The sequence below is a fragment of the Erwinia psychrophila genome (genome assembly GCF_039023475.1).
GTDB lineage: Bacteria > Pseudomonadota > Gammaproteobacteria > Enterobacterales > Enterobacteriaceae > Erwinia.
Map to the genome: position 1 here is coordinate 52,638 of NZ_JBCHVB010000004.1, position 57,150 is coordinate 109,787.

A 57,150-nucleotide genomic window follows, 5' to 3' on the forward strand; every position below is an offset into this window, starting at 1 on the left:
AGCTTGCCACCCCTTGCCCCTCCAGCACGTAGAAAAACTCATGCGCATGCGCATGTTCGTTTGGCGGCGTGGCTCCCCCGACGGTGAAAATCTCCACCACAAAAACGTTTTCGATGCCGTCCTGCTGCCGATCGAACAGCACGGCAAAGTAGTTGGTATCTTCAGGACTGATGCGGAAGACCTGAGCCTCCGCTGGATTGGTCAGACGGAAATTTTTCATCCATTACTCCTTGCGATAAGGCTGGGTTAACGCCGCAGGCTGTACTGTGCGCCCCACAACGCCCGACATGGCGAGGATGGTGAGCAGATAAGGCAGCGCCAGCAGGACCTGCGGGGGAAGGCTGCTTTCAAACAGCTGAAGCGAAAGCTGCAGGGCATCGGCAGCGCCAAAGATAAAAGCGGCAATCAGGGCTTTCACCGGACTCCAGCGACCAAAAATAACGATAGCGAGCGCGATAAATCCCTGACCGCTGACAATATTGTCGCGAAACAGGCCAATCTGAGCCGTCACCAGATAGCTGCCTGCCAGCCCGCCGCCCAGGCAGGAGAGCAGCACAGCCCAGGTACGGATGCGCAATACGTTAAGGCCGGCAGCATGGGCCGCCCTGGGATTCTCACCCACCGCTCGCAGCGAGAGGCCGAAGCGGGTGTGAAACAGGCCGTAGTGAGCGATCCCCACCAGCAGCAGGGTGAGATAGAGCGGCAACGGCTGGCTGAACAGAACTGGCCCGATGCCGGGTAGTGATGAGAGGCCGGGCAGATGAATGGGATCGAGCATTTTGATCACCGGTGAAGAGGTGTTCCCCATCACCAGGGAGTAGATCCAGGTCGCCACGCCTCCGGCGAGAATATTAAAAACAATGCCGATAACTATCTGACTGGCATGCGCACGCAGATAGAGTGCCGCCAGCAACAGGCCAACCATCACCCCGGCAAAGCCTCCGGCGATGAAGCCCAGCGCGGTGGATCCGCTGTAAACAGCGGTCATATAGCTGGCCAGCGCGCCCATCAGAATAGTACCTTCAAGCCCGATGTTCAGCACGCCAGCCCGCTCGGCATAGATCTCTCCCAGCGCCGCCAGGAGTACCGGGCCGGCCAGCCGCACAGCCGCCGCCAGCCAGGTCACAATAAAGGCGGTATCAATCGTCATTACCGTACTCATAATTTCTCCTCCGATAATGAAGAGTGAACGGCTCTGGCAGGCCAGCGCAGACGGTAATAACGTAAAATGTCGCCTGCCAGAATCAGGATCACCACCAGGCTTTGCAGGATCAGCACCACGGAGGTAGGTAAGCCCGTCTGGCGCTGCATGGCGCTTCCACCCACTTCAAGACCGCCATAAAGTATGGCTGTGGGGATCACCAGCAAAGGATTGAGCCTTGCCAGCAGCGCAACGACCACCCCAATAAATCCCACGCCGCCAGAGAGCCCCTCCATCAGACGGTGTTGCACCCCTAATACCGCACAAAGCCCCGCCAGCGCCGCCAGGCCACCGCCTAACAGCACCGCGCTCATTTGCCGCCTGCCAACATCGATCCCGCTGTAGCGGGCCGCTTTTGGGTTCAGCCCGCTCACGATAATTTCGAAACCGGCTGGGGTTGAGCGGATCAGCCACCAGACGTAGAGCGTGGCCACCAGCGCAATGCCCAGCCCCCAGTGCGCCCGCATGCCGTCCATGATAAAAGGCAGCCAACTCTCTTTAGGTAAACGTGGCGTCTGCGGCAGATCGCCCACCGCCCGCATCGGGCCGGAAACCAGATACTGAATTAAAAAGAGGGCGACATAATTTGCCATCAGCGAGATAAGAACGTCATTACCGCCAAACCTTACCCGCAAATAGCCTACCCAGCCTGCCCAGAGCGAACCGGCTGCGAAAGCGGCCAGGATAACCGCGGGCCAGTAGCCCCAAACGGGCAACGCCCACGGCATACCCTGTGGCGTGCCAGACAGCGCCACCCAGCTTGCCGCCGCAGCCCCCACTAAAAAACAGCCTTCAAATCCGATATAGCCCAGCCCTGCCCGCCAGATCACAATCGTGCCGAGCGCGATCAGGATCAGCGGCGTGGCCTGTACCAACGTCAATCCTGCCCCGCGGAGCGACCCGAAAGCTTCGCGAAACAGAAAGCCATAGGCGCTGAGGGGATCGCCGCCAAAGGGAATAAACAGCAGGCCGGCAAGCACGAAAGCCACCAGCATCGCGCCCAGAGTAGTAGCGGCAATGGCCGTGGAGGAGTCCGCTGGAGCCAGCCTTTTTTCAAGCAGCCTGATCATTGTCTGCCCCTGAGGAAAGTTTGCCGCCAGCCATCAGCTCGCCCAGCTTTTCTGGCGTCGCTTCTGAAGCATCAAGAATGCCGGCGATTTGTCCGCTGTACATCACGGCTATGCGGTCAGAAAGATTGAGGATCTCTTCCAGTTCAGCGGAGATCATCACAATGGCGCACCCGCTCTCGCGGGCGGCCAGCAGAGCCTGCCATACGGCCTCTACTGCGCCCACATCCAGGCCTCGCGTAGGCTGCTCAACTATCAGCAGCCGCGGTTTGCGTGCCACTTCCCGGCCCAGAATTAATTTTTGCAAATTGCCGCCGGAGAGTTTTCCCGCTTCGAAGTCGATGTCGGGCGTGCGAACCCGGAAGTGATTAATTATCGCTCTGGCATGAAGAGCGATTTTCTTGCGATCCAGCAGCCAGCCGCGGGCATGCGTAAAAGTTTGCTGCGCGCCCAGCATGGCGTTATCAGCTATAGAGAGGGAAGTAACTGACCCCACGCCACGGCGATCGGCGGGTATAAACCCCACGCCTTTAGCGCGCCGTCCCGCTGTTGAAAGTTCAGTAATATCCTCGGCTCCCAGCCAGATGCGGCCAGCTTCTACTTCACGCAGATTCAGTAAGGCATCCGCCAGTTCCGACTGCCCGTTCCCGTCTACGCCCGCAATGCCCAGGATTTCTCCGGCGGCCACTTTCAGCGAGGCGCGCCAGATCTTTTGCTGTCCCGCTTCATCCCGCACGGCAATATTGTCCACATGCAGCACCTCCTGCCCGGGTTGGCAGGGGGATTTTTCCACCCGCAGCACCACGTCACGCCCGACCATGCGTCGTGCCAGATCGGTTTCTGAGGTTTCAGCCACCGCCACGGTATCGATCATCCTGCCGCCACGCATTACGGAAACGCGGTCAGCTACTGCCATGATTTCATAGAGTTTATGCGTCACAATAATGATCGAGCGACCTTCCGCACGCAGGGATTTCAGCGTGGCGAAAAGCCCGGATTTCTCCTGCGGCGTGAGCACGGCGGTTGGCTCATCCAGGATCAGGACGCTGGCATCACGATAGAGCAGCTTGAGGATCTCCACCCGCTGCTGCACGCCAATCGGTAAATGCTGCACCTGCGCCCAGGGATCGATCGCTAACCCATGTCGATCGGACAGATGTTGCAGGCGGGCAGCGGCCGTCCGTAAATTCAGGTGGCCGCTATGACTCTCTTTCAGTCCGAGGATCACGTTCTCCACCACGGTCATGGGCTGTACCAGCATAAATTCCTGATGCACCATGCCGATGCCGCAGGCGATGGCATCGCCGGGATCGCGTAGCGTAACGGGCTTTCCGGCTATGACGATCTCCCCCTCATCGGGTTGATAAAGCCCATAGAGGATCTGCATCAGGGTACTTTTCCCCGCGCCGTTTTCACCGAGCAGAGCATGAATTTCGCCTGATGCAACCTGCATCGACACACGGTCATTGGCCGTGACGCGCGCAAAACGTTTGGTAATGTTATTGAGCGCAACGCGGACTGGAGGAGCTGGTGTCATGACAGAGGATCCTTTGCTTACACTGCAGGAACGATGCTGCCGTTATCCAGCTGCTGCCAGATAGCCGTGAATTTCTGCCAGGCTTCGGGGCTGACCAGCTTGCTGTTGAACTGCTCGCTGCCATGCACCACAGACCAGGCCTTCGCCACCGTGGGCGACCACTCTTTGCCACCCATAAAGGTTTTTGCCCCGACCGAGTGACCGACCTCCTGCACCATCCAGTCAAGATTCTGTTTCAGACTGCAGGCGATATAATCAGGCGAGACATCTTTTTGATCGGCATAGCAGCCTATGGCTTTGACTTTAGCCGCCGCCGCACCCTGCAGAGCGCCTAATCCGGTGACATCCGCGGCGTGCCAGATAACATCTGCGCCGTTGCCAATCATCGTTGTGGCAGCCTCTCGCCCTTTCGCCGCGTTATCATAGTCGCCGGTGACCACACCCAAACCTTTCACGCCCGGACGCGTTTTTTCCGCGCCAGCAATAAAGGCGCGCATCATCGCCTGCTGCGTGGGGTTGTCACCGCCGCCCACAAAGCCTACGGCTCTGCCCTTATCAGAGATCAGCGCAGCCAGAGCGCCAGCCGCATAGGCAGCCTGCAGGTAAGCCAGGTTGACATACTCCACGTTGTCCACCACCTTCTCGTCAGGTTTAAAGGTGGAGGCGAAGAAGTCAGTATCAGGGTAATCAGGCGCGATTTCCGCAAAGGCGGAGCCATACTCAAAACTGTGGCCAATGATCAGGGTGAAACCGTCATCTGCATAGCCTCTGATCACCTGCTCCATTTGAGCCTGCGGCACGCTTTCGCTCCAGGCGACCGTAAACCCCTCTTTCTTCAGAGCCTGTAACCCCTGGTAAGCCAGCATGCTCCAGCCACCATCGGCAACGGAGCCGGGCAACAACAGCGCTATTTTGATAGTTTTATCGGCGGCCAGCGCGTTGCCGGACAGTAACGGTGCCAGCGTGGGCAGCAACACCGCGCCCGCCAGCATTTTTGCAAATCCCCTGCGACTTACACCTGCCATTTTTTATGCCCCCTCAGCTCAAGATGATTCAGTTATGCCGCGATTTTCGTTACCTTAAAAGCACGTATTTTCGTACTCATTGATGCCTTAAAGGCAACGCACGGAGATTTTCATGCTGCAACATCGGCTCTGGACCTATCTGGATGAGGTCGCTCGCAGTGGGTCAATTCGTAAAGCCGCTGGCCGGCTGCATATCTCTGCTTCCGCCATTAATCGCCAGATCCTGGCGCTGGAGGAGGAGTTGGGGACACCCTTATTCCAACGTCTGCCGCGTAAAATGGTGTTAACAGCCGCGGGGGAAGTGCTGATTCATCACGTGCGGCAAACGTTTAAAGAGCTGGAATGGGCACAAATCAAGATTGAGGAGCTAAAGGGGCTGAGACGGGGCGAGGTCACGGTAGCGATGATGAGCGGGCTGGCAGCCAATCTTATTCCACGTATGGCAGCAGAGTTTCGCAGGGCGAATCCACGCGTAAAACTGATCCTCAGGCAAATGACCACGGGGGAAGATATTACCAGCGCAGTCGCTTCAGGAGAGGCGGATTTAGGGCTGGGGTTCGACTTTGATCTGCCGCCTTCTCTGCGCAAACTGGGCAGTGCGGTGGGCAGACTGGGCGCAGTAGTTGCGCCGGGCCATCCCCTGGCGGATAAAACCAGCCTCCGCCTGAGCGACTGTGTTCCTCATTCTCTGGTTATCGCTGATAAATCGATGGTTATCCGTCCCTATCTGAACGAGCTGTTTTCCAGGGCGATGGTAACTGTGCATCCTGTTATCGAAACAAATTCGATTGAGGTGATGCGCCAGGCCGCGATGGTTGATCAGGCCTTAACTTTTTTAACGCCGTTTGATATCGAATTCGATTTGCGTAGCGGGCGTTTAATCTATATCCCGGTGAGAGAGCTCTCACAGCAGGCGCAGACCTTAATGCTGATAGGGCACGATCGCGGAACCAGCGCCATCGGCAGCGTACTGGCGGAGACGATAAAAACCATGATGAACCAGATGGCGTAATCACCTGAGGAAGCTGCCCTGTTCAGCCATCCGGCAAAACCGGGGCAGCAGTAAGGCGCTCTCAGCGCTGGAAAGAGGGGGTAAAGGCCTGCACTTCCTGAATCAGTTTGATTAAGGCTTCCGCCGCGCGGTCGGTCTCAATCTTTCCGCGCTCCGCGTCAGCCGCCGCCGCGTTTCCGGTGGTCCCGGAGGGGTGAAGGTCTTCAGCCATCCAGCCAAATCCCACGCCGCCTTCAGGCGTCAGAATACCGCCCTTTTCAGCCAGCGCTACGGAGGCGGACACGAAATTTTCGGCATGCGCCATTTGCACCAGCTCGGGATGTAAATGGAGCATCACGCTGGTTTCCGATTCGCCACCGTGGATGCCATGCTGCAACTCTTCAGCGCAAAACAGATCGGCAGAATCGATCGTGCGGAACCAGCTCGCCCCCACGGCAAACATCTTCAGCTCAATCCGCAACTGACGGCAGACAATTTCCATCAGCTGGGGCTGGCCGCCGTGTGAGTTCCAGAAAATAAGCTTGCGGATCCCTGCCCGCCAGGCGCTTTTAGCCACTTCAAACCAGACGTTACCCAGCAGATCATAAGGAAGTGTTAAGGTGCCCGGGAAGTTAAGGTGCTCGTCTGACTTACCGATGGGCAGAGCCGGAAGGATCAGGACCGGCAGATTTTCAGGCATCATCTCCACCGCACGGGCGATGATGCCAGCATTGATCGCCGCATCCACCCTGACAGGCAGATGAGGGCCATGCTGCTCTACGGCCCCAATCGGCAATATGGCGATAACCTTGTCCATTTCCAGCTCGCTGAACTCACGGGTAGAGAGATCCCACCACCAGCGAGAAGAAGGCATATTCATAAAGCGTACTCTCCTGCACAGTTTTTTTCAGTCTGCGCGTTTTTACGTCCTGATTGAAGCAGCAAAATTGCGGCGGAGCGTTGCTTTTTAAGCATCAGAAGGCGGCAGAGATGACATCCACGCCTGAAACATGGTAACAATGCGAAGCGACTTTTCTCAGGGAGTTATCTGCCATGTCAGCTAAACATCCGGTGATTGCCGTTACCGGTTCAAGCGGTGCGGGGACCACAACAACCAGTACCGCTTTCAGAAAAATATTTCAGCAGCTTGGACTGCACGCAGCCGAACTGGAAGGGGACAGTTTTCACCGATTTACGCGCCCCGAGATGGATATGGCGATCCGTAAAGCGCGCGATATGGGTCGCCATATCAGCTATTTCGGCCCCGATGCAAATGACTTCGCGCTGCTGGAAAACACCTTTGTGGAATATGGCCTTAACGGCAGCGGCCAGTCACGAAAATATCTGCACACCTATGATGAAGCCGTGCCATGGAATCAGGTGCCGGGAACCTTTACGCCCTGGCAGCCGCTGCCGGAGCCGACGGACGTGCTCTTCTATGAGGGTCTGCATGGTGGCGTGGTTACGCCGCATAACAACGTCTCGCAGCATGTGGATTTGCTGGTGGGCGTGGTCCCCATCGTTAACCTGGAGTGGATCCAGAAGCTGGTCCGGGATACCAGCGAACGGGGGCACTCGCGGGAAGCCGTTATGGACTCGGTTGTGCGATCGATGGAGGACTACATTAACTTCATTACGCCGCAGTTCTCACGTACCCATATTAATTTCCAGCGCGTCCCTACTGTTGATACCTCGAATCCCTTTGCGGCCCGGGCTATCCCTTCGCTGGATGAAAGCTTTGTGGTGATCCATTTCCAGGCGCTGGAAGATATCGACTTCCCCTACCTGCTGTCGATGCTACAGGGCTCGTTTATCTCCCATATCAATACGCTGGTGGTGCCCGGCGGGAAAATGGGCTTAGCGATGGAGCTGATTATGGGACCGCTGGTCAAACGGCTGATAGAAGGGAAAAAGATTGAGTAAGCCCCGCGCACGGGGCCGGGGGCTGACTATACTGCGATAACTTCATAGCTGTGGGTAATCTCCACGCCTTTGCCCAGCATCAGCGCTACAGAGCAGTACTTCTCGGCAGAGAGATCCACCGCGCGGGAGACTGCTTTGTCGCCCAGCGCCTTACCGGTTACGATAAAATGCAGATTGATATGGGTAAAGAGACGCGGGGCCTCTTCGCGGCGTTCAGAGGTGAGCTTAACCTCACAGTCCGTGACCTCATGGCGCCCTTTTTGCAGAATAGAGACCACGTCAATGGCGCTACAGCTACCGGCCGCCATCAGCACCATTTCCATCGGGCTGGGGGCTTTATCGCCCGCATTGCCATCCATCAGCACCTGATGGCCCGATGAGGATTCTCCCAAAAAGGTCAGCCCCTCTACCCATTTAACACGAGCTTCCATAACAAACTCCTCTAATTCATTCAGTTAACGTCAGATTACGCTTTAGCGACAAAAACGGCAACGCCGCAGATTTCCCGCTATGCTGAAGCGAGACAACAGAAGACACTCATTCAAAGCTGTGTTACAAACAAAGCTGTAATATCTTCGCCAGTACTCTACATACGTGGCGAAACGGAACACCATAACGAGCCAGGCCCTGAACCGGGGTCAGGATAAATTCCCTGAAAGGGAACGCTTGACTTTTTCAACGCCTGACAGGGAACTCTGCCCCCTGTGTTTAGGCACGATGACAACAGAGGATAACAGCGAATGGTTCTCGGCAAACCGCAAACAGACCCGACACTTGAATGGTTCCTGTCACATTGCCATATTCATAAGTATCCATCCAAAAGCACGCTGATTCACCAGGGTGAAAAAGCGGAAACCCTCTACTATATCGTCAAGGGCGCGGTAGCGGTGCTGATTAAGGATGAAGAAGGCAAAGAGATGATCCTCTCTTACCTCAACCAGGGTGATTTTATTGGTGAGCTTGGCCTGTTTGAAGAAGGTCAGGAGCGCAGCGCGTGGGTACGCGCTAAATCCGCCTGCGAAGTGGCTGAAATTTCTTATAAAAAGTTTCGTCAGCTGATTCAGGTTAACCCTGACATCCTGATGCGTCTCTCTTCACAGATGGCACGTCGCCTCCAGGTCACCTCCGAGAAAGTGGGCAATTTAGCTTTCCTCGATGTGACAGGTCGCATCGCGCAAACCCTTCTGAATCTGGCCAAGCAGCCGGATGCGATGACCCACCCAGACGGAATGCAAATCAAAATCACCCGTCAGGAGATTGGTCAGATTGTTGGCTGCTCACGCGAAACGGTTGGCCGGATCCTGAAAATGCTGGAAGATCAGAACCTGATCTCCGCACACGGCAAGACCATCGTCGTCTACGGTACCCGTTAACCAGCCCCAATCCATGGCGCAACTTCGCCGTTGCGCCTTTCTCACTGGTACGGAAGGATGTGGCGCCGACTGATCTATCACCCCGAAGTTAACTATGCACTGCGTCAAACGCTGGTGCTTTGTCTCCCGGTCGCTATCGGATGGCTATTGGGTGATTTGCAAAAAGGACTGCTCTTTTCGTTAGTGCCTGCCTGTTGCAATATCGCCGGTCTCGATACGCCCCATAAACGTTTTTTCAAACGCCTGATCGTTGGCGGCACCCTGTTTGCCTTCAGCAGCTTCCTTATCCAGTATCTTGGCAATCACCAGGTTCCCTTACCGGCCACGCTTTTTGTGATGGCCCTGCTGCTAGGGGTTACCGGAGAGATCAGCCCGCTGCACGGCAGGCTGCTGCCGGCGTCACTGATCGCCGCCATTTTTACGCTCAGCCTGGCCGGGCGGATGGCGATCTGGGTGCCACCGATGCTCTATATTCTGGGCACCATCTGGTACGGCGTATTTAACTGGTTCTGGCTCTGGCTGTGGAAAGAGCAGCCAATGCGTGAGACGCTCAGCCTGCTTTATCGCGAACTCGCTGACTACTGCGAAGCAAAATACAGCATGCTGACGCAGCTGACCGATCCTGAAAAAGCGCTCCCGCCCCTGCTGGCACGCCAGCAAAAAGCGGTCGATCTGATCACCACCTGCTACCAGCAGATGCATATGCTGGCCGCCGGCCGGGATAATCATCATCAGCGCCTGACCCGCGCATTTCAGGTCGCTCTCGATTTACAGGAGCACATTGCGGTCAGCCTGCACCAGCCTGAAGAAGTGCAGAAGCTGGTTGAACAGAGCCACGCTGAGGCGGTGATCCGCTGGAACGCCCGGACGATTGCGGCCCGGCTACGCGAACTTGCCGATGACATCCTCTATCATAAGCTGCCCGGGCGCTTTTCAATGGACAAGCAGCTGCACGCGCTGGAAAAGATCGCCAGACAGCATCCTGATAATCCCGTTGGCCATTTCTGCTCCTATCATTTCAGCCGGATAAGCCGCCTGCTGCGCCACCAGCGCCCCCTTTATAAACGGGACCTGATGGCCGACCGCCAGCGCCGCCTGCCGCTGCTGCCCGCCATTAAAAGCTACCTCTCGCTGCGCTCGGCGGCGCTTCGTACCGCCGGGCGTTTTGCCGTCATGCTCACGTTCGCCAGCTCGCTGGCCCTCTTTTTTCATCTGCCAAAACCTTACTGGATACTGATGACGATCATGTTTGTCAGTCAGAACGGTTACAGCGCGACACGCGTCCGCATCCAGCACCGTGCGCTGGGCACGCTTGCGGGACTGATCGTCGCCGCACTGACGCTACGTCTTCAGGTGCCGGAGCCGATAGTGCTGCTGGTGATGCTGATTATTACCCTGGTGAGCTACCTGTTTATCCGTAAGTACTATGGTCTGGCGACGATCGGTTTTACGGTTACGGCCGTTTACTCGCTCCAGCTGCTTTCGCTTAACGGCGCAGACTTCCTGCTGCCGCGCCTGCTGGATACGCTGATGGGCTGCCTGATCGCCTTCGCCGGGATGATCTGGCTCTGGCCGCAGTGGCAGAGCGGTCTGCTGCGGCAAAATGCGCATGACGCGCTGGAAGTCTGGCAGGAAGCGTTGCAGCTGCTGCTGGGCAGCAAGCAGAACCCCGAAAAGCTGGCTTACCAGCGGATGCGGGCCAACCAGGCGCATAACGCGCTGTTTAACTCGCTGAACCAGGCGATGCAGGAGCCAGGTTTCGATCCCAGCTATCTTGCCGATATGAAGCTGTGGGTAACGCACGGTCAGTTTATTGTTGAACACATCAACGCAATGACGATCCTGGCCCGCGAGCATACGATGCTGACGCCGTCGCTGGCGGAGCGCTATCTTCAGTCGTGTGAAATTGCCTTACAGCGCTGCCAGCAGCGGCTGGAATATGACGGCCCGGGCTCGGAAAGTAACGTGCTGGAATCGCAGGGGGAGTTCAGTCAGGGCCCCGTAACGATCATGGAGCGGCATATCAAGCGGATACTGGATCACCTCAGCGCGATGCACACCATCTCTTCCCTGGCATGGATCACCCGGCCACACCATGGGAACTGGCTGTCGAGAAAGTTAAGAAAAGCATCCGGAGCGTGATGGCAAAGAGGAGATGCGAATTTTCTGGAGCAGAACGGGGGAAGGAAATATCCCTCCCCCTCTGGTTCAGGCGAAAATTTTACCGACAGCCGCCGCGAAACGGGCCATGCCCTCTTCAATATCTGTCGGTTCAATCACCAGCGAAGGCGCAAAGCGGATAACGTCGGTGCCGGCAGTGAGGATCATTACCCCTTCGTCCGCAGCCGCATTCAGTATGTCCCGGGCTTTTCCGGCGTGTTGCGGTTTGAGCGCAGCACCAATCAGTAAGCCCTTGCCCCGGATTTCGCTGAACAGATCCCACTTCGCATCTATCGCCTTCAGCGCCGAGACAAACTGTTCACGCCGGGTTTCCACGCCGCTGAGGACCTCATCGGTATTGATAATATCCAGCGCCGCCTCGGCCACGGCACAGGCCAGCGGGTTGCCGCCGTAGGTGGTGCCGTGGACGCCTGGCGCCATAGCGGAGGCGATCTCATGGGTGGTCAGCATGGCGCTTACCGGGAAGCCGCCGCCCATCGCCTTCGCCGTGGTCAGGATATCGGGCGTCACGCCGTAGTGCTCACAGGCAAACAGCTTGCCGCTGCGGCCCATGCCGCTCTGGACTTCATCCAGGACCAGCAGCGCCTGATGTTCGTCGCACAGCTGACGCAGCCCCTGCATAAACGCCTGCGTGGCAGGCATCACGCCGCCTTCACCCTGAATAGGTTCAACCACAATCGCGCAGGTGTGATCGTCAATAACCGCTTTAACTGCCGCCAGATCGTTAAAAGGCACGTGGACGATATCGGCAGGTTTCGGCCCGAAGCCATCGGAATATTTCGGCTGACCGCCTACGGATACGGTAAACAACGTGCGTCCATGAAAAGCGTTATGGAAGGCGATAATCTTGCTTTTATAGGGGGAGTGACGCTGCGAGGCGTAATAACGCGCCAGCTTGAAGGCGGCTTCGTTCGCTTCCGCGCCGGAGTTGGCAAAAAAGACGCGATCGGCGAAGGTGGCGGCGGTCAGCTTACTGGCAAGGCGCAGCGCCGGCTCGTTAGTGAAAACGTTACTGGTGTGCCACAACGTCTCGCCCTGCGTTTTCAGCGCTTCTACCAGCGCCGGATGGCAATGTCCCAGCGCAGTCACCGCGATGCCGCCGGAGAAATCGATATATTCTTTACCCTGCTGGTCCCATACGCGGCTGCCTTTCCCTTTCACCGGTACAAAGCTCGCGGGAGCAAAAACAGGCAAAATCACCTCATCAAATGTCGCCCGCGTCACCGCTAATTTTTCCGCTGCCATTCTCCACCCCATCCTGTTTTATGTCACGTAATGTGAAATTATAATCATAAAATATGCATAAAAAATCACTCAAAGGCAAACGAATTACCGCGCGAGGAAGTTTTTCAGCAGCTGGTGTCCCTGTTCACTGAGGATACTTTCGGGATGAAACTGTACGCCTTCAAGCGGCAGATGGCGGTGGCGAAGGCCCATGATCTCATCAGGCTGACCGTCACGCAGCGTCCAGGCGGTGACGTCAAAACCGGCGGGCAGCGAGCCGGATTCTACGATCAGAGAATGATAGCGGGTGACGGTCAGCGGATGACTGAGCCCGGCGAAAACGCCGCCATCATTGTGCTCAATGGCGGAAGTTTTGCCGTGCATCACTTCCCGGGCGCGTATGATTTTCCCGCCAAACGCCTGGGCAATCGCCTGATGCCCCAGGCAGACGCCCAGAACCGGCAGCTTGCCCGCAAAATGACGTATGGCAGCCAGTGAAATCCCCGCGTCGTCTGGCGTACAGGGGCCGGGGGAGATGACCAGCTGGTCTGGCTGAAGGGCGGCTATCCGATCGAGGGTAATCTCATCGTTACGCTGCACGCAAACCTCGGCACCCAGTTCGCAAAAGTACTGATAGAGGTTCCAGGTAAAAGAGTCGTAATTATCAATAAGCAGCAGCATCGGCGTTCCGGGAAGAGTGTAAACGCCGCTATTCTACGCATTTTCACTGCGTTCGCTTATCACTTTGCTGAACTCAGCGGTCAGGAGCGCAAGATCGCCCTCCCAGCTCGCCTGATTCGCGGTCTGCCAGCTTTCACTGTCGGTACGCCGCCACTGGATATCGTAGCCCGCATGCAGGACCAGCTGCTCAAAGAAGAGCCGCAGCGTACGCCCGTTGCCCCGGAGAAAAGGATGAAGCACGGTCAGTTCGCAGTAATACCAGGCGAGTCGGGCAGCAAGTTTGTCGGCAGGCAGATCGGCCAGGCCGTTCTCCTCCTCCAGCGAGCGCATCAGCGCATTGCCCTCTTTTTCGATATATTCGAAATGACAGCAGGGAGTTTCATTAAGCAAAACATCGACCTGACGCAGTTCACCTGCGTCCTCAAGCAGCCCATGGAAAAGTTCGCGATGAAGATGTTTGAGCCAGGGAAAACCCGGCTGGGCCGCGCCCAGTTCAAGCTGGATGCCGCTCAGTTCAAAACTGGCGAGAAAGTTGGCCTCGCGGCGCTGCTGCCAGAGCGTGGTTTTCTGCTTTTCGGTGGGCTTTTTAGCCATGCGGCCTCCGTTAACGGGTGATTGCTGCCCTAATTATAAGCAGCAATCACCCGCAGGGAGGTTATGGCAGCACTTTTGCGGATAGGATCACAACAGGCTTTACGGGAACGTTCTGATATGGCCCCACATTGTGGGACTGAGCCTGAGAAATTTTATCAACCACGTCCTGGCCTTTAACCACTTTGCCAAAGACGGCATAGCCGAAATCACGCTGGCCGTGATCGAGAAAAGCGTTATCGGCAACGTTAATGAAAAACTGGCTGGTTGCGCTGTCTTTATTCGCCGTGCGGGCCATTGAAATCGTACCGCGCTTATTCAGCAGACCGTTGTCCGCTTCGTTTTTGATCGGTGCGTTGGTCGGCTTCTGCTGCATATCCTGCGTAAACCCACCGCCCTGCACCATAAAGCCGGGAATGACGCGGTGGAACGTGGTGTTGTTATAGAAGCCGCTGTTCACGTAGTCGATAAAGTTTTTCGTCGAAACCGGCGCTTTTTCATTATTCAGTTCAAGTTCGACAGTCCCGGCTGAGGTGGTCAACTGGACGTGGGGATCGCCTTTTGCAGCAAAAGTGGTCATGGAAACCGAAGAGAGCGCCAATACGGTGGCGACGGCGGCCAGAGTGCGTTTTAACATGTCTGTTCCTTTCTAAGTTCTGGGCCAAAAAACAACGTTGATTGTAAAGAGGCCCCTATATATGCGCCAGCCTTTTACTTTTATTTACGTGCGCATTTTGCACACGCAAACGCTTACGTACCCCAGAAAACGGTGATACGCATCACGATTTGAATGCATACACTATTTTTTATTTCATTATTCGTTTAAGCCGATCACGAATATCGCTACACTCCTCCCGCTTACCGTGGGCGTCCTGCTTCACGTTCCCTTTGACTCACAGGTTTTTCATTATGACGAATCGCGATCGAATCGGTCTTACCTGGCTCAGTTTCTTTTCCTATGCGCTTACCGGCGCGGTAGTGATTGTGACCGGTATGGTGCTGGAAAATATTGCTGAGTATTTTCAGCTGCCCGTCGCGCAGATGAGCAATACTTTTACCTTTCTGAATGCCGGAATTCTGGTAGCTGTTTTCCTTAATGCCTGGCTGATGGAAATCATCCCGCTTAAGCGTCAGCTTATGTTCGGCTTCGTACTGATGATCCTGTCGGTGCTTGGCCTGATGACCAGCCACAATCTCAGCGTCTTCTCGCTCTGTATGTTTGTTCTGGGCGTGGTCAGCGGCATCACTATGTCGATCGGTACCTTCCTGATCACGCACCTCTATGAGGGGCGTCAGCGCGGTTCAAGACTGCTGTTTACCGACTCCTTCTTCAGCATGGCCGGCACCATCTTCCCGATTATCGCCGCCGCCATTCTGGCGCGTTCCCTGCCCTGGTACTGGGTCTATGCCTGTATCGGCGTGATTTACGTGGCCATTTTCGTGCTGGCGCTCTGCTTTGAGTTTCCGGTACTGGGCAAGAAAGCGCCGAACCAGCAGCAGAAAGTGCAAAAAGAGAAGTGGGGCATTGGCGTCCTGTTTCTTTCCATTGCCGCGCTTTGCTACATCCTCGGCCAGCTTGGCTTTATCGGCTGGGTGCCGCTTTATGCGACCAAAACCATGGGCATGGATATTACTCAGGCAGGCGGGCTGGTCGGCAACTTCTGGACCTCATACATGATCGGCATGTGGGCGTTCAGCGCCATTCTTCGCTTCTTCGATCCTCAGCGCATCCTGACCGTACTGGCGCTGATGGCGACCCTGCTGATGTACTGGTTTGTCAGCAGTGACGATGCCTCCATGCTGAAGTGGATAATGATAAGCCTGGGCTTCTTCTCCAGCGCGATTTACACCACCATTATTACGCTGGGCTCGTTGCAGACGAAGGTTTCTTCACCCAAGCTGGTGAACTTCATTCTGACCTGCGGCACCGTCGGCACCATGCTGACCTTCGTTGTGACCGGTCCTATCGTGGATAAAGGCGGCGCGCATGCGGCCCTGTTGACCGCGAACGGTCTCTATGCGGTGGTCTTCGTCATGTGCCTGCTGCTCGGCTTCGTCAGTAAGCATAAGCTGCATGGGCATATGTCCTCCCACTAAGCGAAAAAGGCCGGTGAATCCGGCCTTTTCTTTTAGCGCCGGAAGTCGATTCGCTCAGGATCGTTCAGGTGAATATTCGACTCGCTGAGCTTCGTTTCGGCAATGACCCGCCCTTCGCGAATGGAATAGCGCACCGGCACCTGACGACGCAGCGCGTCAAAACCGCTGTCAGCAGGCAGAATAATCAGATTGGCGCTGTTGCCGGTCTGAATTCCGTAGTCCTTCAGCTGGAGCGTTCTGGCGCTGTTGTGGGTAATCAGATTGATCCCCGCATCAATCTGCTCATAGCCCATCAGCTGGCAGACATGCAGCCCCATATGCAGCACCTGTAACATACTGGCCGTTCCCAGCGGATACCACGGATCGAAGACGTCATCGTGCCCGAAGCAGACGTTGATATCCGCCTCCAGCATCTCCTTCACGCGCGTAATGCCCCGGCGTTTAGGATAGGTATCGAAGCGTCCCTGTAAATGAATATTCACTAAGGGATTGGCGACAAAGTTGATGCCGGAGAGCTTCAGCAGGCGGAACAGCCTTGAGGTATAGGCGCCGTTATAGGCGTGCATCGCGGTCGTATGGCTGGCCGTCACCCGCTCCCCCATCTTCTCCTTCAGCGCCAGCGCGGCGACCGTTTCAACAAAGCGGGACTGCTCATCATCAATTTCATCGCAGTGCACATCCACCATTCGCTGATACTTCTGCGCGAGGGCGAACGTCTTGTGCAGGGATTCCACGCCGTACTCACGGGTGAACTCAAAATGGGGGATTGCGCCAACCACATCCGCTCCCAGCCTCAGCGCCTCCTCAAGCAGCGCTTCGCCATCCGGATAGGAGAGAATGCCCTCCTGGGGAAAAGCCACAATCTGGATTGTTATCCAGGGCGCCATCTCCTGCTTAATTTCCAGCATGGCCTTCAGCGCCGTCAGCGTCGGGTCAGAAACATCAACGTGGGTTCGTACATACTGAATGCCGTTGGCAATCTGCCACTTCAGCGTCTGCCTGGCACGCGCCTTTACATCCTCATGGCTGAGCAACGCCTTACGTTCCGCCCAGCGCTCGATCCCCTCGAACAGCGTACCGGACTGGTTCCATGCCGGCTCGCCAGCGGTCTGCGTAGTATCAAGATGGATATGAGGTTCGATAAAAGGGGGGAAAACCAGTCCGCCTTCGGCATCCAGCGCGTCAGGCTGAGGCGCACACTGGGTCTGGGGCGAAAGCCGCACAAACTTGCCGTCCTGAATCTCGATCTGCCAGCGTCCTTCGCGCCACGGCAGGCGCGCATGATTTATCCACCGTAAATGTCCAGCCTGCATCCGATCGCTCCCGAAGATTAATGAACTCTCTTAACCCTACCACTCATTTCATTCACTGCAACATAAGGGCCAAAATGCTGGCTGATACGTTTCAGCCAAAAGCTGAGCCTTTTCCAAGACTTATAAAAAACCATGCCAAATCAGGCATCTACCCACTAAGGAGTATTTAAAATGCGAATTGATATACATCAATAACTGCCCCTTTAGGCGCGCTATTGTAGCCCCAATACTTTGCATTGTGAGGCAAAAATGAGCACCCGACTCGTCATTATTGGCAACGGCATGGTTGGCCACCGTTTAATTGAAGAGCTGGTCGAAAAATCAGCGCCAGGCCAGTTTGCCATCACCGTTTTTTGTGAAGAACCCCGCGTGGCCTATGACCGCGTACACCTTTCTGCTTACTTCTCTCACCATACTGCTGAAGAACTCTCTCTGGTTCGCGACGGTTTCTACCAGAAGCACAACGTTGACGTGCTGATTGGCGAGCGGGCGCTGAGCATTAACCGTCAGGAAAAAGTGGTTTACTCCAGCAGCGGCCGCGCCGTGCAGTATGACAAGCTGGTCATGGCCACCGGCTCCTATCCCTGGATCCCACCGATTAAAGGCGCCAGCGGCCATGACTGCTTTGTGTATCGCACTATTGAAGACCTGAACGCGATCGAAGCCTGCGCGCGCCGCAGTAAACGTGGCGTGGTGGTCGGCGGCGGTCTGCTGGGTCTGGAAGCCGCCGGCGCCCTGAAAAATCTGGGCGTGGAAACGCACGTCATTGAGTTTGCGCCCGTGCTGATGGCGGAACAGCTCGATCCCATGGGCGGTCAGCAACTGCGGCAAAAAATCGAACGTATGGGCGTGCGCGTTCACACCAGCAAGAATACGCAGCAGATTATCGACCGGCCCGAGGGAGGGAAAACGCTCCAGTTTGCCGACGGCAGCGAGCTGGAGGTCGATTTTATCGTCTTCTCTACCGGTATCCGGCCTCAGGATAAGCTGGCTAAACAGTGCGATCTTCCGCTCGGCCCGCGCGGCGGCGTATTGATCAACGACCGCTGTCAGACCGCTGATGCTGATATTTATGCCATCGGCGAATGCGCCGCCTGGCAAAACCGCATCTACGGACTGGTCGCGCCCGGCTACAAAATGGCTCAGGTGACCTGCGATCGTCTGCTGGGGAACGAGAACGCCTTCACCGGTGCAGACATGAGCGCCAAGCTGAAGCTGCTCGGCGTTGACGTCGGCGGCATCGGCGATGCGCATGGCCGTACGGAAGGGGCGCGCAGCTACGTCTATCTGGACGAGAATAAAGAGATCTACAAACGGCTGGTGGTCAGCGCTGATAATAAAACGCTGCTGGGCGCCGTGCTGGTGGGCGATACCAGCGATTATGGCAATCTGCTGCAGCTGATGCTGAACGCTATTGAGCTGCCTGAACATCCTGACGCGCTGATCCTGCCCGGTCATGCGGGTAGCAAACCGGCTATCGGCGTCGAATCGCTGCCGGAAACCGCCCAGATTTGCTCCTGCTTTGACGTCACCAAAGGGGACCTTGTCAGCGCCATTCAGAACGGTTGCCACACCGTGGCGGCGCTGAAGGCTGAAACCAAAGCGGGTACCGGCTGCGGCGGCTGCGTGCCGCTGATGACCCAGGTGCTGAACGCCGAGCTGAGCCGTCAGGGCATTGAGGTGAATAATCACCTTTGCGAGCACTTCAGCTATTCCCGCCAGGAGCTTTACCATCTGATCCGCGTTGAAGAGATTAAAACCTTCGATCAGCTGCTGGCAAAACATGGCAGCGGCTACGGCTGTGAAGTCTGTAAACCGACCGTAGGATCGCTGCTGGCTTCATGCTGGAATGAATATGTACTGAAACCGCAGCATACTGCCCTGCAGGACAGCAACGATAATTTCCTCGGCAATATCCAGAAGGATGGCACCTACTCGGTGATTCCCCGTTCGGCTGGCGGTGAAATCACCCCGGAAGGGCTGGTCGCCATCGGCGAAATAGGACGCCGCTATAACCTCTATACCAAGATCACCGGCTCGCAGCGCATCGCGCTTTTCGGCGCGCAGAAAGATGACCTGCCGGCTATCTGGTCACAGCTGATTGCCGCCGGTTTTGAAACCGGTCACGCTTACGCCAAAGCGCTGCGTATGGCGAAAACCTGTGTAGGCAGCAGCTGGTGCCGCTTTGGCGTCGGCGACAGTGCCGGCCTCGGCGTTGAGCTGGAAAACCGCTACAAGGGTATCCGCACGCCGCATAAAATGAAGTTTGGCGTTTCCGGCTGTACCCGTGAATGCGCGGAAGCTCAGGGCAAGGATGTCGGTATTATCGCAACGGAAAAGGGATGGAATCTTTACCTCTGCGGCAACGGCGGCATGAAGCCCCGCCATGCGGACCTGCTGGCGGCCGATCTGGATAAAGAGACGCTGATCCGCTATCTCGACCGCTTTATGATGTTCTACATCCGCACCGCCGATAAACTCCAGCGTACCTCACTCTGGCTGGGAAGCCTGGAAGGCGGTATTGATTACCTGCGGCAGGTGATTGTTGATGACAAGCTCGGCCTGAATGCACAGCTGGAAACAGATATTGCCCGGCTGCGCGAGAACGTTGTATGTGAATGGAAAGAAACCCTTGCGGACGCAAGCCAGCTCGCCCGTTTCTCTCACTTCATTAACGATACCCAGCGCGATCCGCTGGTGCAGGTGGTCCCGGAACGCGAGCAGCATCGCCCCGCCCGTCCTGAGGAACGCATTCCCGTCACGCTGTTGGAGGAAAACGCATGAGCCAGTGGCACCAGATTTGCGCCGTTAACGCCATCCTTCCCGCGACTGGCGTGTGCGCGAAGGTAGGCCAGCATCAGATCGCGATCTTTCGTCCCCGTGAGAATGAAGAGATCTTCGCTATCAGCAATATTGACCCTTTTGCCCAGGCCAGCGTGCTCTCGCGCGGCATTATCGCCGAGCATCAGCAGGCGCTGTGGGTCGCCAGCCCGCTGAAAAAGCAGCGCTTTCGGCTGAGTGACGGCGTCTGTATGGAGGATGAAAGCCGCTCGGTCGCCACCTTCCCGGCCCGCGTCAGGGATGGTATGGTCGAAGTCGCTGTCTGAAAACGGTTTGCCCGTCACTTCTCCCCCCGTGGCCGCCTGACAGCGGCCCTTTTTTCTTCTCTGGAGAGCGCATCAAATGGACTACCTCCCCCTTTTTTGCCAGCTGCGAGGAAGAGCCTGTCTGCTGGTTGGCGGCGGCGAAGTCGCGGAGCGCAAAGCGCGGCTGCTGCTGAAAGCCGGTGCCGATCTGCGCGTCTGCGCGCCTCATTTTTCTTCGCCGTTTTACGGATGGCAGCAGGCAGGTCAGCTGACGCTGCTGGAAAGCATTTTCAGCCCGGACATGCTGGATGAGTGCTGGCTGGCCATCGCCGCCACCGATAGCCACGAGGTCAATCAGCAGGTACAGGCCAGTGCGGAAGAGAGACGTATATTCTGTAACGTGGTGGATGCGCCGGAAGCGGCCAGCGTCATCATGCCCGCCATCATCAACCGCTCCCCGCTGATGGTGGCCGTTTCCAGCGGCGGCTGCGCCCCGGTGATGGCCCGGCTGCTGCGGGAAAAAATCGAGGCGCTGCTGCCTCAGCATCTGGGTAAGGTCGCCGCTTTCGCCGGTTCGCTCCGCCAGCGGGTAAAGCAGGAGTTCGGCGAGATCTCCCAGCGCCGGCGCTTCTGGGAAAAGCTCTTCAGCCACGATCGCCTGGCGCAGTCGCTGGCCTGCAACGATACGCCGCAGGTGGAAAAACTGACCGGCGCGCTGCTCCGGGAGCCGCTGAGTGACCGGGGCGAAGTGGTACTGGTAGGCGCGGGACCTGGCGACGCCGGGCTGCTGACGCTGAAAGGCTTGCAGCAGCTTCAGCAGGCGGACATCGTCGTTTACGACCGGCTGGTCTCTGACGAGGTACTGGAACTCATCAGGCGCGACGCTGAACGGTTATTTGTCGGCAAACGGGCGGGCTATCACTGCGTCCCTCAGGAAGAGATCAATCAAATCCTGCTGCACCACGCGCGGTTGGGGAAACGCGTGGTACGCCTTAAGGGCGGCGATCCCTTTATTTTTGGCCGGGGCGGTGAAGAGCTGGAAACGCTTGCTGAGCATCAGATCCCTTTTTCCGTGGTGCCCGGCATTACCGCCGCGTCGGGATGCTCCGCTTATGCCGGTATTCCCCTGACCCATCGCGATCATGCGCAGAGCGTACGGCTGGTTACCGGTCATCTGAAGCATGAAAACCAGCTCGACTGGTCAAAGCTGGCGGCAGAGCAGCAGACGCTGGTCTTCTATATGGGCCTGTCGCAGGCCCCGGAGATCCAGCGCCAGCTGCTGACCCAGGGCATGGCCGCGGATATGCCGGTGGCGCTGGTGGAGAACGGAACAAGCGTCCGGCAGCGCGTGGTGGATGGCACGCTGGCCGATCTGGCCGCGCTGGCACAGCAGGTGAAAAGCCCGAGCCTGATCATTGTCGGTCGGGTTGTCGCTCTGCGACACAAGCTTATTTCACCTCAAATCGCCTGAATCTCTGACGGGCTGTCTGACAGCCCGTCACTTCCCGGGACGGTGTTAACCCTTCCGGCCTGGCGAATCAACGCATAAAAAAAGAGAGCCGGAGCTCTCTTATCATTTGCAAACCCTTCTGTCCCAACCCCTCAGGGCAGAAACGTCGCCTCAGGGCTGCGCGACGAAGCCGACGGCGTCATAGACTTTCTTCAGCGTTTCCTGAGCCTGCGCCCGCGCTTTAGCCGCGCCTTCACGCATCACCTGCTCAAGGAAGGCTTCATCGTTGCGGTAGCGATGATAACGTTCCTGAAGCTCGTTCAGCATGCCGGAAACGGCTTCCGCCACGGCGCCTTTCAGGTGGCCATACATCTGGCCTTCAAACTGCAGCTCCAGCTCCGGGATAGTTTTGCCGGTCACGCCGCTGAGAATATCCAGCAGGTTAGAAACGCCCGCTTTGTTTTTCACGTCGTAGCGTACAACAGGCGGCTCATCACCGTCGGTCATGGCGCGTTTAATCTTTTTCACCACCGCTTTCGGATCTTCCAGCAGGCCGATAACGTTGTTGCGGTTATCGTCAGACTTGGACATCTTTTTGGTTGGCTCCAGCAGCGACATCACGCGCGCGCCCGATTTCGGAATAAAAGGTTCCGGCACTTTGAACACGTCGCCATACAGCGCATTGAAGCGCGCTGCGACGTCGCGGCTGAGTTCCAGATGCTGCTTCTGGTCTTCACCTACCGGCACCTGCGTGGTCTGATACAGCAGAATATCCGCCGCCATCAGCACCGGGTAGTCAAACAGTCCGGCGTTGATGTTCTCTTCGTAGCGCGCCGATTTGTCCTTAAACTGCGTCATGCGGCTCAGCTCACCAAAATAGGTGTAGCAGTTCAGGATCCAGCTCAGCTGCGTGTGCTCCGGCACATGGGACTGAACGAAAATGGTGCTCTTCTTCGGGTCAATACCGCAGGCGAGGTAGAGCGCCAGCGTATCCAGCGTAGCCTTACGCAGCGCGGAGGGATCCTGGCGCACGGTAATGGCATGCAGATCCACGATGCAGTAGATGCAGTTGAAATCATCCTGCATGTTGACCCACTGACGCAGCGCACCCATATAGTTACCGATGGTCAGTTCGCCGGAAGGCTGTGCGCCGCTAAATACGATGGGTTTACTCATGTTTTTCGTCCTGATAATTACAGCCCTAAAGCGGGCAACAAATCGTTAAAGTTGTCGAGCACGACGGTCGGATTGCTGGAGGCAATCGGCTCTCCGTAGTTGTAGCCGAACGACATGCCCACACAGGGACAGCCCGCCGCCTGAGCCGCCAGAATATCATTGCGGGAATCGCCCACAAAAACCAGCTCTGAAGGCAGTACGCCAAACTTACCCATCACCAGAAACAGCGGCGCCGGATGCGGCTTCTTCGCAATTACGTCGTCACCGCCGATAATCAGCGAGAAAAACCCTGCGATACCCATCGACTCCAGTAAAGGCGCCACGAAGGGCGTTGGCTTATTGGTGACGATCGCCATTGGCAGGCCGGTGGCGGCCAGCGCGGCCAGCCCTTCTTTCACCTGCGGGAATAGCTTACTGCCGCTTTTTATCGTGGTCGCGTAGTGGGTATCCAGCAGAACGCGGGCATCGGCAAGCATGGCGCTGTCAGGCTGCTGGCCTGACGCCCAGATGAGCGCACGCTCAATAAGGATATCCGCGCCGTTACCGATCCAGGTGGAGACTCTCTCCACGCCGGCAGTGGGCAAGCCCAGCGCTGTGAGTGTTGCATCAACCGCGCTGGTCAGGCCGGGCGCGCTGTCAATCAGCGTGCCGTCGAGATCAAACGCCAGCGCGCGGACGTTAGTGAAATGCGCCATGTCGTGATTTCTCCAGTTCATTACGCATCGCGTCGATGACTTTTTTATAATCAGGCTGGCCAAAAATCGCCGAGCCGGCAACGAACATATCCGCGCCGGCGTCGGCGATTTCGCCAATATTTTCGGCCTTGACGCCGCCATCCACTTCCAGCCGGATGTCATAACCGCTTTGATCGATCATCTTGCGCGCCTGGCGCAGCTTATCCAGCGTGCCCGGAATAAAGGACTGTCCGCCAAAGCCAGGGTTAACTGACATCAGCAGAATAACGTCCACTTTGTCCATCACGTAATCAAGGTAGCTGAGCGAGGTCGCCGGGTTAAAGACCAGCCCGGCCTTACAGCCGTGCTCTTTAATCAGCTGCAGCGAACGGTCGACATGCTCCGATGCTTCGGGATGGAAGGTAATGTAGCTGGCACCGGCTTTAGCGAAGTCGGGGATCAGGCGATCGACCGGCTTCACCATCAGATGCACGTCAATCGGCGCGGTGATGCCGTAATCGCGCAGCGCTTTCAGGACCATTGGCCCCATGGTCAGATTGGGGACATAGTGATTGTCCATTACGTCGAAGTGCACAACATCACCGCCGGCGGCCAGCGCTTTGGCCGTATCCTCGCCCAGGCGGGCAAAATCGGCTGACAGAATTGATGGGGCAAGTAAGAACTGTTTCATCCATTTCTCCCAATTCGCGCGCCTGACGTGAGGCACGTAACGCAGTTAAGGATTAGCGGCTGGCAAACAGCGCCAGCAGCTCATTGACCTGATTCCGGCCGGTTCCGTTGCGGCTGATGGACCGGCGGGCTTTAATCTGGTGCAGCTCTGCCGCCTGATACCAGAGCCTGGTCAGCGGCGTATCGTGGTTAGAGATCAGCACCGGAATGCGGCTCTCCTGCGACAGCTTAACGGCCAGCTCTGCCAGGTGCTGCTGCTGCAACAGGCTGAAGCTGTTAGTGTGGTACGCGGTGAAGTTAGAGGTTGCCGACAGCGGCGCATAAGGCGGATCGCAGTAGACTACCGCATCCTGCGGCGCCCGGTTCAGCGTAACATCGTACGATTCACAGACAAAGGTCGCATTCTGCGACCGCTCAGAAAACCAGTGCAGTTCGTCTTCCGGGAAATAGGGCTTGCGGTAACGTCCGAACGGCACGTTGAATTCACCGCTCAGATTATAACGACACAGGCCGTTATAGCAGTGGCGGTTCAGGTATAAAAACAGTACGCCACGGCGATAGGGATCTGCACAACGATTAAATTCCAGACGGCGGGCGTAATAGAACTCCGCCTCATTGCTCTCGCTGGTAAAGAGTTCGCGGGCGTCGGCCGTAAACTCTCCGACCCGGGTTTTCACGACGTTGTAGAGATTGATCAGGTCGCTGTTGATATCGGCCAGGATATAGCGCGAATAGTGGGTATTTAAGAATACGGAACCCGCGCCAACAAATGGCTCGACCAGGCAGTCCCCGTCGGGGAGATGACGTTGAATATCATCAAGAAGCGGGAATTTTCCTCCCGCCCATTTCAAAAAAGCGCGATTTTTTTTCATGCCGTCGTTTTATTACATTTACTCTTCTGGCTGCGGTCACACCGACAGCATATCTGCGCTTTGAAATGCCAGCCCTGCTACCGCGCTGGCATACTGCAATGTCAGGCCGGCTTGCACCGGCCTGGATTAATTGGCTGACTCTTTTTTCACCTGGCTGACCGGCTTCACCCAGGGTTTCTGCGCGCGCACTTCCGCGGGCAGTGAGGCGACCGCACGCTTCGCCTCTGCTGGCGTGGCGTAAGAGCCGCTGACTAACACATACCAGGGTGCACCGTTGCGGGTGGTTTTATAAACGTGATAGCCGTTCAGGTTCTGTTTTTTCGCCCAGGCGTTCAGCGTGTCGGAGCGCGAAGCGCTACTCAGCTGGAGCGTATAGTTGCCGCCGGGAGCGGCTCCGCTTTTCGCCGCTGACGCAGCGTTTTTACCTGCTGACGCACTCGCATGAGTCCGGGATTCTTTCGGTGCTGGTTTACTTTCCGCACGTTTCTGAGACTCGGCGGGTTTCTTCGCCGGTGACTGATTCGGCTGGGCCGCTGCTGTCGGGTTACCCGTAGCATGAGATGACTGCGCGCCGGGCGCGACGGTCGCCGGGGCCGTTGGCAGCGAGGTACCGTTGCCCTGTGAACCCTGCGCGGCAGAATCTAACTGGCCCTGCTGATTCGTCAGCGCACTGCTGAGATCGCCCGGCAGTTCCACGCGCTGCTGACTGGCAGGCGTCTGTACCGGCTGCGCCTCGGTCGGCGTGGAAGAGACAGGCGGCACGCTGATCTCCTGCGGGTTACCGTTATCCGCGCTGGCATCCGGTGTCTGTTCACCTGACGAGGTACTCATGGATGAGGAGCTTGAGAGATCGATCGCTTTGTCGCTGCCGGAGGTTGCTGGCGCTGAAGAAGGCTGCTGCCCCGCCTGCTTATTGCCGTCGCCCGGCGAGGAGTTGAGCGCCGAGCCAATCCCAATCGCCAGCAGCAGTAAAACCAGAATGCCGATCCCCATCATCATATGCTGACGGGACACCGGCGTTTTAGGTGCGGAAGATCCTTTGCGCGACCGCTGCGGGCGGCGGTCACTGGTGTCAGGTTTTAACTCGTCTTCCGGTTTAAACTCGTCCATTCAACCTCCTCCAGTAGTGCAGCGCCGCCGCTCAAGAGGTTATGAACAGCGGTTACATCAAAAGTTTGACGGGCATATGCCCGATGATTTCGTCAGGCTGCGGGAGCCTGGCAGTCGTTAATGGCTGCCAGAACGTGGGTATGCGACACGCCGCTGCGCACTTCGGCCTTACCTAAAGCCAGCGGAAGCACGAGGCGCAGTTCACCCGCCAGCACTTTTTTATCACGCAGCATATGCGGAAGATAGTCTTCTGCCTGCATGCTTTCCGGCCCATCAACCGGCAGGCCGGCACGCTGAAGCAGCGCGATGATTCTGTCTGTCTCTTCAGAAGAGAACTGCCCGAGGCGCTCCGCCGTCCGGGCGGCCATCACCATCCCGGCAGCCACGGCTTCGCCATGGAGCCAGTTGCCGTAGCCCATATGGGCTTCAATAGCGTGACCGTAGGTGTGCCCCAGGTTCAGCAGCGCACGCTGCCCCATTTCACGCTCATCGGCAGCCACCACTTCCGCTTTCAGTTCGCAGCAGCGACGGATGCAGTAGGCCATAGCTTCGCCATCCAGCGCCATCAGCGCCTCCAGGTTTGCTTCCAGCCAGCTAAAAAACGCACCGTCGAGGATAATGCCGTATTTGATCACCTCTGCCATACCCGACGCCAGCTCGCGCGGCGGCAGCGTATTGAGACAGTTGAGATCGATGACCACCGAGGCCGGCTGATAAAATGCGCCGATCATGTTCTTGCCCAGCGGATGATTAACGGCTGTCTTACCGCCAACGGAGGAATCTACCTGGGAGAGTAGCGTCGTGGGAACCTGAATAAAACGTACGCCACGCTGGTAGCTTGCCGCGGCAAAGCCGGTCAGATCGCCAATTACCCCGCCGCCAAGGGCAATCAGGGTAGTGTCACGACCATGGGGCTTTTCCAGCAGGGCTGTGAAGACCTGATCCATAACCGACAGCGTTTTGAACTGTTCGCCATCCGGCAGGATAACCTGATCAGTCAGTACGCCAGCGCTTTCAAGCCGCTGGCGTACTGAAGAAAGATAGAGCGGGGCCAGCGTCTGGTTAGTCACCAGCATGGCCCGATCGCCCGCCTTAAGCGGCCAAAAGGAGTCCGGATCGTTGAACAATCCGGCAGCGATGGTGATGGGGTAACTGCGTTCCCCCAAAGTGACGGTAATCTTCTCCATGACGCTGTTTCACCTTTTTACTGAAGCCTACAGGCGGTCAGAGCCAGGATCAGCTCTTTTCCAACATGTTGATAATCTGATTCGCGACCACTTTAGCACTCTGGTCGTCGGTACGAATCGTCACGTCGGCAATCTCTTCGTAAAGTGGATTACGCTCATCGGCCAGCGCTTCAAGCACCTCACGCGGGGGTGAGTCTACCTGGAGCAAAGGGCGTTTTTTGTCACGCTGCGTGCGCGCCAGCTGTTTTTCGATGGTGGTTTCCAGATACACCACTACGCCGCGAGCCGAAAGACGATTACGCGTTTCACGTGATTTAACTGAGCCGCCACCGGTCGCCAGCACGATGCCCTGCTTCTCGGTGAGTTCGTTGATAATTTTTTCTTCGCGATCGCGGAAGCCTTCTTCGCCTTCGACGTCGAACACCCAACCCACATCCGCTCCGGTACGTCGCTCAATTTCTTGATCGGAATCGTAAAATTCCATATTGAGTTGCTGAGCTAACTGACGCCCAATAGTGCTTTTGCCGGCACCCATAGGCCCAACCAGAAAGATATTGCGTTTCTCTGCCATTTTTTCGGTATTACTAAGACAATTCGTTAATGATACCCCGTCCAACCGGACAGGACATGAACTGAAACCTCATGAGCGATAGTGCGAGAGTCAGAGGAAAATTATCTCAACACTGAAGGTGTTTTGGCAACCGATTAAATTGACCTTGCCCATTGCGCGCAAAAAGGCCGCGTTTCAGTCCGCTTCATTTATCAGCCCGATGTCACTGCATCGGCTACGCCGGTTGCGCACGATAAAAAACGGGTTATATGCATCTTCTAAAGCCAAACCGAGGCCCATAAATCAAAATCGCTAAACCTTGTAAGCTAATTCCGCTCTTGCGTCAAACGCATATGATAGCAATCAGGGAAAAAAGCGCCCGGTTCCTCAGTTTGGACGAAAAAAAACATTACTCGTCACGAATCAGCCTTGGTGTGATGAAGATCACTAATTCCCGGCGTTTTTGCTCCCGAATGTCATAGCGGAAAAGCGCGCCGAGCAGCGGGATATCGCCGATGACGGGCACCTTTTTTTGCCCACTGGCGCTGTGCTGCTGGAAAATGCCGCCCAGCGCCAGCGTTTCACCATCTCTGAGCGTGACCTGAGTCTGAATTTCCTGTTTATCTATCGCCAGGTACTCCCCTTCTCCGCTGCGCATGGTCCTGCCAGGCACATTCTGGCTGATGTGTAATTTCAGCAAAATCCGATCGTTGGCCTGGACCACTGGCGTAACGTCCATGCCCAGCACCGCCTCCTTAAATTCAACCGACGTGCTGCCGCTGGTGCCGGATGAGACTTCGTACGGGATTTCCGTTCCCTGCTTGATGCTCGCAGCCTGCCGGTGCGAGGTAAAGAGGTGCGGGCTGGCTATGATCTCCAGCTTGTTCTCCTGTTCCAGCGCGCTCAGTTCCAGATCCAGCAGCTTGCCGTTCAGCCTGCCGAGGGTAAACCCTGCGGCGATCGCCGGATCGGTGACGCCCAGATCAACCCGCAGCTGGCTGGCTCTTAACGCGCGCGTGACCTGTTCCTCTCCCTGCATTCCCCAGCGCACGCCCAGCTCCCGCAGACTTTCCTCACTTATCGTGACGATATGGGCGGACAGCTCAACCTGCTCAAGCGGCACGTCAAGCGCGCTGACCCAGCGCTGCGTCTCAGCAAGGGCCGCTGGCGTATCCCTCAGCAGCAGGCTGTTGGTGCGTTCGTCCACGGTGACGCTGCCGCGTGGCGTCATCAGCCTGCTCCGTTCGGCCTGAAGGCTGGCGTTCACCGCTTTCGCATCGGCAAACCGCAGCGTCAGCGCAAGCGTTTCCAGCGGCTGTGCGTTTTTCGCCTCCTCTTTTTGCGCCGCCCGCTGGCGTTTTTGCTCCTGCTGCCAGCTTTGCGGATAGACCATCAGAATATTGCCTTCCGTTTCCACCGTGAGCCGGTTCATTTTCGCCACCAGCTTTAGCGCCTGGCGCCAGGGGACCTTTTCCAGCCTGAGCGATACGGTGCCTTCCACGCCGGGTGCCAGCATAAGGTTCAGCTTCTGATAGGCGGCTAACGCCTGCAAAACCTGGCCGACAGGGGCTTCATCGAACGTCAGCGACAGCGGCGCCGTGGTGGCGTAAAGCGGTCTGAGACCGAGCAGCATCAGCAGACAGATCGTCCTGATCATAACGATTTCCTTGTAATGTGATTTTCCTGAGGAGCCCGCACCCTTGCAGCGCTTCAACGGTAATACTCCGGGCTTCAACCTTAAGCAGTCGCCAGTGAGCATCCAGCAATGCCGCCGGTCGGCGCGGCTGCCACTTACCGTTGGCATCCACCAGCCAGGCGAGGTAATCGGCGTCCCGTCCGATAATTCCCCGTAGCCGCCATGTTTGTGGCGGCTCTTCGCCCGGCGTGCATATTGGTGATGACGGTGGCCTGAACGGATCCCGTCCGGTAGCGGGGCCGCTGGCTGCCGCGGTGCTGGCGATGCTGATGCTGATGATCACGGTGACGATCGTCGTCAGTGCTGTCCGGTGAAATTCAGATCTCATCAGCCACTTCCAGCGTCATTTGCAGACGAAGCTGCTCCCCCTCTCGCCGGAGGCTGAAGTGCCGGAGCGCAATACCGGCATGCCGCTCGCTTAAATAAAGAAGAACGTTTTTGGCCTGCGTCCAGCTGAGCAGCAGCGTGAGGCTGCCGCCATGGCCATCCGGCTGCCAGAGCAGGAGCTCTCCGCCAGCTTGTTCAAGCAGCCCCAGCAGAGAGAAGGCGTGCCTCTGCGCTTCGCGCGCTGCCGCCTCCAGCCCGGCAATGTCCGCCGCAATAACGCTAAGAGCACCATACTGGCGCGTCTGCGGCAAAATGCTGCGGTAGTGACGCATCGCCTCGCTCTTTTTGCTGGCGATAACAGCAGCTTCTGCGCTGGCGGGACGCGCCCAAAGCAGCCACACGATAAAAGTCATCAGGCCCCCACACAGAAGGCAGTACGCGAATCTCTGCCAGCGCGCCAGGGCAAGCCAGCCGCTCAGGAACCGGTTATTCATCCGCGCCTTCCCCGGTTCGTACTGCGCCAGCCAGACTGAAGCGGATCCCATGCTGTTTGTCCAGGCTGACTTTTTCCGTTCTCACCTCCCGGAAAAGATGAGCTGACTGCAGGCGCTGACGAAAGTCATGCATCTCGCGTATTCCCCTGCTGAAGCCCTTCAGGCTGAGGCCCGCCGCGTTTTGGCTTATCTCGCTTAACCAGAGTGTTTCAGGCATCTGCTCCGCCAGATCGCGGGCAAACAGATACCACTCCAGCATTTTCTGCTGCTGCGCCTGTCGGGTGGCCATTGACTGCTGAAGCTGTTGTTTTTGCTGAGTGAGCGCTACTGCGCGCGCTTTCAGGGTGCTGAGCTGCTGAGTGGCTCCCTGCCAGCCTGCCACGATATGCTGATTTTGCGCATTTACGGCTCGCTGTCCTGACGCCTGGAGAAAGACGCTGGCGGGCAGCAGGGCTAAAAGAGCCGGCAGGAGTAAGGCCCGCGTGCGCTGCGCCAGCCGCTGGCGACGTCGCCAGGGAAGAAAATTGACCCAGACCATCAGGCATCTTCCGGTCTGAGGGCCAGCCCGGCGGCCAGCGTAAAGGCACCGGCGTACAGGGGAAGCGGCGGCTGCTTCTGTGCCAGTGCCTCCAGCGGATTGAGCGCCAGCGTGCCCGGAGGAAGGTTATCTTCTCCGATGGCGCTATAGTAAATCGTGGTGATTTCCGGCAGATGCTGCGCCCGGAGCGTGGCGAAATCGGGCACCTCCTGCCGCGAACGCCATCCCCATTTTTGCCCCACCAGATCCCCTGCGTACCACAGCCAGTGATCTTCCAGCCGGTGAACCAGCGCCGTTGCAGGCTGGGGACGCAGCGCTTGTGATATCGCGCAAAGCCCGGCAGGCGTCAGCTCCATGACCTGAGGCGTTAACCGCGCCCCGGCGAGGCAGTCAAGCCAGCTTTGCAGGGCGTCGCGCCGGGTGGCCGTCACGCAAAGCTGCCCGCGATTTTCCTGCGGCTGACGGTAATCCATCACCAGCCGCTCCAGCTCAATTGGGAAAAATCGCCTCGCCGCGGCGGCGATATAGCTGCTACGCTCTGGCTCGCCTAATTGCCTGCCCGGCAGGTCAAGATGCCGCTGTAATACCAGCTGCGGCGGAAACCCCACGCGAAGCGAGATCCGGTAAGGCAGGCGTTTTCGCCACTGCCGGAGTACGGTAATGACCGCGTCGGGGCGTTGCAGCAGCCCGTTTGTTAACGTATCTTGCGGCAGCACTTGTTGCCACCAGTGGCGAAGTTGCCAGCCGTTTCGACGGCGCTGGATGCCGAGGGCGCAAAGTTGCCCGTTCTGAATATCCAGCCCGACTTGCCATGTCCGAAATGCCATTTAGCGCGGTCTCCCTGTCGTCAGCGGTTAAAAGGACGTATCCAAGCTCATGGCTAGCCTTTATACTACCGCGCGATTGTTTATAAACTGCCCAATCGACTCAAAATGGAAAATATCAGGTGAAGTTCGTAAAGTATTTTTTGATCCTTGCAGTGTGTTGCATTTTGCTTGGAGCAGGCTCGATTTATGGTCTCTACAAATATATAGAGCCGCAGCTGCCCGACGTCGCCACGCTGAAAGATGTTCGTCTTCAGACGCCGATGCAGGTTTACAGCGCCGACAATGAGCTGATCGCTCAGTACGGTGAGAAACGCCGCATCCCGCTACAGCTGCAGGAAATTCCTCCTGTGATGATTAAAGCGTTTATTGCGACTGAAGACAGCCGCTTCTATGAACACCACGGCGTCGACCCTATTGGTATTTTCCGCGCGGCAAGCGTCGCGTTGCTCTCCGGCCATGCGTCTCAGGGCGCCAGTACCATTACCCAGCAGCTGGCCCGTAACTTCTTCCTCAGTCCGGAACGGACGCTGATGCGTAAAATCAAGGAAGCCTTCCTTGCTATCCGTATTGAGCAGATGATGAGCAAGGATGAGATCCTTGAACTCTATCTGAATAAAATCTATCTCGGCTACCGCGCCTACGGCGTGGGGGCAGCGGCACAGGTTTACTTTGGTAAGGATGTCGATCGGCTCTCGCTGAGTGAAATGGCGATGATCGCGGGCCTGCCTAAAGCCCCCTCGACCTTTAATCCGCTCTACTCAAACGAGCGTGCGACGCAGCGTCGTAACGTCGTTCTGGCCCGAATGCTTGATCAGCATTACATCAGCCAGTTCCAGTATGAAGAGGCCCGTAACACGCCGATTGAGGCCAATTATCACGCGCCACAAATCGCCTTTTCCGCGCCTTATCTGACCGAGCTGGTGCGTCAGGAAATGATCAAACGCTATGGGGAAAATGCCTATAACGACGGATTTAAGGTGACGACCACCATTACCCGTAAGCTTCAGCTGGCCGCACAGAAATCGGTGCAGGATAACGTGATGGCCTATGATATGCGTCACGGCTATCGTGGCCCCTCTAAAGTGATGTGGAAAGTGGGGGAAGCCGCCTGGGACCGTACGGCGATATTGAAAGCCCTTAAGGCGCTGCCCGTCTACGGGCCGCTGATCCCGGCGGTCGTTACCGGTGCCGACCGCGATGAAGCTACAGCGCTGTTACGCGACGGTACTACCGTTACCCTGGGCCTGCCCGGCGTACGCTGGGCGCGTCCTTATAAATCTGACACCTTGCAGGGCCGCACGCCCCGTTCAGTGACGGAAGTGGTTCAGTCTGGTCAGCAGATCTGGGTGCGGAAAGTGGATAATGACTGGTGGCTGGGTCAGGTTCCGGACGTTAACTCTTCGCTGGTTTCACTCGATCCGCAAAATGGTGCCGTCAGGGCGCTGGTGGGCGGTTTCGATTTTAATTTGAGTAAATTCAACCGCGCCACCCAGGCACTGCGTCAGGTGGGTTCAAATATCAAACCCTTCCTCTACACCGCGGCGATGGATCGGGGTCTGACGCTGGCCTCAATCCTGAACGACGTGCCGATTTCCCGCTGGGATGCTGGCGCCGGGTCGGACTGGCGTCCCAAGAACTCACCGGCGACCTATGATGGCCCGATCCGTTTACGTCAGGGACTGGGTCAGTCTAAAAACGTGGTGATGGTGCGCGCGATGCGCGCGATGGGCGTCGATTATGCCGCTGAATACCTTCAGCGCTTCGGCTTCCCGGCGCAGAATATCGTCCATACCGAGTCGCTGGCGCTGGGTTCCGCTTCGTTTACGCCGTTGCAAATGGCGCGGGGTTACGCCGTGATGGCAAACGGCGGCTTCCTGGTAAATCCTTACTTCATCAGCAAAATTGAAGATGAGCAGGGCAAGACGCTATTCGAAGAGAAACCGAAAATTGCCTGTCCCGAGTGTAATCTTCCGGTGGTCTACGGCGAGACCAAAAAGGCCGTTGCGCTGAGCGAAGACAGCGTTGAAAACGTTGCCGTTTCTCAGGAAGGTCGCAACGCAGCCGTGCCGCAGCCTAAGCTTGAGCAGGTCCCTCAGCCCGGCCAGCAGTCTGGCGAACAGCAGTATGCGCCGCACGTTATCAATACGCCGCTCTCGTTCCTGATTAAAAGCGCGCTGAATTCCAATATCTTTGGTGAGCCGGGCTGGATGGGCACCGGCTGGCGGGCGGCCCGCGATCTGAAGCGTAACGATATCGGCGGTAAAACCGGCACAACCAACAGTTCGAAAGACGCCTGGTTCTCCGGCTATGGTCCGGGCGTGGTCACCACTGTCTGGATTGGCTTTGACGATCACCGGCGCAACCTGGGGCGCAGCACCGCCTCCGGCGCGATCAAAGATCAAATCTCAGGCTACGAGGGTGGTGCAAAAAGCGCCCAGCCCGCCTGGAATGACTATATGAAGGCCGCGCTTGACGGCGTTCCGGTTCAGCCGCTGACGCCGCCAGAGGGCGTGGTGACGGTCAATATCGACCGCCGCACTGGCAAACTGGCTAACGGCGGCAACAGCCGTCAGGAATACTTTATCGAGGGTACCCAGCCGACCGAATATTCCGTTAACGACGTGGGAACGACGCTGATGGATAACGGCCAGAGCCACGAACTCTTCTGATCGACAGCAGCAAAAAGGACGCGCCGGCCAGACCGGGCGTCCCTGAAGAGAAACAGCAGGAGCGGGCTACGAAGCCCGCTCTTTTTTTAATAGCTCACTCTGCCCTGCTTCACCAGCCATTCGCGGACCAGAAACAAAGCACTCACGTTGCGGGCTTCGCGGAAATCGGGTTCCTGAAGCAGCCCCAGCAAATTGTCCAGCGGCCAGCGTATCTGCGGCAGCGGTTCTGGCTCATCCCCTTCCAGCTTTTCTTCGTAAAGGTTTTCAGCCACCACAATATTCATTTTGCTGGAAAAATAGGAAGGTGCCATCGTCAGCTTACCAAGCGTTTCCAGATTGCCGGCGCCGAATCCCGCCTCTTCTTTCAGTTCGCGATTAGCGGCTTCAAAAGGGGTTTCGCCGGGATCGATCAACCCTTTCGGAAACCCCAGCTCATAGCACTCCAGACCGACGGCATACTCCTGAATCAGGATAAGATGATTGTCGATAATGGGCACAATCATCACCGCTTCGCGGTCAGAGGGGCGCATCCGCTCATAAACGCGGCGGGCACCATTGCTGAATGCCAGGTCCACCGCCTCGACGGTAAAGAGCCGCGAGCGGGCCACGGTTTCCACGTTCAGGATTTCGGGTTTCTGTAACTTTCTGGTCATAGCGGCCCCAGGGAAAAGCCAAAAGTTGAGCATCTTAGCCCGTAAGTGACGGTACAAACACCGTGATGCTTTCCATTGTGCGGCAGCGAAGAAAGGTTGCCAATCCTCTCGCGTATAATTTTATGCGCTGATAATCCCCCACCCGTTCAAGCTGGGAAGATATCTAAATAAAGTCAACCAGACCATTTAAAAATAGGATAATGCCGATACTGAGACGCCGGTTCACTTGGTAAGCTTTGAACAGGGATTTATAATTTATTATTCTAATTTTATGATTTTGCGCGCTATTTTTGTATACACAGCTAATTGCCAGCGCCGTCTAAACCCGCCACAATGTCCGTAATCTTATGAAGTTGGCAGGTAATCACCAAAATAACGACGGGAGTATCGTGGCAGGAATGAGGGAAGCATGAGCACAATAGTCATCATATTGGCTGTAATGCTGGCCTGCTCGATCGGGGCGGGTTGTTTCTTTTGGTACGCTATGCGGCATCGGCCGCCGTTGGCGAAACCACTGCCATTCATCAGTCCTCCGTTTCGTAAGCTGAGCAATGAAGAGCGCAAGGCTGCCGAGCGCTATGTCGCCTCGCTGGACAAATACCGTAAAAACGTCCTGCAGGACGAGACGGGCGCTGCCGCCGATCGGCTGACGCTTATCTCCCAGAGCAGCAATGTCTATCCGGTGACCCGCTCTATTACCCGCTACGGCCTCTCCACGGATGAACCGCATAAATGGCGCTACTACCTTGACGCCGTTGAGGTGCATCTGCCTCCGCTGTGGGAGCAGTACATTGCCGATGAAAATTTTGTCGAGCTGATAAAAACCCAGACGATCCCGCTGGTTATCTCGCTGAACGGTCATTCGCTCGTCAACTATGTGTATGAAGAGCCCGCTCTTGCGCCCGTCGTCAGGCCAATGGCGCAAAATGCCTCCATCCGCAAAGAAGAGAGCGAAAACGTTGAACTGCTGAGCGTCAGGAAAGAGACGCCGGAAGAGTTCTCGCTCAGCCGCCCGGACGGCACGCGCGAAGCAACGGCAATTGGCGTAGCGCTGCTGCTGCTGTTTATCAGCCTGCTGGCACCGCTGCTATTGATGCCCTGGCTAATTCTGGCTGCGGTCACCATCATTGGCGTCAGCGGCTGGTTTCTCTATCGCCGCCCAGGTGAAAAAGATCTGCGGGAAGTTCACTGCCTCAGAGGCGCGCCCAAGCGCTGGGGGCTGTTTGGCGAATCCAACCAGGGACAGGTCAGCAACATTTCGCTGGGCATTATCGATCTGATTTATCCGCCCCACTGGCAGCCCTACGTCGCCCATGACCTGGGACAGCCGACCGAAGTCGATATCTATCTTAACCGTCAGGTTGTTCGTCAGGGCCGCTACCTGTCGTTGCAGGATGAAGTGCGTAATTTTCCCGTTCAGCACTGGCGTAAAAATGTCGTGCTGGCCGCCTGCTCGCTGCTGGTGCTGGTGCTGCTGCTCGTCTGGATCCCGCTTGGCATGCCGCTTAAGCTCAGTATGGCCTGGCTACAGGGTACCGAAAGTGTTCAGGTAACCTCGGTGAAAGACTTAGAGCAGATCTCGCTGCATGTGGGCGACAGTTTGCGGGTGAGCGGGACGGGCATGTGCTCGATTCCTGCCAATTATCAGGGCAACCGCACCTACGCTTTTATGCCGTTTGACTGTTCTGCCGTTTACTGGAATAACGCGGCGCCGCTGCCAATCCCCCAGTCGGATATTATCGACAGGGCGATGGCCCTGTTAACCACCACCCGCCAGCAGCTGCATCCTCAGAACAGTACCGATCCCAAGCTTAATCCGCAGCTGGCCACGGCGATACAGAAGTCCGGCATGATCCTGCTGGACGATTTTTCCGATATCGTCCTCAGGACGCAGGAGCTCTGTAACCAGGAGCAGGATTGTGTCCGGCTGAAAAACGCGCTGGTTAACCTGGGCAACGCCAAAGACTGGGAAACGCTGATTCGACGTGCGGATTCAGGCGCGCTTAACGGCATGAATGTCCTGCTGCGTCCCGTCAGTGCTGAAGCGCTGGAGAATCTGGTTAATACCGCCACCTCAACATTTTTCTACCGTGAAACGCGCCGTGCGGCGGAATCGCTGAACAGCCCGCCGCCGGGCGGTTTCCTGATCCTCAGCGATGAAGGTCGTCAGTTAGTTAACCATGTCGCGCCGGGCGTCTCGCTGTTTGACTATAATGCGCCGGACCAGTGGCCGGAACTGCAGCGCCTTGCCGGAATGCTTCTGCATACGTCTTTTACGGCCAGCGGGATCGTCACGAATATCACGACTGACGCCAACGGCACCCGCCACATCGCCCTGCACAGTGAGCCAAATGTTGTTATGCTCTGGCGCTACCTTGCGACCAGCCTGCTGCTGGTCATTGTCGCTCTGGGCTTCGTGGTGAACAGCGTTCTGGCGCTGCGCCGCATCCACCGCAACCGTCAGCGTACCGCCGCCATTCTCAGTTACTATGACAAGTGTTTCAGCCCTACGCTGAACAACAGTCAGAGCATCCGCCCTCTGTTCTGAGCCCGTCGCTTTTATGCTATTTTTAAGGCTGACCGGGCTTAAAAGCCGCCTCCCACAGCGCCTCGCGTTTTGCTGCCCTCCCCCGGCACAAAAGCGCCCTTGATTTCTGGCGTGCAACCCATACATAAGGGGATTCCCGGAAAGGAGCAGCGATGAAAGAGAAACCTGCAGACGCGGTCCGGCTGGATAAGTGGCTCTGGGCCGCTCGCTTCTATAAAACCCGTGCGGCAGCGCGTGAAATGATCGAAGGCGGCAAGGTTCACTACAACGGCCAGCGCAGCAAACCCAGCAAAATCGTCGAAGTGGATGCTGAACTGACGTTACGTCAGGGTAACGACGAGCGTACGGTGGTTGTTCAGGCGATCAGCGGCCAGCGCCGGCCCGCCGTGGAGGCGCAGCAGCTCTATGCCGAAACGGCTCAAAGCATTGAGAAACGGGAAAAAATAGCGGCAGCGCGAAAAATAAACGCGCTCAGTATGCCGCATCCCGATCGTCGCCCTGATAAAAAAGAGCGACGAGACCTAATGAAATTTAAAAATTCCGGCGACGCGTAAAGCGTCCCTACGAGAGAGAATTATGGCTCATCAAGACCAAATGCACCGTTACCTGTTCGAAAACTATGCCGTACGTGGCGAACTGGTTTCCGTCTCTGCCACCTGGCGCGACATCCTCGACGGCCATGATTATCCTGCGCCGGTCCGGAAGGTGCTGGGTGAGCTGCTGGTTGCCACCAGCCTGCTGACCGCCACGCTGAAATTCGACGGTGATATTACCGTTCAGCTTCAGGGTGATGGCCCGCTGAATCTGGCGGTCATCAACGGCAACAACCGTCAGGAAATGCGCGGCGTGGCGCGAACGCAGGGCGACATCGCCGACGACAGCAGCCTGAAAGAGATGGTGGGCAACGGCTACCTGGTGATCACCATTTCACCGACTGAAGGTGAACGTTATCAGGGCGTGGTCGGGCTGGAAGGCGAGACGCTGGCCGAATGCCTGGAGGACTATTTCATGCGTTCAGAGCAGCTGCCAACGCGCCTGTTTATCCGTACCGGCGAAGTCAGCGGTCAGCAAGGTGCCGGCGGTATTCTGCTTCAGGTACTGCCTGCCCAGGATGCGAATCCGGATGATTTTGAGCATCTGGCGACCCTGACGGAAACGATAAAAACCGAAGAGCTGCTGGAACTGCCGGCCAATGAGGTGCTCTGGCGTCTCTATAACCAGGAAGAGGTGACCCTGTTTGATCCGCAGGATGTCTGCTTCAAGTGCACCTGCTCTCACGAGCGCTGCGGTGAAGTTTTACGCACGCTGCCTGCCGAAGAAGTCGATCAGATCCTCGCTGAAGATGGCAAAATCGATATGCACTGCGACTACTGCGGTAGCCACTATATCTATGATGCCGTGGATATTGCGGCGATCCGTAAGGCATCCACCGCCAGCGGTAGCGACCAGCTTCACTGATTTTCACGCGTCATCCGTCCCTGATGGGCGGATGGCGCGCCACCTCTCATTTCTGCCCGCTTCTCCTTCCCCTCTCGTTAACCCAATGTAAACTGCCTTCGATCGTTTCGGTTACAGGATAATCCGCGTTCCGTCACGGTTAAAGGAAACAGATCCCCTACAATCTGGTGCATTACAGAGTCGATTAAGGAGCAGTATCATGCGTGACCTGACACCGCTGGACCTCGTCGCTTATGGCATTATGGATACGGTCGAAATTGTCCATAATCCCGATTACGATACCCTTTTCAGAGAAGAAACCCTGCCAGGCCTGAGCGGCTATGAACGCGGTATTGTTACCGCTTCAGGCGCCGTCGCCGTCGATACGGGTATCTTTACCGGGCGATCGCCGAAGGATAAATATATCGTCCGCGACGAAACCACGCGGGATACGCTTTGGTGGAACGATCAGGGTAAGGGGAAGAATGATAATCAGCCCCTTTCTCAGGAAATCTGGCAGGACCTCAAATCGCTGGTCACCCGGCAGCTCTCCGCCAAACGCCTGTTCGTGGTTGACGCATGGTGCGGTGCAAATCCGGATACGCGTCTGGCGGTGCGCTTTATAACGGAAGTGGCCTGGCAGGCGCACTTCGTCAAAAATATGTTTATCCAGCCTGATGAGGCCGCGCTGGGCGACTTTGTGCCTGATTTTGTGGTGATGAACGCCGCCAAATGCACCAACCCTGACTGGCAGCAGCAGGGGTTACACTCCGAAAATTTCATTGCGTTTAATCTGACCGAACGCATGCAGCTGATTGGCGGAACCTGGTACGGCGGCGAAATGAAAAAAGGGCTGTTTGCGGTCATGAACTACCTGCTGCCGCTGAAGGGCATCGCCGCCATGCACTGCTCGGCAAACGTCGGCGAGCAGGGCGATGTGGCCATCTTCTTTGGCCTTTCCGGCACCGGCAAAACCACGCTCTCCACCGATCCCCGCCGTAAGCTCATCGGGGATGATGAGCACGGCTGGGACGATGACGGCGTATTTAACTTTGAAGGCGGCTGCTACGCCAAAACCATCAAGCTTTCCCCCCAGGCGGAACCGGAAATCTTTCAGGCCATACGCCGCAACGCGCTGCTTGAGAACGTCGTGGTACGCGCCGATGGCCCCGTCGATTATGACGACGGCAGCAAAACGGAAAATACCCGCGTCTCCTATCCGATCGATCATATTGAAAATATCGTCCGGCCAGTATCGAAAGCCGGACACGCCAAAAAAGTCATTTTTCTGACCGCAGACGCTTTTGGGGTGCTGCCGCCGGTATCGCGCCTGACGCCTGAGCAGACTCAGTATCACTTTCTCTCCGGCTTTACCGCCAAGCTGGCCGGAACGGAGCGCGGCGTGACCGAGCCCACGCCGACCTTCTCCGCCTGCTTTGGCGCCGCCTTCCTGACGCTGCATCCTACTCAGTATGCGGATGTGCTGGTGAAGCGCATGGCCGCAGCAGGCGCAGAGGCTTATCTGGTGAATACCGGCTGGAACGGCAGCGGCAAACGTATCTCCATCAAGGATACGCGCGCCATCATCAATGCGATCCTGAACGGCGATATCACTCAGGCGGAAACGGCCACCCTGCCCATTTTCAACCTGGCAATGCCGCTCTCGCTGCCGGGCGTGGATGCTCACATCCTCGATCCGCGTAACACCTACACGGAGGAAGCGGAATGGGAGAGCAAAGCACGGGATCTGGCGCAGCGATTTATTAATAACTTCGATAAATATACGGATACGCCAGCGGGCGCAGCCCTGGTGCAGGCCGGACCCGCGCTATAAAACAAGGGCCGTTTGCAAAAACGGCCCTTTTCCTCAGCTTGTCACTGCCGGCAGCGCAATCCCCGGCGGCAGCGGCAGCCAGGCGCGAATACGCAACCCTCCCCGCTCGCTTTCGCCAATTTCCAGCGTTCCCTGATGCGCGTCGATAATACGCTGCACGATAGCAAGTCCCAGACCTGTTCCGCTGGTACTGCGGGCGCTGTCGCCGCGCACAAAGGGCTGGAAAAGATGCTGAAGCTGGTCGGGCTTGATGCCCGGTCCGTCATCTTCCACCTGGAACCAGGCGCGCTGTAGCTCGCTGCCGCTGCTGACTTTTATCCAGCCGTTGCCATAGCGGGCGGCGTTAACCACAAGATTGGCCGCCGCGCGTTTGATCGAGAGCGGATTGATCTCCACCATCAGCTCTTCCTGCATGACATCGCTTTCAATTTGACGCTCGTAGCCGCTTTCAGCCGCCACGACTTCACCCAGTACGCCGTTAAGATCGGCGCGCTCCGTCTGCATCTCCTGGCCGGTGCGCAGATAGTCGATAAACTGCTCGATAATCGCGTTGCACTCTTCAATGTCTTTATTGATCGATTCCGCCAGATAACCATCTTCCTGCGCCATCATTTCGGTCGCAAGACGGATGCGGGTCAGCGGCGTACGCAGATCGTGGCTGACGCCCGCCATCAACAGCGTGCGGTCATCGGCCAGCTGCTTCACCCCGGACGCCATCTGATTAAAGGCCCGCGTCACTGAGCGCACCTCGGAGGCACCATATTCACGCAGCGGCGGCGGGATAATGCCTTTACCCACCTGGAGCGCCGCGTGTTCCAGCTCCACCAGCGGCCGGTTCTGCATGCGGATAAACAGCCAGGCTCCCCCGATCGCCAGCAGCATAATCGCCAGCGTATAGCGGAACAGCGGGGAAAAATCGCCCTGGTGGATCTCGGTCAGCGGCACCCTTACCCAGATATCGGGCGACAGCCAGGTCTTCAGCCAGACAACCGGCGAGTTTTTATTCACCTCAACGCGTACGTCCGTCGGGCCGCCGAGCTGCTGCGCCATCTGCTGGCTGAGGAATTCATAATGTTGCGCCCAGCGCAGTCCGCTCTCTTCCGCCGCCGCGTTGGTATACAGCGAAATGCCCAGCTCACGATAGATTTCACGGCGGAAGGCGGGCGGCACTTCAAGCTGGGTGCCATCCTCCAGCAGCAGCCGGTCCGTCATCAGCATACGCACTTCATAGGCCAGCACTTTATTGAACTGTTGCAGGCTGGGCAGAATCGCGAAATTCAGCACCACCAGATAGGTCGTCACCAGGCTGACAAACAGCAGGGTAACGATCAGCAGCAGCGTGCGGGCAAAGGAGCTGCGGGGAGAGAAGCGGAATCGCTTCATGCCTTACTGCCGTCCGGCACGAACACGTAGCCCAGGCCCCAGACGGTCTGGATATAGCGAGGGTGGGCGGGATCTTCTTCCACCATGCGGCGCAGGCGGGAGATCTGTACGTCGATGGAGCGTTCCATGGCGCTGTATTCGCGTCCGCGCGCCAGATTCATCAGCTTATCGCGTGACAGCGGCTCGCGCGGATGGCTGACCAGCGCCTTAAGCACCGCGAACTCTCCGCTGGTGAGCGGCATAGGTTCATCTTCGCGGAACATTTCGCGGGTGCCCAGGTTCAGTTTGAATTTACCGAAAGCGATAACCGCTTCTTCCTGAGACGGCGCACCCGGCAGTTCATTCGCCTGACGACGCAGCACGGCGCGGATACGGGCCAGCAGCTCACGCGGGTTAAACGGTTTTGGAATATAGTCATCCGCACCGATTTCCAGCCCGACGATGCGGTCCACTTCTTCGCCTTTCGCCGTCACCATAATAATCGGCATCGGATTGCTCTGGCTGCGCAGGCGGCGGCAGATTGAGAGGCCATCCTCGCCGGGCAGCATTAAATCCAGCACCATCAGGTGGAAAGATTCGCGCGTCAGCAGGCGATCCATCTGTTCGGCGTTGGCCACGCTGCGAACCTGAAAGCCCTGTTCGGTCAGATAGCGCTCAAGCAGCGCACGTAAGCGCATGTCATCATCGACGACCAGGATTTTGTAATTTTCTTGCATTTCGATACTCCCAAAGGCGCCATTGCCTGCACCATTATTCTTAAAAAAGATGCCTGAATGTAACAGTCAATAATGGTTTATATTGTAGCCGAAATTGTTACAAAGCATATTAAACAGCAGCTTATCCTTATATTTCATTCTGTTTAGGCGACTGCTTTGGGATCTTTTAGCACGATTGCGGATGCCTGAAGGCGCTGAACGGCGCGTAAAAAAGCCTCAATTGCCGTCGGCGGGCTTTCCGCGCCGGAAAAAGGCGACGTTTCCCGGCGACAGGCAGTTAACGGCTAGCGTTCATAGATATCATTTTCATCCCTGGTAACAGCCGGGCTACTCACCTTCACATCGTTAAACTGCAAACGATCAACGCCCGCAATTTTCCCGAACTCTCTGGCCTGAAGAGACAGGCCATCAAACACCATGTTTCTGACTGGATTCTCTTCGCAGCCCTCAATGAAAAAGGCGCGGGAAAAAACCTCTTCCGTCAGCGTGGCGGTAATATGGTGGAGGAAAATATCCGTGACGTCAGTGAGTCCCGCTTCACCTTCCACCCCTTGCATAATCGCCTGCCAGTGCGGCGGGATATCCTCAGGATTAGTGTTCGTGGCATAGCTGTATTGCGGAAACCAGTTGAGCTGCATCAGGAAAGGAAAGCGCACATTTGTCATCGTCAGATGGCGGACCACAATATTTTTTATCCAGCCTCCCCGGTTGCGGGCAGATTTAATGCGAAAGCCCACGCCCGTGCCGGAAAACCGGTTGTGTTCAATGGTCACGTTCTCAATGCCGCCGGAGGTTTCACTTCCCAGCGTGATCCCGGAGCCTTTATGCAGCTCACAGTGGCGGATAACAATATCCCTGGCCGTTTTTGCCTGCTGCTGAGCCTGCAAACCCCGCCCGGACTTCACGCAGATATTGTCGTCGTTACAGGATACAGAGCAATGCGCGACCGTGACCTGCTGGCAGGAGTCGATATCAATACCGTCCGTACTTGGTCCGGCAGAGTTACTGACCACAACGCCCGTCAGCTGAATTCCAGAGGAATAACAGAGATGAATATTCCAGAACCCGGACTCCCGGCTGGTGAAATCGCGCAAGGTAATATGTTCGCTCTGATAAACCACCAGATTGCGCGGACGCTGGCAATCATAATCGACCACCCAGCGCAGGCCGCGCGCGCTGTAATCCGCCAGCATCCCCCCCTGTTCATCTTCTCCCCAGAAGCGCTGCCACCAGCCGCTGCCCTGCCCGTCAATGATGCCAGGACCCGCAACAATTACCCGCTGACAGCCGTTGATATTAATGATGCCGGCGGGCCATGTCATCTCAATGCCCGCCACGCGGGTCCAGACGGGCTTATAGTCAGCAAGCTGCTGGCTGCCCAGTAAAACCGCGCCTTCAGCCAGCCAGAGCGTGATATCGCTTTTCAGAAACAGTGAGCCGGTCAGGAACCGTCCCTCAGGGATCATCACCGTGTCGCCAGGCAATGCGCGATCGATAGCCTGCTGTAGCGCAGCGGTAGACAGCGTTGCGGCTGTGGGATCGGCTCCCAGTTCCAGTACGTTCAGATGCGTCATCTTCAGAATCTCCCTCTCTGCCGGACGGCAATGTCTGTGACAGCCACTCTACGCCATGGCCGCGTATTCCCCTTTCCGTCAGCGCCAGACACGGAAAAAACGTGGCAATAGTTTGAAGATTTTCCTGACCTGCCCCTCATTGTGAAAAAGAGATGGCGGGCCGCAGGCAGGGGAGCGCCCACTGATGATGAATAACAAAGCCAGAGTGATTACAATAACGGCCATTGTCTGACTGGAGATGGCTGTTGCCGGATGAAAACCAAACTGATTACCCGCGAAGGGTACGACAAACTGAAAGCCGAGCTGGACTTTCTCTGGCGCACAGAACGTCCGGAAGTGACCAAAAAAGTGACCTGGGCGGCCAGCCTCGGCGACCGGAGTGAAAACGCCGACTATCAGTACAATAAGAAACGCCTGCGGGAGATCGACCGCCGCGTACGCTACCTGACCAAATGCCTCGAACAGCTGCGCATCGTCGATTACTCCCCGCAGCAGGATGGCAAAGTCTTTTTTGGCGCCTGGGTGGAAGTGGAAAATGATGACGGCGAGCTGAAGCGCTTTCGCATCGTCGGCTATGACGAAATTTTTGGCCGCAAAGACTACATCTCGATTGATTCGCCGATGGCGCGAGCCCTGTTAAAAAAGGAAGCTGGCGACGTTGCCACCGTACTGACGCCCGCAGGCGAAGCCACCTGGTATGTCGTTAATATTGACTATATTAACCCATCCTGAACGCGCGGTTATTGCGCATCTGACCGGCCTGCCGCTGGCAATTCAGACCTGCAAACCGTATAACTGACCGCTGTCTTATAGCCATAAAGTAACCCATGATGAAAGATTCGCTGAGCCACATAATTGCAAGTGAGCTTCACGCCAGGGCAGAACAGGTTGATGCCGCTGTTCGCCTGCTGGATGAAGGGAATACCGTGCCATTTATCGCACGCTATCGTAAGGAAGTGACTGGCGGGCTGGATGATACCCAGCTGCGCCAGCTGGAAACCCGCCTCGTCTATCTGCGTGAGCTGGCCGATCGCCGCCAGGCTATTCTGAAATCGATCGACGACCAGGGCAAGCTGACCGACGAGCTGGCCAGCGCCATCAGCACCACCCAGAGTAAAACCGAGCTGGAAGATCTCTACCTTCCTTATAAGCTGAAGCGCCGCACGCGTGGCATGATCGCTATTGAGGCCGGGCTTGAACCGCTGGCGGATACGCTGTGGCAGGATCCGTCGCAGGAGCCTGAGCAGCTGGCCGCCCGCTTCGTCGATGCCGGTAAAGGCGTCGCGGATACCAAAGCCGCGCTTGATGGCGCCCGCTATATTCTGATGGAGCGCTTCGCTGAAGACGCCTCCCTGCTGGCGAAAGTGCGTAATTATCTCTGGAAGAACGCCCACCTGACGTCACGCGTTGTGGAAGGGAAAGAAGAAGAAGGCGCCAAGTTCCGCGACTATTTCGATCATCATGAGCCGCTGGCCACCGTTCCCTCACACCGTGCGCTCGCAATGTTCCGCGGCCGTAACGAAGGCGTATTGCAGCTGGCGCTTAACGCCGACCCGCAGTTCGACGAGCCGCCCCGTGAGAGCCAGGGCGAGCAGATCATTACGGAACACCTTAACCTGCGCCTGAACAACGCACCAGCCGATAGCTGGCGCAAAGCGGTCGTTAGCTGGACGTGGCGTATCAAGGTTCTGCTGCATCTGGAAACCGAACTGATGGGCACGGTGCGCGAGCGCGCTGAAGATGAAGCGATCAACGTGTTTGCCCGCAACCTGCACGATTTGCTGATGGCGGCTCCGGCAGGTATGCGCGCCACTATGGGACTCGATCCGGGATTGCGTACCGGCGTGAAGGTCGCGGTCGTGGATGCTACCGGCAAGGTAGTGGCTACCGACACGATTTATCCGCATACCGGCCAGGCGGCGAAAGCGGCGGCGGCCGTAGCGGCACTCTGTACCCGCCATAATGTGGAGCTGGTTGCCATTGGTAACGGCACGGCCTCCCGCGAGACCGAACGCTTTTTCCTCGACGTGCAGAAGCAGTTCCCACAGGTCAACGCGCAAAAAGTGATCGTCAGCGAAGCTGGCGCTTCCGTCTACTCCGCCTCCGAGCTGGCCGCGCTGGAGTTCCCAGACCTGGATGTCTCCATTCGCGGGGCCGTTTCTATCGCCCGCCGCCTGCAGGATCCGCTCTCCGAGCTGGTCAAAATCGACCCGAAATCGATCGGCGTTGGTCAGTACCAGCACGACGTCAGCCAGAGCCAGCTGGCGAAGAAGCTGGATGCGGTGGTGGAAGACTGCGTGAACGGCGTGGGGGTGGATCTGAATACGGCCTCCGTCCCGCTGCTGACCCGCGTGGCGGGCCTGACCAAAATGATGGCGCAGAATATCGTCAGCTGGCGCGATGAGAATGGCCGCTTTCAGAATCGTCAGCAGCTGCTGAAGGTGAGCCGCCTGGGGCCAAAAGCCTTTGAGCAGTGCGCAGGCTTCCTGCGTATTAACCAGGGCGATAATCCGCTGGACGCCTCTACGGTACACCCGGAGGCCTATCCGCTTGTTCAGCGTATTCTGGCCGCCACCGGCGAAGCGCTGAACGCGCTGATGGGGAATCCTGCCGGACTGCGTGCGCTGAGGGCGGTTGACTTTACCGATGAGCGTTTCGGGCTGCCAACCGTCACCGATATCATTAAAGAGCTGGAAAAACCTGGCCGCGATCCTCGCCCTGAATTCAAAACCGCCCAGTTTGCAGAGGGCATCGATACCCTGAGCGATCTGCTACCGGGAATGGTACTGGAAGGTTCGGTAACTAACGTCACTAACTTCGGCGCTTTCGTGGATATTGGCGTACATCAGGATGGCCTTGTGCACATCTCTTCGCTTGCCGATAAGTTCGTTGACGACCCTCATAAGGTGGTGAAAGCGGGCGACATCGTCAAAGTGAAAGTGATGGAAGTTGACCTGCAACGCAAGCGCATTGCGCTGACCATGCGTCTTGATGAGCAGCCGGGCGAAACCCAGTCACGCCGCAGCGGCGGCAAAAATGAGCGGGAAAGCGGACGTCCGGCTCAGGGCAAGACGCGCGCCCGTCCGGCGGCCCAGTCTGCCGTCAGCAATAACAGCGCGATGGGCGATGCCCTTGCGGCGGCCTTCGGTAAAAAGCGTTAATTCTCTGTGGGGCGCGCCATCCGGTGCGCCCCGTTTTGCCCGGATTAAAGATTGTCCTGCATCAATGTTCACGAGAATCATTCTCATTATAATTTCCACCGTTAATTATCACGGTGCGGTCATCGCCGCCGGGGTGGATTTATGCAGCTCATTCCTAAGCAACATTACAAAATCGTACGTTTTGCGCCAGACGTCAGCGCCGCCTTTCGCCAGAAACTTCTCTCCCTCGGCCTGCTCCCGGGTGCCATTTTCGAGGTCAAACGCGTGGCGCCGTTCGGCGATCCCGTGCAGATCGATACCCGCCTCGTCAGCCTGATGCTACGCAAAAAAGATCTGGCCTTCCTTCAGCTTGAGCGGGCATAACCATGAAATCCTGCACGATTGGCTTAATTGGCAACCCTAATGCCGGTAAAACCACGCTCTTTAATCAGCTCACTGGCGCGCGGCAGCGCGTAGGCAACTGGGCTGGCGTCACCGTCGAGCGTAAGGAAGGCACCTTTACCACCGGTCAGTATAAAGTCCGGCTGGTCGATCTCCCTGGCACTTACTCCCTGACGACCATTTCCGATCAAACCTCCCTGGATGAGCAAATCGCCTGCCATTACATGCTGAGCGGCGAGGCAGACCTGGTGGTAAACGTCGTGGATGCCAGCAATCTTGAGCGCAATCTCTACCTGACGCTTCAGCTCCAGGAACTGGGCATACCCTGCATTGTTGCGCTGAATATGCTGGATATCGCCGAGAATCAGCAGATAACGATAGATATTGCCGATCTGGAAAAACGCCTCGGCTGTCCGGTCGTGCCGCTGGTCTCCAACCGCGGGCGCGGCATCGATAAGCTGAAAGCGGCTATCGACAGCTATTCCCCACGGCCGGGAAAACTGATGGTGCGCTACCCTGACGACGTGCTGAGTAACGTCGCGGTGCTGTGCGAGGCGATGCCGGCCCATTATACGGCGCAGCAGAAGCGCTGGCTGGCGCTGCAAACGCTGGAAGGCGATATCTATAGCCGTGAACAGGTGGGAAACGCGGCAGCGCTGCTCGCTTCACTGCCGGGTCAGCAGGATGACCCGCTTCGTATCGTTACCGCCCGCTACGCGGCGATTGAAGCCATCTGCCAGCACGTTATCCTGCCCGATCGGGCAACGCCGCACCGGCTCTCCGCCAGGCTGGACAGGCTGGTAATGAATCGCTGGCTTGGTCTTCCCGTGTTTCTGATCGTGATGTACCTGATGTTTTTTATGGCGATCAACCTTGGCGGTGCGCTGCAACCTCTGTTCGATCTCAGCTCCGCCGCGCTCTTTATTCACGGCATGCAGTGGGCTGGCGCCATGCTGCATTTTCCGCTGCCGCTAACGCTGTTTCTGGCGCAGGGCATCGGCGGCGGGATCAATACCGTGATGCCGCTGGTGCCGCAAATTGGCCTGATGTATCTGTTTCTGTCGCTGATGGAGGATTCGGGCTACATGGCACGGGCGGCCTTCGTCATGGATCGCCTGATGCAGGCGCTGGGGCTGCCGGGCAAATCTTTCGTGCCGCTGATTGTCGGCTTTGGCTGCAACGTACCCTCGGTAATGGGCGCCCGCACGCTGGATGCGCCGCGCGAACGCCTGATGACCGTCCTGATGGCTCCCTTTATGTCCTGTGGCGCACGGCTGGCTATCTTTGCCGTCTTTGCCGCCGCGTTTTTTGGCCAGCGCGGATCGCTGGTGGTATTCAGCCTCTATCTGCTTGGCATTGCCGCTGCGATCCTGACCGGGCTGGTGCTGAAACACACGCTGATGCGCGGTGAAGCTTCGCCGTTTGTGATGGAGCTACCGACCTGGCACGTCCCGCACCTGAAAAGCCTGCTGCTGCAAACCTGGCAGCGGCTGAAAAGCTTCGTGTTCAGGGCTGGTAAGGTGATCGTGGTGGTCAGCATGCTGATCGGCGGCCTGAACAGCTTCTCCTTCAGCGGCCAGCCGGTATCCCGCATCGATGAATCGGCGCTGGCAACGGTGAGCCGTCAGATAACGCCGCTGCTGGCACCGATGGGCGTGCATGATGATAACTGGCAGGCGACGGTGGGCCTGATCACGGGCGCAATGGCGAAGGAAGTGGTTGTCGGTACGCTGAACACGCTCTATACCGCCGAAGCGCTGCATGAGGAGCCCTTCGATGTGAACAGTTTCAGCCTGGCCGGTGAGCTGAGCGAAGCGCTAAAGGAAACCTGGGCGGGCGTGCGGGAAACGTTCAGTCTCAGCGTCCTCTCTAACCCTGTTGAAGCCAGCAAAGGCGATGGCGAGATGGCCAGCGGCGCGATGGGCATGATGCACAGCAAATTCGTCAACGATGCCGCCGCCTACAGCTACCTGATTTTTGTGCTGCTTTACGTGCCCTGCGTGTCGGTAATGGGGGCTATTGCCCGCGAAAGCAGCCGCCGCTGGATGCTGTTCTCTATTCTCTGGGGCCTGAACCTGGCGTACTCGCTGGCCACCCTTTTCTATCAGTGTGCCACCTTCAGCGCGCACCCGCAAAACAGCGCCATTACGCTGCTGGCAGTCGCCATCTTTAATCTGCTGGTCTGGTTAGTGCTGAAAAACATCCATCTGCCCCCTGAGCGCCTGGCGGTCAAAACGGTAGTGACGGAAAACCGCTGTCAGGGGTGCGCGAAAAGCGGCAGCTGTCACTGATACGCCCGCTTTTACGCTGACATCGCAGGCCGTTGAAGTTGCGATATTGCTTCAACGGTCTACAGTGAAAGCTAACGTGGCTGTGAATAATTGCGGTGGCTCACTCAATAAAAATGGAAATTATCAATTCTTTACTCGATAAGATCTATGACAGCACTTTTCCCGAAACCTGTCGGGCGAGGCTGTCTGACGCCATCCGGGAAACGCGTGACGCCTTAACCCACCCACGCAAGGCGCACTGGGATGAAAAAGACGTGGTGCTGATAACCTATGCCGATCAGTTCCGCGAAAGCGAAGCCCCCACGCTGCGTACCTTTTCCCGTTTCTATCAACAGCACCTCCAGTCCAGCTTCAGCCTCGTCCATCTGCTGCCCTTTTTCCCTTATTCGTCGGATGACGGCTTCTCGGTGATTGACTATCATCACGTCAGCGCCATCTGCGGCGACTGGTCAGATGTGGCCGAACTGCACCAGCATACGCGCCTGATGTTCGATTTTGTCTGCAACCATATCTCCTCTCATAGCGCCTGGTTTAAGCACTATCTGGCGATGGATCCCGGCTGGGATGACTTTTTTATCAGTATGCCTCCCGCCACCGATCTGAGCGGCGTTACCCGCCCGCGCACGTCACCTTTACTGACGCCCTTTGAGATGGCCGACGGCGACACCCGGTTTATCTGGACGACCTTCAGCGCAGACCAGATAGACCTCAACTTCGCCAATCCTTTTGTGCTGCTGAGCATGGTTGACGTTCTGCTGGATTACCTGGCAAAAGGCGCCGACTATATCCGGCTGGACGCGGTCGGCTATATGTGGAAAACCCCCGGCACCAGCTGCATTCACCTTGAAAAAACGCACCAGCTGGTGAAGCTTTTTCGCGCCATTGCTGATGAAGTGGCGCCCGGTACGGTGATCATCACCGAAACCAACGTCCCGCATAAAGACAATATCAGCTACCTGGGTAACGGGCGTGACGAAGCGCAAATGGTCTATAACTTTTCGCTGCCGCCGCTGGTACTGCACGCTATCCATTATGGTTCCGCCCGTGCCCTGAAGCAGTGGGCCGCCTCGCTGGGCGTGGGCAGCGGTACAACCACCTTCTTTAATTTTCTCGCCTCGCACGATGGCATTGGCCTGAATCCGCTACGGGGGATCCTGCCGGAAACCGAAATCGTGTCTCTGGTGCGCGATCTGGCAGCCGAAGGCGCGTTGATTTCGTGGAAAAATAACCCTGACGGCACCGCCAGCCCTTACGAAATCAACGTCACCTATATGGACGCGCTGAATAAAAAAGAGGACGACGATGATACGCGGCTTCAGCGCTTTATGCTGGCTCACGCTCTGCTGCTCGCCTTCCCCGGCGTTCCGGCGGTTTATGTACAGAGTATTCTGGGTTCACGGAATGATATGGAAGGGGTAAAAGTCGCGGGGCATAACCGGGCGATTAACCGGGAAAAATATGCCATCAGTGAGATTGAAGCCGCCCTGAGCGATCGGAAATCGCTGCGTCATCGCGTTTACCATGCCCTCAGCGCCCTGATCCAGCTGCGCATCCGGCAGCCCGCTTTTCACCCCGATAATCCTATGGAAGTGCTGGAGAGCGACAATGCGCTGCTGGTCTTAAGCCGTCCGGTCAAAAAGCATGATGCGCTGCTCTGTATTTATAACCTCAGCGGGCGGGAAATGACCTATTCGCTGCCGGAAAACCAGCGCTACAGGAATATCAACAATGATGAGCGGGTGGAGGGTGACGTGCCGGTGCGGCTGGCGCCGTGGGGCTGGCTGTGGCTGAAGCGGTAAAAGCAGGCAGCAAAAGCGCTGCCTGCTTCTGAGATTTACTTATAGACGTCCGCTGTGGCGCTGAATTTGCCATGCTCACGGCCGGCAATCACCAGGAAATATTTCCCGCCTTTTTCATCAGCCATTTTAGAAAGTTCCTTTTTAGCATCCATTGGCGAAGTGGTTTCCGCCGTTGTATTCACCGTACCGATTTTTTCAAGATTCATGGTTTGTACTTCTTCTTTCGTCACTTCTTGTGCGGCAAATGCCCCGAAAGAAACCGCACTAACCAGTAATCCGGCCACAGCTGTTTTAAACATATTCATCAGACACACTCCTGCATAGTTGTTAGAAATAAGCCGTCGCTTGATGGGATTACAGGGAGGGTACTGCCAGATTCCCTGACCATCGCAGAGGTAAAAGGTAAGCGTTCCTGCTTACCCTCTTCATTATCGCCCCTAACCGATAAATAGCCAGCCGGAGAGTAAAATTTAGCCGGTTGTTTTCAAACCGAAATCAATCAGTTGCTGACAAAATATTTCCGGGTGAGAGATAAAAGGCGCATGGGCGGCTTTATCAATGATGACGGCCTGACTGCCGGGCCAGGCCTGGTCCAGCAGCGGCACAATACGGCGCGGCACCAGCCCGTCCAGCGCCCCGTAAATTCTTAATAGCGGCACGGTTAACGCCAGCATCTCTTCGCGAAGATCGGCCGTACGCAGAATTTCCAGCCCACCATTCAGCACCTCAACGTCCGGCGCCTGCTGGCTAAGCACCACGCTTTTCAGCATCCTCGCGTCCTGACGCGCTGTTTCGGTGCCCAGCGTTTGCAGGGCGAGAAAACGCTCAACGGTGCGCTGAAAGTCCTCGCTCAGCTGCTGCTGGAAGTTACTGAGCGTTTCCGGCTTAATGCCCGGCCACTCCTCACCCGCCGTAAAGCAGGGAGAGGTGGCCACACCGATCGCGCCACTGACCCGTTCCGGATGGTGTAAAGCCATTTTACTGGCAACCAGTCCGCCCAGCGACCAGCCCAGCCAGAGCGCCTTCGGCGGCGCGTAAGGCAGCAGCGTCGCAACCATCTCATCCAGCGTCATGGCGGGAAATGAACCGCTGCGCCCATACCCCGGCAGATCAACCAGGTGCAGGCGAAAATGCGGACTGAGCCGGTCAATCGTGCCGCGCCATACTTCCGCATTCAGCCCCCACCCGTGCAGCATCACAAGATCGCGATCGCCTGCTCCTGTTGTCTGCCAGTAAAGCTGAGTCATGGGTTATTGTCCTGTTTTTGTCTGAGGCCGCTATGCTATCAATCCCCGCCGCCTGTTGGCTATGTCAGATGCCGCTGATCCTTGCGCACCACGGCTGCTGTAGCTTCTGCCTGCGTCACTTACCCCGTCTTCCCACCTGCTGTCCCCGCTGCGGGCTACCTGCGGCCACATCGCAGCAGGAATGCGGCCGCTGCCTGCTGCATCCGCCCGCCTGGCAGCATATGGTCGCCGTCAGTGACTGGCAGCCACCGATACGCGATCTGGTTAAACGGCTGAAGTTTTTTCGGGCTACCGCACTCTCCTCCCTGCTGGCAAGACTGATGTTACTGAGCTGGCTTAGCGCGCGCCGTGAGCACAGGCTGCGCAGACCCGATCTGCTACTTACTGTACCCTTACAGAAAAAGCGTGCCTGGAAGCGCGGCTACCACCAGATGGAAAGCATTACCCGCTCTCTCGCCCACTGGCTCGGCTGTCGCTATGTGCCCGCCGGCCTCAGGCCGGTCCGGCAGACAGCGGTGCAGCATAATCTGACCGCCCGGGCGCGCCGCAGGAATCTACGCGGCGCCTTCAGGGTTGATATCGACGTCAGAGGGCAGCATATCGCCCTGATAGATGATGTGGTGACGACCGGCAGCACTGCCGGAGAGATGAGCCGCATTTTGCTGGCGGCCGGGGCGGCCAGCGTGCAGGTATGGTGCCTGTGCCGAACCTTGTAGAGCGTCGGCGATGGGCGTATTATAACCAACTGATTTAGTCAACTATTGAGCAATCGCCATGATCCGAATTACTGATTCTGCGCAAGAGCACTTCGCAAAACTGCTGTCGAAACAGGAAGATGGCACCCAAATTCGCGTATTCGTCATTAATCCGGGTACGCCAACTGCCGAGTGCGGTGTGTCCTACTGTCCGCCTGATGCGGTAGAAACGACCGATACCGAACTGAAATTTGAAAAGCTTACGGCCTATGTGGATGAGCTGAGCGCACCCTATCTCGACGATGCGGAAATCGACTTCGTTACCGATAACCTCGGCTCCCAGCTGACGCTGAAGGCGCCAAACGCCAAAATGCGTAAGGTGAACGACGACGCGCCGCTGATTGAACGCGTTGAATATCAGCTACAGGCTCAGATTAACCCTCAGCTGGCCAGCCACGGCGGCCGCGTATCGCTGATGGAAATCACCGAAGACGGCTACGCCATTCTGCAATTTGGCGGCGGCTGTAACGGCTGTTCCATGGTTGATGTGACCCTGAAAGAAGGCATTGAGAAAGAGCTGCTGGTGGCATTCCCTGAACTTAAGGGCGTCCGCGATCTGACCGAGCATCAGCGCGGCGAGCACTCGTTCTACTAAGTAGTCGCGTTACGCGGGCGGCATCCGTGCTGCCCGCATCATCTTCTTCTTTACAGCACCGCGTAATTTTACCCACTCCTGCGCCCTATTTCCCTTTATCCACTTTGTTACCCGCCTTGCGCCTGCGGTTAAGATCCTTAAGCAGCTTATTGATCCGATCGTCGGAGAACATCGCCTCCAGCGTCATACTCAACTTACGCCGCCAGTTAGGATATTGATCGGTGGTGCCGGGGACGTTGACCGGCTTCTCCATATCCAGCCAGTCTTCAGGCTGTAACCCCAGCAGCGCACTGTTGCTGTCGGCAATAAACCGCTGCATGGCGCGGTTAAGCTGCGGATTCATGCTCATCTGGTCGGCATTTTTTCCGCTCCGCTTTGGCAGACAGCCATACTGATGCAGCGCCTTCAGCAGCGCCTGCTTCTGCCTCGCGCGATCCTGATACAGCCCCTGTAATACCGCTTTATCGGGATAAACGCCCAGTTTTTCGCCGAGGGTAAGATCGTCCGCCGTCCAGAATCCACGAAGCGTCGGCAGATCGTGCGTGGTTGCGCTGGCCATCGACTGACGTGGCCAGGACGCTGGCGATCGGTAGCGCTCCGGGCTTTCCTGTTCAAAATAGAGGACTTTCCAGGAGTAGATGCCGCTGCGGCGAAGCATGGCAACGATCTCTTTTGGCACCGTACCCAGATCCTCGCCGATCACCATACACTGGCTGCGCTGGCTCTCCAGCGCAAGGATGGCCAGCAAATCTTCGACCGGATAATAGACATAGGCGCCGTTATCCGCGGTTTCTCCATAGGGTATCCACCAGAGCCGCAGCATTGACATCACGTGGTCAATGCGAAGCGCCCCGCAGCTGGTCATATTCGCCCGTACCAGATCGATAAAAGGCTGATAGCCTCTTGCCGTCATAACGTGAGGGTCCATCGGCGGCAGTCCCCAGTTTTGCCCCTGCGGCCCAAGGATATCCGGCGGCGCGCCTACCGAGGCGCCCAGGCAATAGAGTTCCCGATCGCACCATGTCTCCGAACCGCCTTCCGCCACACCCACGGCCAGATCGCGATAGAGGCCCACCGGCATACCGCGCTGCTGGCTGAGCTGCCAGCACGCTTCAAACTGGCTGTGCGCCAGCCACTGCAACCAGAGCCAGAAGCGGATTTCGTCCTGATTACTGTCGCAAAAATGCCGTACGGCCTCGCTGTCAGTTTGCTGAAGCGCTTCCGGCCAGGCAGGCCAGCCCCATCGCTGCGGATCCTCCTTCAGCATTTCGCCATGCAGCGCATCATAGGCGGCCTGCCAGAACAGGCTGTCGCCGCCGCTTTCTACAAATTTCTGAAAGCGCTCCCGCTCGGGATCGTCAGCATGCCGCTGGCTGAAATGTTGCCAGGCGTAGCGCAATCCCTGCATTTTCAGCCCGACCACCCGTGAATAATCGACCCAGTCGCTTTCTCTGGCTTTCGCCAGCTGCGCGCGGGTGTTTTTTTGCTGCCACCAGCGCGCAGCCGCTTTGCTCTGCTGGAAATCGGGCACGGCCGCCACGTCAATGTAGATCACATTCAGCCAGCGTCGCGACGAGGGGCTGTAGGGACTGGCGTTTTCCGGGCTGGCCGGATAGAGGGAATGGATGGGGTTCAGGCCAATAAAAGCGCCGCCCCGATCGGCAACCTCAGACAGCATGTTTTTGAGATCGCCAAAATCGCCTGCTCCCCAGTTTTTCTCCGAACGCAGCGTATAAAGCTGGATAGAGGCCCCCCACAGCCGTTTACCTGCCCGGAGCGGCTCGGGTTCGTAGCAACGTTCAGGCGCGACGATGATCCGGCACGACCAGCGCTTTTTACCCTGCGTGAGATGAAGCTGGTGATAACCAAACGGCAGGATGGCGGGCAGTTTAAGCGTGCTGCTGGCGTCAGTTTCCCCCTGAAACGTTTTCCCATTCTCCGCGTCCAGCTGCCACTGATAGCGTCCGGCACCCGCGATCGCAAGCTGCATCGTCCGCCGGCGGATAAATACTTTGCAGGCCGGGACAGGGTCGTTTTTTTTCTGCCTGGCCGGTGCCATCGCGGCCAGTAATCGCTGGCGAACCTCCGGGCTCACCTCCTCAGGCTCCCCTTTGGCATTCACATAGTTTGCGGCGATCCCTGCCGCAGCAGCCAGCTGTTCGAGTTTTTTCCTGTTCATAGCGCCGCCCCTCAGCCTTTGTTCAGCCAGACCGGCTGCTTTTTCTG

51 protein-coding genes (1 of these 51 cut by a window edge) are annotated in these 57,150 nt (G+C 57.1%); 20 read left to right on the forward strand and 31 right to left on the reverse strand.

The window, feature by feature from the left end:
• The 5 genes in view from AAH446_RS11390 to AAH446_RS11410 are tightly spaced (at most 17 nt apart) and all read right to left on the reverse strand, a layout consistent with a single transcriptional unit that may run on beyond the window.
• Positions 1-220 carry the 5' portion of a cupin domain-containing protein gene (locus tag AAH446_RS11390; RefSeq protein ID WP_342906808.1) on the reverse strand. Its footprint begins 203 nt before the window's first position, so 220 of the gene's 423 nt are visible here — the first part of the coding sequence; the start codon lies at positions 218-220; the stop codon falls past the left edge of the window.
• A 3-nt stretch (positions 221-223) separates the two neighbouring features.
• Positions 224-1,162 (reverse strand): ABC transporter permease, encoded by a 939-nt coding sequence (locus tag AAH446_RS11395; RefSeq protein ID WP_342906809.1) that lies wholly within the window; start codon positions 1,160-1,162, stop codon positions 224-226.
• A complete protein-coding gene (locus AAH446_RS11400; protein WP_342906810.1) occupies positions 1,159-2,271 on the reverse strand; it encodes an ABC transporter permease in 1,113 nt (370 codons plus the stop codon). The genes AAH446_RS11395 and AAH446_RS11400 overlap by 4 nt, the downstream gene beginning before the upstream one ends.
• On the reverse strand, positions 2,255-3,805 hold the full coding sequence (locus tag AAH446_RS11405) for an ABC transporter ATP-binding protein (protein WP_342906811.1): 1,551 nt from the start codon (positions 3,803-3,805) through the stop codon (positions 2,255-2,257). Before AAH446_RS11405 ends, AAH446_RS11400 begins: the two co-directional genes overlap by 17 nt.
• Before the next feature lie 17 nt (positions 3,806-3,822).
• Positions 3,823-4,830, reverse strand: coding sequence for a BMP family protein (locus AAH446_RS11410; protein WP_342906812.1), 1,008 nt, complete (start codon positions 4,828-4,830; stop codon positions 3,823-3,825).
• 112 nt (positions 4,831-4,942) lie between these two features.
• Here AAH446_RS11410 and AAH446_RS11415 point away from each other — a divergent pair, with 112 nt between their 5' ends.
• The gene (locus tag AAH446_RS11415; protein ID WP_342906813.1) at positions 4,943-5,842 is read left to right on the forward strand and encodes a LysR family transcriptional regulator; all 900 of its coding nucleotides are present in this window, start codon (positions 4,943-4,945) and stop codon (positions 5,840-5,842) included.
• A gap of 61 nt (positions 5,843-5,903) precedes the next feature.
• Here the strand turns inward: AAH446_RS11415 and AAH446_RS11420 are convergent, their stop codons facing one another.
• The gene (locus AAH446_RS11420; RefSeq protein WP_342906814.1) at positions 5,904-6,701 is read right to left on the reverse strand and encodes a creatininase family protein; all 798 of its coding nucleotides are present in this window, start codon (positions 6,699-6,701) and stop codon (positions 5,904-5,906) included.
• Between the two features lie 173 nt (positions 6,702-6,874).
• Here AAH446_RS11420 and AAH446_RS11425 point away from each other — a divergent pair, with 173 nt between their 5' ends.
• Positions 6,875-7,744: a phosphoribulokinase gene (locus AAH446_RS11425; RefSeq protein ID WP_342906815.1), complete on the forward strand. Its 870-nt coding sequence runs from the start codon at positions 6,875-6,877 to the stop codon at positions 7,742-7,744.
• Positions 7,745-7,770: 26 nt separating this feature from the next.
• Here AAH446_RS11425 and AAH446_RS11430 read toward each other — a convergent pair whose 3' ends face one another.
• Positions 7,771-8,175, reverse strand: a complete 405-nt coding sequence (locus AAH446_RS11430; RefSeq protein WP_342906816.1) for an OsmC family protein — start codon at positions 8,173-8,175, stop codon at positions 7,771-7,773.
• 309 nt (positions 8,176-8,484) lie between these two features.
• Between AAH446_RS11430 and crp the strand changes: the two genes are divergently transcribed.
• On the forward strand, positions 8,485-9,117 hold the full coding sequence (gene crp, locus AAH446_RS11435) for a cAMP-activated global transcriptional regulator CRP (protein WP_048917664.1): 633 nt from the start codon (positions 8,485-8,487) through the stop codon (positions 9,115-9,117).
• 57 nt (positions 9,118-9,174) lie between these two features.
• Positions 9,175-11,259 carry a YccS/YhfK family putative transporter gene (locus AAH446_RS11440; RefSeq protein ID WP_342906817.1) on the forward strand — a complete coding sequence of 695 codons (2,085 nt, stop codon included), beginning with the start codon at positions 9,175-9,177 and terminating at the stop codon, positions 11,257-11,259.
• A gap of 66 nt (positions 11,260-11,325) precedes the next feature.
• Here AAH446_RS11440 and argD read toward each other — a convergent pair whose 3' ends face one another.
• The 4 genes from argD to ppiA all read right to left on the reverse strand — a co-directional run bounded on the left by argD (position 11,326) and on the right by ppiA (position 14,431).
• The gene (argD, locus tag AAH446_RS11445; RefSeq protein WP_342906818.1) at positions 11,326-12,543 is read right to left on the reverse strand and encodes a bifunctional acetylornithine/succinyldiaminopimelate transaminase; all 1,218 of its coding nucleotides are present in this window, start codon (positions 12,541-12,543) and stop codon (positions 11,326-11,328) included.
• 84 nt (positions 12,544-12,627) lie between these two features.
• Entirely contained in the window at positions 12,628-13,203 is a 576-nt protein-coding gene (locus AAH446_RS11450) for an aminodeoxychorismate synthase component II (protein WP_342906819.1), read from the reverse strand.
• 33 nt (positions 13,204-13,236) lie between these two features.
• On the reverse strand, positions 13,237-13,797 hold the full coding sequence (locus AAH446_RS11455; RefSeq protein WP_342906820.1) for a putative adenosine monophosphate-protein transferase Fic: 561 nt from the start codon (positions 13,795-13,797) through the stop codon (positions 13,237-13,239).
• Positions 13,798-13,858: 61 nt separating this feature from the next.
• Positions 13,859-14,431: a peptidylprolyl isomerase A gene (ppiA, locus tag AAH446_RS11460; RefSeq protein ID WP_342906821.1), complete on the reverse strand. Its 573-nt coding sequence runs from the start codon at positions 14,429-14,431 to the stop codon at positions 13,859-13,861.
• Positions 14,432-14,703: 272 nt separating this feature from the next.
• On the opposite strand from ppiA, the gene tsgA reads away from it, so the two are divergent.
• Positions 14,704-15,891, forward strand: coding sequence for an MFS transporter TsgA (gene tsgA, locus AAH446_RS11465; RefSeq protein WP_342906822.1), 1,188 nt, complete (start codon positions 14,704-14,706; stop codon positions 15,889-15,891).
• Between the two features lie 32 nt (positions 15,892-15,923).
• On the opposite strand, the gene AAH446_RS11470 is transcribed toward tsgA, so the two are convergent.
• Positions 15,924-17,204 carry a cytosine deaminase gene (locus AAH446_RS11470; protein WP_342906823.1) on the reverse strand — a complete coding sequence of 427 codons (1,281 nt, stop codon included), beginning with the start codon at positions 17,202-17,204 and terminating at the stop codon, positions 15,924-15,926.
• Positions 17,205-17,453: 249 nt separating this feature from the next.
• On the opposite strand from AAH446_RS11470, the gene nirB reads away from it, so the two are divergent.
• From nirB to cysG, 3 genes are all read left to right on the forward strand, one after another.
• On the forward strand, positions 17,454-19,988 hold the full coding sequence (nirB, locus tag AAH446_RS11475; RefSeq protein ID WP_342906824.1) for a nitrite reductase large subunit NirB: 2,535 nt from the start codon (positions 17,454-17,456) through the stop codon (positions 19,986-19,988).
• Positions 19,985-20,311 carry a nitrite reductase small subunit NirD gene (nirD, locus tag AAH446_RS11480; RefSeq protein WP_342906825.1) on the forward strand — a complete coding sequence of 109 codons (327 nt, stop codon included), beginning with the start codon at positions 19,985-19,987 and terminating at the stop codon, positions 20,309-20,311. The genes nirB and nirD overlap by 4 nt, the downstream gene beginning before the upstream one ends.
• 76 nt (positions 20,312-20,387) lie before the next feature.
• Complete coding sequence (gene cysG, locus AAH446_RS11485) at positions 20,388-21,761, forward strand: siroheme synthase CysG (RefSeq protein ID WP_342906826.1); 1,374 nt, start codon at positions 20,388-20,390, stop codon at positions 21,759-21,761.
• Positions 21,762-21,911: 150 nt separating this feature from the next.
• Here cysG and trpS read toward each other — a convergent pair whose 3' ends face one another.
• The 12 genes from trpS to pilM all read right to left on the reverse strand — a co-directional run bounded on the left by trpS (position 21,912) and on the right by pilM (position 31,881).
• Positions 21,912-22,916, reverse strand: a complete 1,005-nt coding sequence (gene trpS, locus AAH446_RS11490) for a tryptophan--tRNA ligase (protein ID WP_342906827.1) — start codon at positions 22,914-22,916, stop codon at positions 21,912-21,914.
• A 17-nt stretch (positions 22,917-22,933) separates the two neighbouring features.
• A complete protein-coding gene (locus AAH446_RS11495; RefSeq protein ID WP_342906828.1) occupies positions 22,934-23,611 on the reverse strand; it encodes a phosphoglycolate phosphatase in 678 nt (225 codons plus the stop codon).
• On the reverse strand, positions 23,595-24,281 hold the full coding sequence (gene rpe / locus AAH446_RS11500; protein WP_342906829.1) for a ribulose-phosphate 3-epimerase: 687 nt from the start codon (positions 24,279-24,281) through the stop codon (positions 23,595-23,597). Before rpe ends, AAH446_RS11495 begins: the two co-directional genes overlap by 17 nt.
• Positions 24,282-24,333: 52 nt before the next feature.
• Positions 24,334-25,152, reverse strand: a complete 819-nt coding sequence (dam, locus tag AAH446_RS11505) for an adenine-specific DNA-methyltransferase (RefSeq protein ID WP_342906830.1) — start codon at positions 25,150-25,152, stop codon at positions 24,334-24,336.
• Positions 25,153-25,278: 126 nt separating this feature from the next.
• On the reverse strand, positions 25,279-26,262 hold the full coding sequence (locus AAH446_RS11510; RefSeq protein ID WP_342906831.1) for an SPOR domain-containing protein: 984 nt from the start codon (positions 26,260-26,262) through the stop codon (positions 25,279-25,281).
• 92 nt (positions 26,263-26,354) lie between these two features.
• Positions 26,355-27,449 carry a 3-dehydroquinate synthase gene (aroB, locus tag AAH446_RS11515; protein WP_342906832.1) on the reverse strand — a complete coding sequence of 365 codons (1,095 nt, stop codon included), beginning with the start codon at positions 27,447-27,449 and terminating at the stop codon, positions 26,355-26,357.
• Between the two features lie 49 nt (positions 27,450-27,498).
• Positions 27,499-28,020 carry a shikimate kinase AroK gene (gene aroK, locus AAH446_RS11520; protein ID WP_024966530.1) on the reverse strand — a complete coding sequence of 174 codons (522 nt, stop codon included), beginning with the start codon at positions 28,018-28,020 and terminating at the stop codon, positions 27,499-27,501.
• Positions 28,021-28,408: 388 nt separating this feature from the next.
• Positions 28,409-29,656 carry a DNA uptake porin HofQ gene (hofQ, locus tag AAH446_RS11525; protein WP_342906833.1) on the reverse strand — a complete coding sequence of 416 codons (1,248 nt, stop codon included), beginning with the start codon at positions 29,654-29,656 and terminating at the stop codon, positions 28,409-28,411.
• Positions 29,571-30,023, reverse strand: coding sequence for a HofP DNA utilization family protein (locus AAH446_RS11530; RefSeq protein WP_342906834.1), 453 nt, complete (start codon positions 30,021-30,023; stop codon positions 29,571-29,573). The genes hofQ and AAH446_RS11530 overlap by 86 nt, the downstream gene beginning before the upstream one ends.
• Positions 30,013-30,435 carry a HofO family protein gene (locus tag AAH446_RS11535; RefSeq protein WP_342906835.1) on the reverse strand — a complete coding sequence of 141 codons (423 nt, stop codon included), beginning with the start codon at positions 30,433-30,435 and terminating at the stop codon, positions 30,013-30,015. Before AAH446_RS11535 ends, AAH446_RS11530 begins: the two co-directional genes overlap by 11 nt.
• A 73-nt stretch (positions 30,436-30,508) precedes the next feature.
• A complete protein-coding gene (locus AAH446_RS11540; RefSeq protein WP_342906836.1) occupies positions 30,509-31,054 on the reverse strand; it encodes a PilN domain-containing protein in 546 nt (181 codons plus the stop codon).
• Entirely contained in the window at positions 31,054-31,881 is an 828-nt protein-coding gene (pilM, locus tag AAH446_RS11545) for a pilus assembly protein PilM (RefSeq protein WP_342906837.1), read from the reverse strand. The genes AAH446_RS11540 and pilM overlap by 1 nt, the downstream gene beginning before the upstream one ends.
• A 119-nt stretch (positions 31,882-32,000) precedes the next feature.
• Here pilM and mrcA point away from each other — a divergent pair, with 119 nt between their 5' ends.
• On the forward strand, positions 32,001-34,550 hold the full coding sequence (mrcA, locus tag AAH446_RS11550) for a peptidoglycan glycosyltransferase/peptidoglycan DD-transpeptidase MrcA (protein ID WP_342906838.1): 2,550 nt from the start codon (positions 32,001-32,003) through the stop codon (positions 34,548-34,550).
• 86 nt (positions 34,551-34,636) lie between these two features.
• Here the strand turns inward: mrcA and nudE are convergent, their stop codons facing one another.
• A complete protein-coding gene (nudE, locus tag AAH446_RS11555; protein ID WP_342906839.1) occupies positions 34,637-35,203 on the reverse strand; it encodes an ADP compounds hydrolase NudE in 567 nt (188 codons plus the stop codon).
• Between the two features lie 409 nt (positions 35,204-35,612).
• Between nudE and AAH446_RS11560 the strand changes: the two genes are divergently transcribed.
• The 4 genes from AAH446_RS11560 to pckA all read left to right on the forward strand — a co-directional run bounded on the left by AAH446_RS11560 (position 35,613) and on the right by pckA (position 41,022).
• Positions 35,613-37,751, forward strand: a complete 2,139-nt coding sequence (locus AAH446_RS11560; RefSeq protein WP_342906840.1) for an intracellular growth attenuator family protein — start codon at positions 35,613-35,615, stop codon at positions 37,749-37,751.
• A 152-nt stretch (positions 37,752-37,903) separates the two neighbouring features.
• Positions 37,904-38,305 carry a ribosome-associated heat shock protein Hsp15 gene (gene hslR / locus AAH446_RS11565; RefSeq protein WP_342906841.1) on the forward strand — a complete coding sequence of 134 codons (402 nt, stop codon included), beginning with the start codon at positions 37,904-37,906 and terminating at the stop codon, positions 38,303-38,305.
• Between the two features lie 22 nt (positions 38,306-38,327).
• Positions 38,328-39,209, forward strand: a complete 882-nt coding sequence (gene hslO / locus AAH446_RS11570) for an Hsp33 family molecular chaperone HslO (RefSeq protein ID WP_342906842.1) — start codon at positions 38,328-38,330, stop codon at positions 39,207-39,209.
• A 199-nt stretch (positions 39,210-39,408) separates the two neighbouring features.
• Complete coding sequence (pckA, locus tag AAH446_RS11575) at positions 39,409-41,022, forward strand: phosphoenolpyruvate carboxykinase (ATP) (protein WP_342906843.1); 1,614 nt, start codon at positions 39,409-39,411, stop codon at positions 41,020-41,022.
• 33 nt (positions 41,023-41,055) lie between these two features.
• Here pckA and envZ read toward each other — a convergent pair whose 3' ends face one another.
• From envZ to AAH446_RS11590, 3 genes are all read right to left on the reverse strand, one after another.
• On the reverse strand, positions 41,056-42,405 hold the full coding sequence (gene envZ, locus AAH446_RS11580; protein WP_342906844.1) for a two-component system sensor histidine kinase EnvZ: 1,350 nt from the start codon (positions 42,403-42,405) through the stop codon (positions 41,056-41,058).
• A complete protein-coding gene (ompR, locus tag AAH446_RS11585; protein WP_001157751.1) occupies positions 42,402-43,121 on the reverse strand; it encodes an osmolarity response regulator transcription factor OmpR in 720 nt (239 codons plus the stop codon). Before ompR ends, envZ begins: the two co-directional genes overlap by 4 nt.
• A gap of 284 nt (positions 43,122-43,405) precedes the next feature.
• On the reverse strand, positions 43,406-44,695 hold the full coding sequence (locus AAH446_RS11590; RefSeq protein ID WP_342906845.1) for a glycoside hydrolase family 28 protein: 1,290 nt from the start codon (positions 44,693-44,695) through the stop codon (positions 43,406-43,408).
• 252 nt (positions 44,696-44,947) lie between these two features.
• Here AAH446_RS11590 and greB point away from each other — a divergent pair, with 252 nt between their 5' ends.
• The 5 genes from greB (at position 44,948) to AAH446_RS11615 (ending at position 52,327) form a co-directional block, all read left to right on the forward strand.
• Positions 44,948-45,427, forward strand: coding sequence for a transcription elongation factor GreB (gene greB / locus AAH446_RS11595; RefSeq protein WP_342906846.1), 480 nt, complete (start codon positions 44,948-44,950; stop codon positions 45,425-45,427).
• 95 nt (positions 45,428-45,522) lie between these two features.
• Positions 45,523-47,856, forward strand: a complete 2,334-nt coding sequence (locus AAH446_RS11600) for a Tex family protein (RefSeq protein WP_342906847.1) — start codon at positions 45,523-45,525, stop codon at positions 47,854-47,856.
• Positions 47,857-47,997: 141 nt separating this feature from the next.
• A complete protein-coding gene (gene feoA, locus AAH446_RS11605; RefSeq protein WP_342906848.1) occupies positions 47,998-48,219 on the forward strand; it encodes a ferrous iron transporter A in 222 nt (73 codons plus the stop codon).
• Positions 48,220-48,221: 2 nt separating this feature from the next.
• A complete protein-coding gene (gene feoB / locus AAH446_RS11610) occupies positions 48,222-50,528 on the forward strand; it encodes a Fe(2+) transporter permease subunit FeoB (RefSeq protein WP_342906849.1) in 2,307 nt (768 codons plus the stop codon).
• 113 nt (positions 50,529-50,641) lie between these two features.
• The gene (locus tag AAH446_RS11615) at positions 50,642-52,327 is read left to right on the forward strand and encodes a sugar phosphorylase (protein ID WP_342906850.1); all 1,686 of its coding nucleotides are present in this window, start codon (positions 50,642-50,644) and stop codon (positions 52,325-52,327) included.
• Positions 52,328-52,362: 35 nt separating this feature from the next.
• Here the strand turns inward: AAH446_RS11615 and AAH446_RS11620 are convergent, their stop codons facing one another.
• Together AAH446_RS11620 and bioH are read right to left on the reverse strand one after the other, a co-directional pair.
• Entirely contained in the window at positions 52,363-52,632 is a 270-nt protein-coding gene (locus AAH446_RS11620) for a YdgH/BhsA/McbA family protein (protein WP_342906851.1), read from the reverse strand.
• Between the two features lie 165 nt (positions 52,633-52,797).
• Positions 52,798-53,574: a pimeloyl-ACP methyl ester esterase BioH gene (bioH, locus tag AAH446_RS11625; RefSeq protein WP_342906852.1), complete on the reverse strand. Its 777-nt coding sequence runs from the start codon at positions 53,572-53,574 to the stop codon at positions 52,798-52,800.
• 32 nt (positions 53,575-53,606) lie between these two features.
• Here bioH and gntX point away from each other — a divergent pair, with 32 nt between their 5' ends.
• Positions 53,607-54,290: a DNA utilization protein GntX gene (gntX, locus tag AAH446_RS11630; RefSeq protein ID WP_342906853.1), complete on the forward strand. Its 684-nt coding sequence runs from the start codon at positions 53,607-53,609 to the stop codon at positions 54,288-54,290.
• Positions 54,291-54,348: 58 nt separating this feature from the next.
• A complete protein-coding gene (gene nfuA / locus AAH446_RS11635; RefSeq protein WP_342906854.1) occupies positions 54,349-54,924 on the forward strand; it encodes a Fe-S biogenesis protein NfuA in 576 nt (191 codons plus the stop codon).
• Between the two features lie 85 nt (positions 54,925-55,009).
• Here nfuA and malQ read toward each other — a convergent pair whose 3' ends face one another.
• Positions 55,010-57,103: a 4-alpha-glucanotransferase gene (gene malQ / locus AAH446_RS11640; protein WP_342906855.1), complete on the reverse strand. Its 2,094-nt coding sequence runs from the start codon at positions 57,101-57,103 to the stop codon at positions 55,010-55,012.
• Positions 57,104-57,150: the final 47 nt, after the last annotated feature.

What these genes read in the sequence shown, in the direction of transcription:
- AAH446_RS11560 (WP_342906840.1), top strand. Translation starts at nt 35,613, where the DNA reads ATGAGCACAATAGTCATCATATTGGCTGTAATGCTGGCCTGCTCGATC.
- aroB (WP_342906832.1), bottom strand. Translation starts at nt 27,449, where the DNA reads ATGGAGAAGATTACCGTCACTTTGGGGGAACGCAGTTACCCCATCACC.
- crp (WP_048917664.1), top strand. Translation starts at nt 8,485, where the DNA reads ATGGTTCTCGGCAAACCGCAAACAGACCCGACACTTGAATGGTTCCTG.
- pckA (WP_342906843.1), top strand. Translation starts at nt 39,409, where the DNA reads ATGCGTGACCTGACACCGCTGGACCTCGTCGCTTATGGCATTATGGAT.
- malQ (WP_342906855.1), bottom strand. Translation starts at nt 57,103, where the DNA reads ATGAACAGGAAAAAACTCGAACAGCTGGCTGCTGCGGCAGGGATCGCC.
- AAH446_RS11615 (WP_342906850.1), top strand. Translation starts at nt 50,642, where the DNA reads ATGGAAATTATCAATTCTTTACTCGATAAGATCTATGACAGCACTTTT.
- pilM (WP_342906837.1), bottom strand. Translation starts at nt 31,881, where the DNA reads ATGGCATTTCGGACATGGCAAGTCGGGCTGGATATTCAGAACGGGCAA.
- AAH446_RS11450 (WP_342906819.1), bottom strand. Translation starts at nt 13,203, where the DNA reads ATGCTGCTGCTTATTGATAATTACGACTCTTTTACCTGGAACCTCTAT.
- AAH446_RS11600 (WP_342906847.1), top strand. Translation starts at nt 45,523, where the DNA reads ATGATGAAAGATTCGCTGAGCCACATAATTGCAAGTGAGCTTCACGCC.
- hofQ (WP_342906833.1), bottom strand. Translation starts at nt 29,656, where the DNA reads ATGATCAGGACGATCTGTCTGCTGATGCTGCTCGGTCTCAGACCGCTT.
- nirD (WP_342906825.1), top strand. Translation starts at nt 19,985, where the DNA reads ATGAGCCAGTGGCACCAGATTTGCGCCGTTAACGCCATCCTTCCCGCG.
- AAH446_RS11395 (WP_342906809.1), bottom strand. Translation starts at nt 1,162, where the DNA reads ATGAGTACGGTAATGACGATTGATACCGCCTTTATTGTGACCTGGCTG.
- greB (WP_342906846.1), top strand. Translation starts at nt 44,948, where the DNA reads ATGAAAACCAAACTGATTACCCGCGAAGGGTACGACAAACTGAAAGCC.
- AAH446_RS11400 (WP_342906810.1), bottom strand. Translation starts at nt 2,271, where the DNA reads ATGATCAGGCTGCTTGAAAAAAGGCTGGCTCCAGCGGACTCCTCCACG.
- AAH446_RS11495 (WP_342906828.1), bottom strand. Translation starts at nt 23,611, where the DNA reads ATGGCGCATTTCACTAACGTCCGCGCGCTGGCGTTTGATCTCGACGGC.
- trpS (WP_342906827.1), bottom strand. Translation starts at nt 22,916, where the DNA reads ATGAGTAAACCCATCGTATTTAGCGGCGCACAGCCTTCCGGCGAACTG.
- AAH446_RS11540 (WP_342906836.1), bottom strand. Translation starts at nt 31,054, where the DNA reads ATGGTCTGGGTCAATTTTCTTCCCTGGCGACGTCGCCAGCGGCTGGCG.
- rpe (WP_342906829.1), bottom strand. Translation starts at nt 24,281, where the DNA reads ATGAAACAGTTCTTACTTGCCCCATCAATTCTGTCAGCCGATTTTGCC.
- tsgA (WP_342906822.1), top strand. Translation starts at nt 14,704, where the DNA reads ATGACGAATCGCGATCGAATCGGTCTTACCTGGCTCAGTTTCTTTTCC.
- nfuA (WP_342906854.1), top strand. Translation starts at nt 54,349, where the DNA reads ATGATCCGAATTACTGATTCTGCGCAAGAGCACTTCGCAAAACTGCTG.
- AAH446_RS11590 (WP_342906845.1), bottom strand. Translation starts at nt 44,695, where the DNA reads ATGACGCATCTGAACGTACTGGAACTGGGAGCCGATCCCACAGCCGCA.
- AAH446_RS11430 (WP_342906816.1), bottom strand. Translation starts at nt 8,175, where the DNA reads ATGGAAGCTCGTGTTAAATGGGTAGAGGGGCTGACCTTTTTGGGAGAA.
- feoB (WP_342906849.1), top strand. Translation starts at nt 48,222, where the DNA reads ATGAAATCCTGCACGATTGGCTTAATTGGCAACCCTAATGCCGGTAAA.
- bioH (WP_342906852.1), bottom strand. Translation starts at nt 53,574, where the DNA reads ATGACTCAGCTTTACTGGCAGACAACAGGAGCAGGCGATCGCGATCTT.
- hslO (WP_342906842.1), top strand. Translation starts at nt 38,328, where the DNA reads ATGGCTCATCAAGACCAAATGCACCGTTACCTGTTCGAAAACTATGCC.
- feoA (WP_342906848.1), top strand. Translation starts at nt 47,998, where the DNA reads ATGCAGCTCATTCCTAAGCAACATTACAAAATCGTACGTTTTGCGCCA.
- AAH446_RS11620 (WP_342906851.1), bottom strand. Translation starts at nt 52,632, where the DNA reads ATGAATATGTTTAAAACAGCTGTGGCCGGATTACTGGTTAGTGCGGTT.
- AAH446_RS11535 (WP_342906835.1), bottom strand. Translation starts at nt 30,435, where the DNA reads ATGACTTTTATCGTGTGGCTGCTTTGGGCGCGTCCCGCCAGCGCAGAA.
- cysG (WP_342906826.1), top strand. Translation starts at nt 20,388, where the DNA reads ATGGACTACCTCCCCCTTTTTTGCCAGCTGCGAGGAAGAGCCTGTCTG.
- ppiA (WP_342906821.1), bottom strand. Translation starts at nt 14,431, where the DNA reads ATGTTAAAACGCACTCTGGCCGCCGTCGCCACCGTATTGGCGCTCTCT.
- AAH446_RS11455 (WP_342906820.1), bottom strand. Translation starts at nt 13,797, where the DNA reads ATGGCTAAAAAGCCCACCGAAAAGCAGAAAACCACGCTCTGGCAGCAG.
- argD (WP_342906818.1), bottom strand. Translation starts at nt 12,543, where the DNA reads ATGGCAGCGGAAAAATTAGCGGTGACGCGGGCGACATTTGATGAGGTG.
- AAH446_RS11415 (WP_342906813.1), top strand. Translation starts at nt 4,943, where the DNA reads ATGCTGCAACATCGGCTCTGGACCTATCTGGATGAGGTCGCTCGCAGT.
- AAH446_RS11425 (WP_342906815.1), top strand. Translation starts at nt 6,875, where the DNA reads ATGTCAGCTAAACATCCGGTGATTGCCGTTACCGGTTCAAGCGGTGCG.
- ompR (WP_001157751.1), bottom strand. Translation starts at nt 43,121, where the DNA reads ATGCAAGAAAATTACAAAATCCTGGTCGTCGATGATGACATGCGCTTA.
- AAH446_RS11440 (WP_342906817.1), top strand. Translation starts at nt 9,175, where the DNA reads ATGTGGCGCCGACTGATCTATCACCCCGAAGTTAACTATGCACTGCGT.
- nudE (WP_342906839.1), bottom strand. Translation starts at nt 35,203, where the DNA reads ATGACCAGAAAGTTACAGAAACCCGAAATCCTGAACGTGGAAACCGTG.
- envZ (WP_342906844.1), bottom strand. Translation starts at nt 42,405, where the DNA reads ATGAAGCGATTCCGCTTCTCTCCCCGCAGCTCCTTTGCCCGCACGCTG.
- dam (WP_342906830.1), bottom strand. Translation starts at nt 25,152, where the DNA reads ATGAAAAAAAATCGCGCTTTTTTGAAATGGGCGGGAGGAAAATTCCCG.
- AAH446_RS11420 (WP_342906814.1), bottom strand. Translation starts at nt 6,701, where the DNA reads ATGAATATGCCTTCTTCTCGCTGGTGGTGGGATCTCTCTACCCGTGAG.
- gntX (WP_342906853.1), top strand. Translation starts at nt 53,607, where the DNA reads ATGCTATCAATCCCCGCCGCCTGTTGGCTATGTCAGATGCCGCTGATC.
- AAH446_RS11405 (WP_342906811.1), bottom strand. Translation starts at nt 3,805, where the DNA reads ATGACACCAGCTCCTCCAGTCCGCGTTGCGCTCAATAACATTACCAAA.
- aroK (WP_024966530.1), bottom strand. Translation starts at nt 28,020, where the DNA reads ATGGCAGAGAAACGCAATATCTTTCTGGTTGGGCCTATGGGTGCCGGC.
- AAH446_RS11470 (WP_342906823.1), bottom strand. Translation starts at nt 17,204, where the DNA reads ATGCAGGCTGGACATTTACGGTGGATAAATCATGCGCGCCTGCCGTGG.
- AAH446_RS11530 (WP_342906834.1), bottom strand. Translation starts at nt 30,023, where the DNA reads ATGAGATCTGAATTTCACCGGACAGCACTGACGACGATCGTCACCGTG.
- AAH446_RS11410 (WP_342906812.1), bottom strand. Translation starts at nt 4,830, where the DNA reads ATGGCAGGTGTAAGTCGCAGGGGATTTGCAAAAATGCTGGCGGGCGCG.
- hslR (WP_342906841.1), top strand. Translation starts at nt 37,904, where the DNA reads ATGAAAGAGAAACCTGCAGACGCGGTCCGGCTGGATAAGTGGCTCTGG.
- AAH446_RS11510 (WP_342906831.1), bottom strand. Translation starts at nt 26,262, where the DNA reads ATGGACGAGTTTAAACCGGAAGACGAGTTAAAACCTGACACCAGTGAC.
- nirB (WP_342906824.1), top strand. Translation starts at nt 17,454, where the DNA reads ATGAGCACCCGACTCGTCATTATTGGCAACGGCATGGTTGGCCACCGT.